53 protein-coding genes and 1 pseudogene are annotated in these 55744 nt (G+C 68.6%); 26 read left to right on the forward strand and 28 right to left on the reverse strand.

Features of this window, described 5'->3' with window-relative positions:
* The coding region (locus tag CFN17_RS01455) for an integrase core domain-containing protein (protein ID WP_208749055.1) at positions 1 to 290 on the forward strand (290 nt) is incomplete at its 5' end.
* Positions 291 to 357: 67 nt separating this feature from the next.
* Here CFN17_RS01455 and CFN17_RS01460 read toward each other — a convergent pair.
* The 3 genes from CFN17_RS01460 to pta are packed head-to-tail and all read right to left on the reverse strand — an operon-like array spanning position 358 to position 4334.
* Complete coding sequence (locus CFN17_RS01460; RefSeq protein ID WP_208749643.1) at positions 358 to 1005, reverse strand: GNAT family N-acetyltransferase; 648 nt, start codon at positions 1003 to 1005, stop codon at positions 358 to 360.
* Between the two features lie 18 nt (positions 1006 to 1023).
* Entirely contained in the window at positions 1024 to 2193 is a 1170-nt protein-coding gene (locus tag CFN17_RS01465; protein ID WP_208749644.1) for an acetate kinase, read from the reverse strand.
* An 8-nt stretch (positions 2194 to 2201) separates the two neighbouring features.
* Entirely contained in the window at positions 2202 to 4334 is a 2133-nt protein-coding gene (gene pta / locus CFN17_RS01470) for a phosphate acetyltransferase (RefSeq protein ID WP_208749645.1), read from the reverse strand.
* Positions 4335 to 4425: 91 nt separating this feature from the next.
* Here pta and CFN17_RS01475 point away from each other — a divergent pair, with 91 nt between their 5' ends.
* The 4 genes from CFN17_RS01475 (at position 4426) to CFN17_RS01490 (ending at position 8468) form a co-directional block, all read left to right on the forward strand.
* Complete coding sequence (locus CFN17_RS01475; RefSeq protein WP_208749646.1) at positions 4426 to 4953, forward strand: hotdog fold thioesterase; 528 nt, start codon at positions 4426 to 4428, stop codon at positions 4951 to 4953.
* 16 nt (positions 4954 to 4969) lie between these two features.
* On the forward strand, positions 4970 to 6298 hold the full coding sequence (gene paaK / locus CFN17_RS01480; protein ID WP_208749647.1) for a phenylacetate--CoA ligase PaaK: 1329 nt from the start codon (positions 4970 to 4972) through the stop codon (positions 6296 to 6298).
* Positions 6299 to 6397: 99 nt separating this feature from the next.
* Positions 6398 to 7003, forward strand: a complete 606-nt coding sequence (locus CFN17_RS01485) for a TetR/AcrR family transcriptional regulator (RefSeq protein WP_208749648.1) — start codon at positions 6398 to 6400, stop codon at positions 7001 to 7003.
* 616 nt (positions 7004 to 7619) lie between these two features.
* Positions 7620 to 8468: a DUF427 domain-containing protein gene (locus tag CFN17_RS01490; protein WP_208749649.1), complete on the forward strand. Its 849-nt coding sequence runs from the start codon at positions 7620 to 7622 to the stop codon at positions 8466 to 8468.
* A gap of 224 nt (positions 8469 to 8692) precedes the next feature.
* Here the strand turns inward: CFN17_RS01490 and CFN17_RS01495 are convergent, their stop codons facing one another.
* Both CFN17_RS01495 and paaZ read right to left on the reverse strand, forming a co-directional pair.
* The gene (locus tag CFN17_RS01495; protein WP_208749650.1) at positions 8693 to 9100 is read right to left on the reverse strand and encodes a VOC family protein; all 408 of its coding nucleotides are present in this window, start codon (positions 9098 to 9100) and stop codon (positions 8693 to 8695) included.
* 336 nt (positions 9101 to 9436) lie between these two features.
* The gene (gene paaZ, locus CFN17_RS01500) at positions 9437 to 11539 is read right to left on the reverse strand and encodes a phenylacetic acid degradation bifunctional protein PaaZ (RefSeq protein ID WP_208749651.1); all 2103 of its coding nucleotides are present in this window, start codon (positions 11537 to 11539) and stop codon (positions 9437 to 9439) included.
* Positions 11540 to 11702: 163 nt separating this feature from the next.
* Between paaZ and CFN17_RS01505 the strand changes: the two genes are divergently transcribed.
* The gene (locus tag CFN17_RS01505; protein WP_208749652.1) at positions 11703 to 12119 is read left to right on the forward strand and encodes a PaaI family thioesterase; all 417 of its coding nucleotides are present in this window, start codon (positions 11703 to 11705) and stop codon (positions 12117 to 12119) included.
* Positions 12120 to 12221: 102 nt separating this feature from the next.
* Here the strand turns inward: CFN17_RS01505 and CFN17_RS01510 are convergent, their stop codons facing one another.
* The 3 genes from CFN17_RS01510 to CFN17_RS01520 are packed head-to-tail and all read right to left on the reverse strand — an operon-like array spanning position 12222 to position 16279.
* A complete protein-coding gene (locus CFN17_RS01510) occupies positions 12222 to 14948 on the reverse strand; it encodes a S1 family peptidase (RefSeq protein WP_261792305.1) in 2727 nt (908 codons plus the stop codon).
* Positions 14949 to 14957: 9 nt separating this feature from the next.
* A complete protein-coding gene (locus CFN17_RS01515; RefSeq protein ID WP_208749653.1) occupies positions 14958 to 15656 on the reverse strand; it encodes a tyrosine-protein phosphatase in 699 nt (232 codons plus the stop codon).
* Positions 15657 to 15670: 14 nt separating this feature from the next.
* Positions 15671 to 16279: a GNAT family N-acetyltransferase gene (locus tag CFN17_RS01520; RefSeq protein ID WP_208749654.1), complete on the reverse strand. Its 609-nt coding sequence runs from the start codon at positions 16277 to 16279 to the stop codon at positions 15671 to 15673.
* A 128-nt stretch (positions 16280 to 16407) separates the two neighbouring features.
* Here CFN17_RS01520 and CFN17_RS01525 point away from each other — a divergent pair, with 128 nt between their 5' ends.
* Positions 16408 to 16848 (forward strand): SRPBCC family protein, encoded by a 441-nt coding sequence (locus CFN17_RS01525; RefSeq protein WP_208749655.1) that lies wholly within the window; start codon positions 16408 to 16410, stop codon positions 16846 to 16848.
* A gap of 46 nt (positions 16849 to 16894) precedes the next feature.
* On the opposite strand, the gene CFN17_RS01530 is transcribed toward CFN17_RS01525, so the two are convergent.
* The 5 genes from CFN17_RS01530 to CFN17_RS01550 form a co-directional block, all read right to left on the reverse strand.
* Entirely contained in the window at positions 16895 to 17767 is an 873-nt protein-coding gene (locus CFN17_RS01530; RefSeq protein ID WP_208749656.1) for a 3-hydroxyacyl-CoA dehydrogenase family protein, read from the reverse strand.
* 5 nt (positions 17768 to 17772) lie between these two features.
* Complete coding sequence (locus CFN17_RS01535) at positions 17773 to 18585, reverse strand: enoyl-CoA hydratase/isomerase family protein (protein ID WP_208749657.1); 813 nt, start codon at positions 18583 to 18585, stop codon at positions 17773 to 17775.
* A complete protein-coding gene (locus CFN17_RS01540; RefSeq protein WP_208749658.1) occupies positions 18585 to 19796 on the reverse strand; it encodes an acetyl-CoA C-acyltransferase in 1212 nt (403 codons plus the stop codon). The genes CFN17_RS01535 and CFN17_RS01540 overlap by 1 nt, the downstream gene beginning before the upstream one ends.
* Positions 19797 to 19905: 109 nt before the next feature.
* Positions 19906 to 20583, reverse strand: coding sequence for a pentapeptide repeat-containing protein (locus CFN17_RS01545; RefSeq protein ID WP_208751280.1), 678 nt, complete (start codon positions 20581 to 20583; stop codon positions 19906 to 19908).
* 13 nt (positions 20584 to 20596) lie between these two features.
* Entirely contained in the window at positions 20597 to 21070 is a 474-nt protein-coding gene (locus CFN17_RS01550; RefSeq protein WP_208749659.1) for an SRPBCC family protein, read from the reverse strand.
* Between the two features lie 116 nt (positions 21071 to 21186).
* Between CFN17_RS01550 and CFN17_RS01555 the strand changes: the two genes are divergently transcribed.
* On the forward strand, positions 21187 to 21363 hold the full coding sequence (locus CFN17_RS01555; protein ID WP_208749660.1) for a CsbD family protein: 177 nt from the start codon (positions 21187 to 21189) through the stop codon (positions 21361 to 21363).
* 139 nt (positions 21364 to 21502) lie between these two features.
* Positions 21503 to 22303, forward strand: coding sequence for a dienelactone hydrolase family protein (locus CFN17_RS01560; RefSeq protein ID WP_222612648.1), 801 nt, complete (start codon positions 21503 to 21505; stop codon positions 22301 to 22303).
* On the opposite strand, the gene CFN17_RS01565 is transcribed toward CFN17_RS01560, so the two are convergent.
* The 7 genes from CFN17_RS01565 to glnT are packed head-to-tail and all read right to left on the reverse strand — an operon-like array spanning position 22300 to position 29841.
* A complete protein-coding gene (locus CFN17_RS01565) occupies positions 22300 to 22920 on the reverse strand; it encodes an XRE family transcriptional regulator (RefSeq protein WP_208749661.1) in 621 nt (206 codons plus the stop codon). The two genes, CFN17_RS01560 and CFN17_RS01565, sit on opposite strands and share 4 nt — an antisense overlap.
* Before the next feature lie 29 nt (positions 22921 to 22949).
* A complete protein-coding gene (locus CFN17_RS01570; protein ID WP_261792306.1) occupies positions 22950 to 24206 on the reverse strand; it encodes an allantoate amidohydrolase in 1257 nt (418 codons plus the stop codon).
* Positions 24207 to 24235: 29 nt separating this feature from the next.
* Complete coding sequence (locus CFN17_RS01575; protein WP_208749662.1) at positions 24236 to 25384, reverse strand: FAD-dependent oxidoreductase; 1149 nt, start codon at positions 25382 to 25384, stop codon at positions 24236 to 24238.
* Positions 25384 to 26769, reverse strand: a complete 1386-nt coding sequence (locus CFN17_RS01580; protein WP_222612649.1) for an FMN-binding glutamate synthase family protein — start codon at positions 26767 to 26769, stop codon at positions 25384 to 25386. Before CFN17_RS01580 ends, CFN17_RS01575 begins: the two co-directional genes overlap by 1 nt.
* 9 nt (positions 26770 to 26778) lie before the next feature.
* The gene (locus tag CFN17_RS01585; RefSeq protein WP_208749663.1) at positions 26779 to 27507 is read right to left on the reverse strand and encodes a protein glxC; all 729 of its coding nucleotides are present in this window, start codon (positions 27505 to 27507) and stop codon (positions 26779 to 26781) included.
* Positions 27495 to 28403: a glutamine amidotransferase gene (locus tag CFN17_RS01590; protein WP_208749664.1), complete on the reverse strand. Its 909-nt coding sequence runs from the start codon at positions 28401 to 28403 to the stop codon at positions 27495 to 27497. Before CFN17_RS01590 ends, CFN17_RS01585 begins: the two co-directional genes overlap by 13 nt.
* Before the next feature lie 37 nt (positions 28404 to 28440).
* Entirely contained in the window at positions 28441 to 29841 is a 1401-nt protein-coding gene (glnT, locus tag CFN17_RS01595; RefSeq protein ID WP_208749665.1) for a type III glutamate--ammonia ligase, read from the reverse strand.
* A 253-nt stretch (positions 29842 to 30094) separates the two neighbouring features.
* On the opposite strand from glnT, the gene CFN17_RS01600 reads away from it, so the two are divergent.
* The 3 genes and pseudogenes from CFN17_RS01600 (at position 30095) to CFN17_RS01610 (ending at position 32959) form a co-directional block, all read left to right on the forward strand.
* A complete protein-coding gene (locus tag CFN17_RS01600; RefSeq protein ID WP_208749666.1) occupies positions 30095 to 31384 on the forward strand; it encodes an ammonium transporter in 1290 nt (429 codons plus the stop codon).
* Positions 31385 to 31412: 28 nt separating this feature from the next.
* Positions 31413 to 31981, forward strand: a pseudogene (locus tag CFN17_RS19860) (HutD family protein).
* 120 nt (positions 31982 to 32101) lie between these two features.
* Complete coding sequence (locus CFN17_RS01610) at positions 32102 to 32959, forward strand: prephenate dehydratase (RefSeq protein ID WP_208749667.1); 858 nt, start codon at positions 32102 to 32104, stop codon at positions 32957 to 32959.
* A 38-nt stretch (positions 32960 to 32997) separates the two neighbouring features.
* Here the strand turns inward: CFN17_RS01610 and CFN17_RS01615 are convergent, their stop codons facing one another.
* Positions 32998 to 34917: an FAD-binding monooxygenase gene (locus CFN17_RS01615; protein ID WP_208749668.1), complete on the reverse strand. Its 1920-nt coding sequence runs from the start codon at positions 34915 to 34917 to the stop codon at positions 32998 to 33000.
* A 221-nt stretch (positions 34918 to 35138) separates the two neighbouring features.
* On the opposite strand from CFN17_RS01615, the gene CFN17_RS01620 reads away from it, so the two are divergent.
* Genes CFN17_RS01620 through CFN17_RS01645 form a run of 6 tightly spaced genes read left to right on the forward strand, consistent with a single transcriptional unit; the run spans position 35139 to position 41602 of the window.
* Positions 35139 to 36611, forward strand: a complete 1473-nt coding sequence (locus tag CFN17_RS01620; RefSeq protein ID WP_208749669.1) for a fumarylacetoacetate hydrolase family protein — start codon at positions 35139 to 35141, stop codon at positions 36609 to 36611.
* A complete protein-coding gene (locus CFN17_RS01625; protein ID WP_208749670.1) occupies positions 36604 to 37302 on the forward strand; it encodes a GntR family transcriptional regulator in 699 nt (232 codons plus the stop codon). The genes CFN17_RS01620 and CFN17_RS01625 overlap by 8 nt, the downstream gene beginning before the upstream one ends.
* A gap of 60 nt (positions 37303 to 37362) precedes the next feature.
* Positions 37363 to 38877 (forward strand): 5-carboxymethyl-2-hydroxymuconate semialdehyde dehydrogenase, encoded by a 1515-nt coding sequence (gene hpaE / locus CFN17_RS01630; protein ID WP_208749671.1) that lies wholly within the window; start codon positions 37363 to 37365, stop codon positions 38875 to 38877.
* A 34-nt stretch (positions 38878 to 38911) separates the two neighbouring features.
* Positions 38912 to 39994 (forward strand): 3,4-dihydroxyphenylacetate 2,3-dioxygenase, encoded by a 1083-nt coding sequence (hpaD, locus tag CFN17_RS01635; RefSeq protein WP_208749672.1) that lies wholly within the window; start codon positions 38912 to 38914, stop codon positions 39992 to 39994.
* Positions 39995 to 39998: 4 nt separating this feature from the next.
* Positions 39999 to 40784, forward strand: a complete 786-nt coding sequence (gene hpaH / locus CFN17_RS01640) for a 2-oxo-hept-4-ene-1,7-dioate hydratase (protein WP_208749673.1) — start codon at positions 39999 to 40001, stop codon at positions 40782 to 40784.
* Positions 40769 to 41602, forward strand: coding sequence for an HpcH/HpaI aldolase/citrate lyase family protein (locus CFN17_RS01645; protein ID WP_208749674.1), 834 nt, complete (start codon positions 40769 to 40771; stop codon positions 41600 to 41602). The genes hpaH and CFN17_RS01645 overlap by 16 nt, the downstream gene beginning before the upstream one ends.
* Positions 41603 to 41696: 94 nt before the next feature.
* Here the strand turns inward: CFN17_RS01645 and CFN17_RS01650 are convergent, their stop codons facing one another.
* Positions 41697 to 43160: an amino acid permease gene (locus CFN17_RS01650; protein ID WP_208749675.1), complete on the reverse strand. Its 1464-nt coding sequence runs from the start codon at positions 43158 to 43160 to the stop codon at positions 41697 to 41699.
* Between the two features lie 201 nt (positions 43161 to 43361).
* Here CFN17_RS01650 and CFN17_RS01655 point away from each other — a divergent pair, with 201 nt between their 5' ends.
* From CFN17_RS01655 to CFN17_RS01675, 5 genes are all read left to right on the forward strand, one after another.
* Positions 43362 to 44123, forward strand: coding sequence for a CPBP family intramembrane glutamic endopeptidase (locus CFN17_RS01655; protein ID WP_208749676.1), 762 nt, complete (start codon positions 43362 to 43364; stop codon positions 44121 to 44123).
* Positions 44124 to 44166: 43 nt separating this feature from the next.
* Complete coding sequence (locus CFN17_RS01660) at positions 44167 to 44607, forward strand: VOC family protein (protein ID WP_208749677.1); 441 nt, start codon at positions 44167 to 44169, stop codon at positions 44605 to 44607.
* A 21-nt stretch (positions 44608 to 44628) separates the two neighbouring features.
* Positions 44629 to 45582, forward strand: a complete 954-nt coding sequence (locus tag CFN17_RS01665; protein ID WP_208749678.1) for a 1,4-dihydroxy-2-naphthoyl-CoA synthase — start codon at positions 44629 to 44631, stop codon at positions 45580 to 45582.
* A 23-nt stretch (positions 45583 to 45605) separates the two neighbouring features.
* Positions 45606 to 46751, forward strand: a complete 1146-nt coding sequence (locus CFN17_RS01670; RefSeq protein ID WP_208749679.1) for an AMP-binding protein — start codon at positions 45606 to 45608, stop codon at positions 46749 to 46751.
* 74 nt (positions 46752 to 46825) lie between these two features.
* Positions 46826 to 47707 (forward strand): 1,4-dihydroxy-2-naphthoate polyprenyltransferase, encoded by an 882-nt coding sequence (locus CFN17_RS01675; protein WP_208749680.1) that lies wholly within the window; start codon positions 46826 to 46828, stop codon positions 47705 to 47707.
* A gap of 29 nt (positions 47708 to 47736) precedes the next feature.
* Here CFN17_RS01675 and CFN17_RS01680 read toward each other — a convergent pair whose 3' ends face one another.
* Entirely contained in the window at positions 47737 to 48045 is a 309-nt protein-coding gene (locus CFN17_RS01680) for a DUF4229 domain-containing protein (RefSeq protein WP_208749681.1), read from the reverse strand.
* 141 nt (positions 48046 to 48186) lie between these two features.
* Between CFN17_RS01680 and CFN17_RS01685 the strand changes: the two genes are divergently transcribed.
* On the forward strand, positions 48187 to 48615 hold the full coding sequence (locus tag CFN17_RS01685; RefSeq protein WP_208749682.1) for a PLD nuclease N-terminal domain-containing protein: 429 nt from the start codon (positions 48187 to 48189) through the stop codon (positions 48613 to 48615).
* 351 nt (positions 48616 to 48966) lie between these two features.
* Positions 48967 to 49914 carry a hypothetical protein gene (locus CFN17_RS01690; protein ID WP_208749683.1) on the forward strand — a complete coding sequence of 316 codons (948 nt, stop codon included), beginning with the start codon at positions 48967 to 48969 and terminating at the stop codon, positions 49912 to 49914.
* 117 nt (positions 49915 to 50031) lie between these two features.
* On the opposite strand, the gene ccsB is transcribed toward CFN17_RS01690, so the two are convergent.
* Genes ccsB through CFN17_RS01715 form a run of 5 tightly spaced genes read right to left on the reverse strand, consistent with a single transcriptional unit; the run spans position 50032 to position 54961 of the window.
* Positions 50032 to 51135, reverse strand: a complete 1104-nt coding sequence (gene ccsB / locus CFN17_RS01695; RefSeq protein ID WP_208749684.1) for a c-type cytochrome biogenesis protein CcsB — start codon at positions 51133 to 51135, stop codon at positions 50032 to 50034.
* Positions 51135 to 52907, reverse strand: a complete 1773-nt coding sequence (locus tag CFN17_RS01700) for a cytochrome c biogenesis protein ResB (RefSeq protein WP_208749685.1) — start codon at positions 52905 to 52907, stop codon at positions 51135 to 51137. Before CFN17_RS01700 ends, ccsB begins: the two co-directional genes overlap by 1 nt.
* The gene (locus CFN17_RS01705) at positions 52907 to 53662 is read right to left on the reverse strand and encodes a cytochrome c biogenesis CcdA family protein (RefSeq protein ID WP_208749686.1); all 756 of its coding nucleotides are present in this window, start codon (positions 53660 to 53662) and stop codon (positions 52907 to 52909) included. Before CFN17_RS01705 ends, CFN17_RS01700 begins: the two co-directional genes overlap by 1 nt.
* 13 nt (positions 53663 to 53675) lie before the next feature.
* Complete coding sequence (locus CFN17_RS01710; protein WP_208749687.1) at positions 53676 to 54293, reverse strand: TlpA disulfide reductase family protein; 618 nt, start codon at positions 54291 to 54293, stop codon at positions 53676 to 53678.
* Positions 54294 to 54295: 2 nt separating this feature from the next.
* Positions 54296 to 54961: a histidine phosphatase family protein gene (locus CFN17_RS01715; protein ID WP_208749688.1), complete on the reverse strand. Its 666-nt coding sequence runs from the start codon at positions 54959 to 54961 to the stop codon at positions 54296 to 54298.
* Between the two features lie 213 nt (positions 54962 to 55174).
* Here CFN17_RS01715 and CFN17_RS01720 point away from each other — a divergent pair, with 213 nt between their 5' ends.
* Positions 55175 to 55723, forward strand: coding sequence for a YceI family protein (locus CFN17_RS01720; RefSeq protein WP_208749689.1), 549 nt, complete (start codon positions 55175 to 55177; stop codon positions 55721 to 55723).
* Positions 55724 to 55744: the final 21 nt, after the last annotated feature.

Below are 55744 nucleotides of genomic sequence, written 5' to 3' on the forward strand. Positions count from 1 at the left end.
TGACCGACAACGCCCTGGCCTACATCCGGTCCGCGGACTTCGCCAAGGCCATCGCGGATCTCGGCGCCAAACACCGGCGCACCAAACCGCGCAGCCCCTGGCAGAACGGCAAGGCCGAACGGTTCAATCGCACCCTCCAGGAAGGCTGGGCCTACAAGAACGCCTACGACTCCAGCGACCACCGCACACAGGCCCTAACCGGCTGGCTAGACTTCTACAACCACCGCCGCAACCACAGCGCCCTCGGAGGACGACCACCCATCAGCAGATGTAACCAACCTGCTGGCTGAGTACAGCTAACGGCACGCCCGTTCGCCACAGATGGCCGCTATGGAAGTCCCATAGCGGCCGTCTTCGTCAAATCGTGGAGTCCTGGGCTGTGGAGTCCCGGGCTGTGGGGTGGTGGGCGGCGAGGCCCTGGGCCACGGGGTGCTGGGCCGGCGGCAGGCCCCGCCACTCGTCCTCGAGGAGGGCATACACCACTTCCGTCGCCCACTGACCTTTGTAGTGCCACTTGTCCACCTGGGTTGATTCCAGTCGCATGCCGAGGCGTTCGCACAGCGCCGCCGAGGCGGTGTTCAGCGCGTCCAGTTTGGCGTCGATCCGGTGGAAGCCGAGGTCCTCGAACCCGAGCCTGAGCAGCGCCCGGGCGGCCTCGGACGCGATCCCCTTGCCGCGGGCCGCCGGGGCCAGGCTCCAGCCGATCTCGGCCTGCCCGCAGCCCGGGAGCCACTTCAGTACCACCTCGCCCAGCAGCCCGGGCGAATCGGCGGCCTCGATGGCAAGGGCCACCCAGTCGCCCTCCTTCTCGAACTCGAAGTTGGCGTACTTGCCCACGGATTCCATCGACTTGGTGTAGCTCTTCGCCTCCCCCGGCAGGAACCGGGCAGTCTCGGGGAGGCAGTGATAGGCGTGGTACGCGTCCAGGTCCCGGGCCTCGAAGCGCCGCAGCACCAGGCGTTCCGTGCGGAGGGGCAGAGGAGGGAGCGGTTTGGGCTCTGTCATGTCCCCAACGCTACCCGGCTACGGCGCAACCGATGCGTGGGCGACGACGGCGGCCGTCGCCTCGGCGATCGCCCGTTCCTCGTCGGTGGGGACCACGAGGACGGGCAGGGCCGACATCGGGGTGGAGATGACCCGCGGCTCCTTGGACCGCTCCCGGTTCAGCCCGGCGTCGAGCTCCACGCCCAGGGCGCCGAGCCGCTGCGCCACCAGGTCCCGGAACTGGTGCGAGTTCTCGCCGATCCCGGCCGTGAACACGAGGGCCTTCGCGCCGCCGACCGCCACGTGGTAGCCGCCAATGTACTTCGCGAGCCGGTAGGACGCGACCGCCAGGGCCATGGCCGCCCGGGCGTCGCCGGCTTCCGCGGCCTCCACCACCGAGCGCATGTCGTTGTTGCCGGCCAGGCCTTTGAGCCCGGACTGCCGGTTCAGCATCGCATCGAGGTCCTCCGGAGACCAGCCGGCCCGGCCCAGGAACACGAGGATGGACGGATCGAGGTCACCGGAGCGGGTGCCCATGACGAGGCCTTCGAGCGGGGTGAAGCCCATGGACGTGTCAATGGACTGGCCGCCGCGGATCGCCGTGACCGAGGCGCCGTTCCCCAGGTGGGCGATCACGGCGTCGAACTCCTCCACCGGGACATCCAGCAGCGCCGCGGCCCGGTGCGCCACGTACTCGTGCGAGGTGCCGTGGAACCCGTAGCGGCGGATCCCGTGGTTCGTGTAGAGCTCGTCCGGCACCGCGTAGCGCCAGGCGTGCTCGGGCAGGGTGCGGTGGAAGGCGGTGTCGAACACTGCCACCTGAGGCAGCTGCGGCCACTTCTTCGAAATCGCCCGGATGCCCAGGACGTTGGCGGGGTTGTGCAGCGGCGCGAGCGGGTTCAGCCGTTCGATGGCCCGGGTGATCTCGTTGTTCACCAGCACCGGTTCGGCGAAGCGCTCCCCGCCGTGCACCACGCGGTGGCCGACGGCGTCGAGCGCCCGGTCCCCGAGCGCGGCGTGGATGGCCGCGTCCACCAGTTCCAGCGCCTCGGCGTGGTCTCGGGGGCCCTCGATCTGGCCGTCTCCCTCGCCGCCGGTCCCCATGCCGATCTTTTCGACGAGTCCTTCGGTGAGCACGCTGCCGGCCTCGACGTCGCGCACCTGGTACTTGAGCGAGGATGAGCCGGAGTTGATGACGAGGACGAGCACGGGGCCTCCTAAGCCTTGGCTTCGACGGGCTGGCCGGTTGCGGCCTGTTCTGTTGCGGCCTGCCGGCCCTGGGACGACTGGGCCTGGATGGCGGTGATGGCCACGGTGTTCACGATGTCCTCCACCGTGCAGCCGCGCGAGAGGTCGTTGACGGGTTTGCGCAGGCCCTGCAGCACGGGCCCGACGGCGACCGCTCCCGAGGACTGCTGCACCGCCTTGTAGGTGTTGTTGCCCGTGTTCAGGTCCGGGAAGATGAACACGGTCGCCTGCCCGGCCACGGACGAGCCCGGCATCTTGGAGGCGGCGATGGCGGCGTCCACGGCGGCGTCGTACTGGATGGGCCCTTCGACGGCGAGCCCGGGCCGCCGGCTGCGGACCAGTTCGGTGGCCTGCCGGACCAGATCCACGGCCTCTCCCGAGCCGGAGCCGCCCGTGGAGTAGGACAGCATGGCGACCCGCGGGTCCACGCCGAACTGCGCCGCCGTCTCCGCGGATGCCAGGGCGATGTCCGCGAGCTGCTCCACGTTGGGCTCGGGGTTGACGGCGCAGTCACCGTAGACCAGCACCCGGTCGGGCATGAGCATGAGGAACACGGAGGACACGATCTTGACGCCGGGCCGGGTCTTGACGAACTCCAGCGCGGGCCGGATGGTGTGCGCGGTGGTGTGCGCGGCGCCGGAGACCATGCCGTCCACCACGCCCAGCTGCACCATCATGGTGCCGAAGTAGCTGCCGTCCAGCATGACCTCCAGCGCCCGGGCGAGGTCCACGCCCTTGTGCGCCCGCAGCTCGGCGTACTTCTCCGCGAACTCCTGGCGCAGCGGCGACGTCGCGGGGTCCATGATGCGGATGCCGGACAGGTCGATGCCCTGGGTGGAGGCCAGCTCCCGGACCGCGGACTCGTTGCCCAGGACAGTGAGGTCGCAGACGTCCCGGCGGTGCAGGATCTCGGCTGCGCGCAGGATGCGCACGTCGTTGCCTTCCGGCAGGACGATGTGCCGGCGCTGCTGCCGGGCCCGTTCGATGAGGTCGTGCAGGAACCGCAGCGGCGTCATCCGTTCGGGCCGCGGCAGGTGCAGGCGTTCCAGGAGCTCGGCCTCGTCCACCCGTTTGGCCCACAGCCCCAGGGCGGAGGCGACTTTGCGGCGGTGCCCGGACCAGATCTCGCTCCGGACCTCCGAGACGCGCTTCGCCGTCACGTAGGTGTCATCGGGGGCGGCGAAGATCGGGAACGGCGCCTGCGCCAGGAGGGAGTAGATGGTGGGGTCGGGGGCCAGGCCGCCGGTGAGGATCAGGGCCGACGGCACCGGGAAGTCGGGCGAGAACGAGGACGCCAGGCAGGCCACGAGCACATCCGCCCGGTCGCCGGGCACGATCACCAGGGCGCCGTCGTCGAGCACGTGCAGGAAGTTGGCGACGTTCATGGCCGCGACCTTGATGGAGCGGACGTCGCGTTCCAGGTCCGGCAGGCCCGCCACCTGGCCCAGGGCCAGGGCGGAGGCGACCTCCCCGGTGGTGGGCCGGGCGATGTCCTCCAGTTCCGGGAAGACGTAGACCGGGCGGCCGGACGCGCCCGGCTTCACCGCGGCGGCAATGGCGTCAAGGTCCTCCGGGTCGGCCCGGTTGACCATGATGGCCAGGAGCGTGCACCGCTCCGCGAGGAGTTCCTTGCGGGCCACCTCGACGGCGTCCGCGGCCTCCGGTGCGGTCAGGCCCCGGGCGCCCACGACGGCGACCACCGGGACGGCCAGGTTGTTGGCCAGCCGGGCGTTGAGGTCAAACTCGACGGCGGCGTCCTGGCCGGTGAGGTCGGTTCCTTCGACGATCACCACGTCACAGTTGCGGGAGAGTTCGGCGAAGATTTCCACGCAGCGGGAGTCGATTTCCTCGCGCTTTCCCTCGGCCAGGAGGCTGCGGACCTCGGTGAAGGTCAGGCCGCCGCGGCAGCGGTCCTCGCCGAGGTCGAAGCGGGATTTCATGACGGCCACCATGGGGTCCGAGCCGGCGTCATGGCCGTTGACGACGGGCTTGAAGAACCCGATCCGGTCCGCGTGCCGGTGGAGGGTGTCCGCCAGGCCCAGGGCTATGAGGGACTTGCCGGACCCCGGCGTGGTCGCACTGACGTAGATTCCTTTGGCCATGTGTCCCAGCATACTTACACCTCTTGACAGCGGGCACCCAAATGGGATTACCTAATGAACATTCGGTAAATAAAGCTGGAGGCGACGACGCATGGCTGAACTGACGATTTCCGGTGACACCCACCCCATCCTGAAAGACGACTATGCCTCCGAATGGATGGGCATCGAGGTGCTGTCACTGGGCGACGGGCATGCCACGATCCGCATGACGCTCCGGCAGGAAATGCTCAACGGCTTCGGCATGGCGCACGGCGGGATGGTGTTCGCCTTCGGTGACACGGCCTTCGCCCTCGCCTGCAACCCGGCCGTCCCGGACTTCCCGGACGCTGCGACCATCACCGTGGCCGCCGGCGTCGACATCAATTTCCTCAAGCCGGCCTTCCGCGGCCAGGTCCTCACCGCCGTCGCCAACCGCCGCGCCAGCACCGGGCGCAGCGGCCTGTACGACGTCCAGATCTACGCCGCCGGTCCCGGCGCCGCCGCAACCCCGGAGGCGTCCGACGACGGCGGGTCCCCGGCGGCCGCCGCGGACACCCCCGCAGGCGGCACTTCAGCTCCTCCTCCGGGCGAACTCATCGCCGAGTTCCGCGGCCGCAGCCGCACCATCTCCAAGAAATAGAAACAGGGAACCACTGATGACCCAAGAAACCGCCGCCGCCACCACCGATGCTGTCCTGGACCGCGAGGAAACCATTTCCCGCGACGAGCTCGAGGCCCTCCAGCTCAGCCGCCTGCAGCACACCGTGGCCTACGCCTACGACCGTGTTCCCCTGTACAAGCGCAAGTTCGACGCCGCCGGCGTCCACCCGACCGACCTGCGCGAGCTCTCCGACCTCGGCAAGTTCCCGTTCACCACCAAGGAAGACCTCCGCCTTGAGTACCCCTTCGGCATGTTCGCCGTGCCGCAGAACCAGGTGGCCCGGATCCACGCCAGCTCCGGCACCACGGGCCGCGCCACCGTGGTGGGCTACACGAAGAAGGACCTCGCGGACTGGGCCAAGCTCGTGGCCCGCTCCCTGCGCGCCTCCGGCGTCCGGCCCGGCATGAAGGTCCACAACGCGTACGGCTACGGCCTGTTCACCGGCGGCATGGGCGCCCACGCCGGCGCCGAGGCCCTCGGCTGCACCGTCATCCCGATCTCCGGCGGCCAGACCGAACGCCAGATCACGCTCATCCAGGACTTCCAGCCCGACGCCATCCTGGCCACCCCCACCTACCTGCTGACCATTGCCGACGCCATGATCAAGCAGGGCATCGACCCCGCCTCCACGTCGCTGAAGTACGCGGTGCTGGGCGCGGAGCCGTGGACCGAGGAGATGCGGCACGAGCTCGAGGTGACCATGAACATCAAGGCCTGCGACATCTACGGCCTGTCCGAGGTCATGGGCCCCGGCGTCGCCGGCGAGGCCGTGGAGACGCAGGACGGCAGCCACATCTGGGAGGACCACTTCCGGCCCGAGATCATCGACGCCTTCGACCCCTCGGTGGTCCTGGCCGACGGCGAGCCCGGCGAGCTGGTCTTCACGTCGCTGACCAAGGAGGCGCTGCCGATCATCCGGTACCGCACCAAGGACCTCACCCGGCTGCTGCCCGGCACCGCACGGCCGGCGCACCGCCGCATGGGCCGCATCACCGGCCGCAGCGACGATATGATCATCCTGCGCGGCGTGAACCTGTTCCCGTCGCAGATCGAGGAAATCGCCCTGCGCATCCCGGAGCTCAGCCCGCACTTCCAGCTCGAACTGACCCGGCCCGAGGGCCAGCGGATGGACCAGATGACGGTCAAGATCGAGCGCCGCGACGCCGTCACGATCGAGAGCGGCACGGCCGCCGCCAAGGTCCTGCAGCAGCAGATCAAGATCCACGTCGGCTCCTCCTGCACGGTCGACGTCGTCGAGCCCGGCTCGCTGGAGCGGTCCAACGGCAAGCTCCGCCGGATCTACGACATGCGCCCCAAGGGCTGACCGGCCCTTTTCGGCTCAGCTACAGGCCAGCCCGGCCGGCGTGTCCTTTCGGGGCCGCGCTGGCCGGGCTGACTGACCGTTCATGAGAAACTAGCGAGTATGCCCAGCACAGCACCCACCACCAAGCGCGGCCGCCCCGGCTATGACCAGCAGTCGGTCCTGCTGATCGCCGTCGACGTCTTCAACCGCCACGGCTACGACGCCACCTCCATGGGCATCCTCGCCGAGAACCTGGGCATCTCGAAGTCCGCGATTTACCACCACGTGCCGTCCAAGGGCGATCTGCTCAAGCTGGCCCTCGACCACGCGCTCGGCGGCCTCGAGGCCATCCTGGACCGGCCCGAAGCGCAGACCGGATCCGCCGAGGCCCGGCTGGAGTTCGTGGTCCGCGAGACCATCTCGGTCCTGGTGGAGCGGCTGCCGTTCGTCACCCTGCTGCTGCGGCTGCGCGGCAACACCGAGATCGAGCGGGACGCGCTGGAACGCCGCCGCACCTTCGACCACAAGGTGGCGGCCCTGATTTCGGCCGCCCGCGACGAAGGTTCGCTGCGCCAGGACATCGATCCGCGCACCGTCACCCGCCTGCTGTTCGGCACGATCAACTCGATCGTGGAATGGTACAAGCCCGGCGGCTCACTGTCCCCGGAAAAGCTGGCCGACGACGTCATCACCATGGCCTTCCACGGCCTCCACGCACCCCGCTAACCTGCTCGCTCCCTCCCCCGGGGGGACATGCTCATTTTTCGCCCCGCCAGCCCCGCCTTCCAACCGGACATGCTCATTTTTCGGCGCACCGGCCCGCTCCCGCAGGACATGCTCATTCTTCGCCCTGTTTCCAACCGGACATGCTCATTCTTCGCCCTGTTTCCAACCGGACATGCCCATTTTTCAAGGGCTGGAGTGAGCATAGCGGCATCATGCCCGCTGCTTGGCTCTCCCACTGGACATGTCCCACGCTGCCTAGCCCTCCCGATGGACATGCCCCACGCTGACCACTTAGCATGCTCTCCCACTGGACATGCCCCACGCTGACCAGCCCTCCCGATGGACATGCCCCACGCTGACCACTTAGCATGCTCTCCCACTGGACATGCCCCACGCTGACCAGCCCTCCCGATGGACATGCCCCACGCTGACCACTGAGCATGCTCATCCCCTGAACATGCCCCACGCTGACGGCTGGACATGCTCCATGCGGCTCAGGGGCACGGGGCATGTCCCCGCCCAGCCCAGCCCAGCCCAGGCCCGGCTTGGGCAAGGGCTCAGGAGCGCCGCACTCGTCGCCGTTGACGGGACGGGAATGCCGGGCCACGCTGTGAGGATGGCCACCAGAGTATCCAGGGTTCTCATGGAAACCTTCCCCCAACTCCGATACGAACCCACCGCCAAAAGGGTGCGCGCGAGCCTCGGCCGGGACGCCGTCGTCGACACACAGAACGCCTACCTGCTGTGGGAACCTCGGCGGATCACCCCGGTTTTTGCCGTACCGGAACAGGACCTCGCGGCCCGGCTCGCCTCCCCCGCCCCGCGGACGGCCGCTGTCGAGGAGCACCCCTTCGCGCTTAGGCAGGGGGCGGCCCCGACCTCGCTGGATCTCACCACCGGGTTTGGCAGGCACACCGCCGCCGGTGAGGAGTTCGACGTCGTCACCGCTTCGGCCAGTGCGTCCCGGGCGGCCTTCCGGCCCGACGACCCGGACCTGGCCGGCTACGTAGTGCTTGATTTCGCCGCTTTCGACTGGCGTGAGGACGACGAAGAGATCATCGGCCACCCGCGGGATCCGTTCCACCGGGTGGACATCCGTGCCTCGTCCGCGGCGGTGGAGGTCGCGCTCGACGGCGTGAGGCTGGCCGCGACGAACGGCGCCCAGCTGCTTTACGAGACGATGCTCCCGGTCCGGTACTACATCCCGCCGGCGGACGTGCGGCTGGATCTCCTGCAGGAGAGCCCGAAGCGGACCGTGTGCCCGTATAAGGGCCGGGCCGGTTACTGGAGCTACCCGGGGTCGGGGCAGGGCAGCAACATCGCGTGGAGCTACGACCGGCGGTTCCGCGATGCCGCCCAGATCCACGGCCTCATCAGTTTCTTCAATGAACGGGTCGACCTGACAGTCAACGGCGTGCTCCAGCCCCGTCCGGTGACGCCGTGGTCACGCCCGGGCGGAGCCTGATCCGTCCGGGGGTACTTTGAGGGCTGCTGCGGGCGCTCAGCCGCCAAAAACGGGCATTTTCGTGCCAAAGTCGCCCCGGAGCGCCGGGAACCCACTCCAAACGGCGTATCTGGCCATCTATGGCAGTCCCGCCCGTGTCATCACCCGGATAGTGCCTCCAGCGTAGAAGCAGCACCCCGGGACATCCGGAGTGCTGCTTCCAGGCGGAATGCCGGGGCTGCTGCTTAAAGCTGGTAGTCCGCCATCGTGGTGATGTTCTCGTGCACGCAGAGAACGTTGTGTTCGGAGTCCATGAACCAGGCGCACTTCTCCGAATCCGTCGTACAAATGTGGTTCTCGGTTTTGAGATCGGGGAGATCGTAGTCCTGGAACATGACGCCCTTGGCTTCCATCTCGCGGACCGTGCGTTCGATCTCGCTGACTTCAAAACTCAAGGCGGTGTGCTCTGAATGCTTCCCGTCCTTGACTGGCATCAGTTGCAGCATCGGGCCGCCCTCTGAGCCGAACATTTCGCTTCCGTCATCTGCCACGCCGCGGTGCGGGAGCCCCAAGGTGTCCGCGTAGAAATGCCGGGCACGCTCTGCGTCATCGACTGGCAGGACCGTTGTGGCTTTGTTGAGTACTAGGGACATTTCGCCACCTCCTACGAGGAAGATTTTACGCCGGAGCGCAGTGGAAAGAGCCGCCCAATTGTGCCGCGGAGCGATGACCCTCCCGCAGTTTTTCCGCCTGACGACGGGATGCTCCCTCACCGAATGAGGGAGCGTCCCCGCCGGAGCCGCAGATCCTGAGGGAGCGTCCCCGCCGGACCCGCAGGACCTGAGGGAGCGTCCCCGCCGGACCCGCAGGACCTGAGGGAGTGTCCCCGCCGGACCCGCAGGACCTGAGGGAGCGTCCCCGCCGGACCCGCAGGACCTGAGGGAGCGTCCCCGCCGGACCCGCAGGACCTGAGGGAGCGTCGGGAGGGGCTACTTCTCGACGAGGGTCAGGACGTCGTAGGTGGCCACGATGTCGTCGTGCTGGTTGGTCAGGACGGCATCCCAGGCGACCTCGCCGTATTCGTCGGTCTCGCGCGGGGTGATCTTCTTGGCCGTCAGGGTGACCCGGATAGAGTCCCCGGCGGCCACCGGGGTGATGAAGCGCAGGTTCTCCAGGCCGTAGTTGGCCAGGACAGGGCCCGGCGCGGGCTCCACGAACAGGCCGGCGCCCCAGGCCAGGAGAAGGTAGCCGTGCGCCACGATGCCGGGGAAGAACGGGTTGGCCTCCGCAGCCTCCTGGTTCGTGTGCGCATAGAAGGTGTCGCCGGTGGAGTTGGCGAACTTGGTGATCTCGTCCAGGGTCACTTCGCGGAGGTCGGACCGGACGGCGTCGCCGATGTGCAGCGTGGCCAGGGACTTCCGGAACGGGTGCTGCCCCTCGGTCTCGAGCGTGAAGTTGCGGTCCGCCCCGGTGTGCCAGACGCCGGTGACGGCGGTCAGCATGTTGGGCGAGCCCTGGATGGCGGTGCGCTGCATGTGGTGCATCACCGAGCGGATGCCGCCCAGCTCTTCGCCGCCCCCGGCGCGGCCCGGACCGCCGTGGACCAGGTGCGGGACGGGGGAACCGTGGCCGGTGGAGCTGCGGGCGTCCTCGCGGTTGAGCATGAGCACGCGGCCGTGGTGGGCGGCGATCCCGGTGACCAGCTGCTGGGCCACGGCGGGATCGTTGGTGCAGACCGAGGCGACGAGCGAGCCGCCGCCGCGGGCGGCGAGCCGCACGGCGTCGGCCAGGTCCGTGTAGCCGAGCACCGAGGACACCGGGCCGAACGCCTCCAGCGAGTGGACCTCCTCGGACTCCGGGTCGGCCCAGCTGAGCAGGACCGGGGACATGAAGGCCCCGTCCTCGACGACGCCGACGCTTCCGTCCGCGCTGGTGACCTTGGGCGCGTCGAGGGTGCCGTAGGCGAGCTCGCCGCCGGCGTCGAGCATGGACTGCACGGCGGCGCGGACATCGGCGAGCTGCTCGAGCGAGGCCAGCGCGCCCATCGTGACGCCCTCCGCACGGGGATCGCCAACGACGACGCGTTCGGCGATGCGCTCCCCCACGGCGGCGACGACGTCGGAGACGAGGTCCTGGGGCACGATCGCCCGGCGGATCGAGGTGCACTTCTGGCCGGCTTTGGCGGTCATCTCGGTGACAAGGGACTTGATGAAGGCGTCGAATTCCGGCGTGCCCTTGACGGCGTCCGGGCCCAGGATCGCGGCGTTGAGGGAGTCGGTTTCGGAAGTGAAGCGGACGCCGCCCTTGACCACGTTGGGGTGGGACTTGAGCGTGTTGGCCGTCGACGCCGAACCCGTGAAGGCGACGAGGTCGCGGTAGTCGAGGTGGTCCAGCAGGGTCCGGACGGAGCCCGAGACGAGCTGCAGCGAGCCGGCGGGCAGGATCCCGGACTCGTCGATCGCCTTGACCACGTCGGCGGCCAGGTAACCGGTGGGGGTGGCGGGCTTGACGATGGTGGGGACGCCGGCGATGAAGGCCGGGGCGAACTTTTCGAGCATCCCCCAGACCGGGAAGTTGAAGGCATTGATCTGCACCGCCACGCCCGGGATCCGGGTGTAGATGTGCTCGCCGGCGAAGGAACCGTCCCGGGACAGCACCTCCATGGGCCCGTCCACCACCACCTGGGCGTTGGGCAGCTCGCGCCGGCCCTTGGAGCCGAACGTGAAGAGGACGCCGATGCCGCCGTCGATGTCGATCATGGAGTCGATCTTCGTGGCGCCGGTCTGCGCGGAGAGCGCGTAGAACTCCTCACGGCGGCCGTTGAGGTACTGGGCCAGTTCCTTGAGCTTGAGGGCGCGCTGGTGGAAGGTCAGCTTGCCCAGTTCCGTCTGGCCGGTGGTGCGGCCGTAGTCGACGACGGCGGCGAGGTCGAGTCCCTCGGTGCTCACCTTGGCAAGGAGCTCACCGGTGCTGGCGTCCAGGACCGGCGCTGCGCCGGCCGTGGACGCCGCGTCCGGCGTCCACCAGGAACCCCGGATGAAGCTGGGAACGATCGCTACAGTGCCTACTGCGGGTGCGGCTGTGGTGGTCATCGTTGACGGGTCCTTCCAACGGGGAGCGGGATCAACACGGCCGGAACATTACTGACCGTCCGTTCGGTAATATGATCTAGAGTACATGAATGAGGCCTGCCGCACACTAGCGGCGGCCCCCGCCCCGGCCGGGCCTCCGCCGGACGGCAACGAAGGAGACGCTATGACGCCCGAGACCGGCAGCACCGAGTTGTGGAAGATCACCCTCGGGGAACTCGACGAGAAAATGGGCGTGAAGATCCTTGAGGAGTCCGTGGACCGGGTCGTGGCGACCATGCCGGTGGAAGGCAACCGGCAGTCCTTCGGGCTCCTGCACGGCGGCGCGTCCCTGGCCGTGGGCGAGGCCGTGGGCTCCTGGGCCGCCGTCATCCATGCCAGCACCCTGGGCAAGACGGCGGTGGGCGTGGACGTCTCGGCCACCCACCACAAGTCGGCCCGGGAGGGGACCATCACCATCACGGCGACCCCGATCCACCTCGGCGGCACCCTGACCACCCATGAAGTGCTGATCACCAACGAGGCCGGCCAGCGGCTCTGCACGCTGCGGATCACCAACCTGCTGCTGGACCGCAAGCCCTGACGGCCGCGCTGGGGCCAATCGGCCCGGGGCGGGTGCGGTCCGGACGGCAACGTGGAAGTGCCGCCGAGGCACCCTCCGCGACCGCCTGCCACTAACTTCCGTCTAGCGCACCGTCCGGCGCCGGGCGAAGATCAGGAAGGCCGCGCCGAGCAGGAGCGCCCCCGCCCCGATGCCGGCGGCGTACAGCAGCCCGCCGGCGCCCGTGCTGGCCAACTGGTTGGCGTTGCCCGGCGCTGCACCGCCGCCCACCGTGACGGATGTGTCCGACGGCCGGACAGGAACCTGCGCCGGGTTGGCCGGCGTAACGGCCGCCGGCTGGTTGACTGCCGGCTGCTTGACTGCGGGCTGGTTGACTGCCGGCTGGTTCGGGACGGGCGGGCCGGCGTCGGTTGTGTCGGTAGTGTCGGTTGGCCCGCCCGAGGTCCCGGAGGCAGCTGCCGCGTCGATGCTGAATTCCGCGGCAGCAGGACGCGATGCGACGCCGTCGACGGCCTGCGTAACCGCCAGCGAATGCGCCCCGGTTGCCAGGCCGGAAGGGAACGGGATGCTCCACCGGCCGCCGTCGCCGGCCTGTGCGGACCCGGCAGCTGCTCCGTCCACGGACACGGTCACCGTGGCACCGTCAACGCCCGTGCCGGAGATGCCCGCGGGCAGGGCATCCTCGCGGAAGTGTTGGCCGTCCCGGATGCCCTGCACCACGGGGGCCGGCGGCATGACGAGGAACGTTCGGGTTGCCGGGGGGCTGTCCGGCTGGCCCGGCGCCGTCTGCACCGCCGTGACCGTCACTTTTCCGAAGACGTGCTGGCCGGCGACATCGATGCTCCACCGGCCGTCGGCACCGACCACGCCGGTCCCGGTGAACCCGCCGGAGAGCCGCACCGTCCGGCCGGCTTCCCCGGCGCCCTCGATCGCGGCAATGGCCGCCAGCGCCGCGCCGCCCGCCTGGCCGCCCTCGGGCGCCGTAATGGCCGGCGCGGCGAGGCCGGACACGTCCACGGACAGGGCGGCCGCCCCGGACCGGCTGAAGCCGTTCACTGTTTCGGCCGTGAACTTGAAGGTCCCGCCCGACGACGGGGCCGGGAACTGCCAGTTTCCGGACGCGTCCACCGGAACCTCCAGCGGTTGGGCGGCTTCCTGGCCCGCCTGCTGGTTTTGGGCGGTGATGCGGACCTTCGAGTTCGGGGCGACCACGGAGGCCGGCCCGGCCGCCACGTGCCCCGTGACGGGTTCACCGGCGGCGACGGTTCCGCCGGCGGCCGCGGTAAGCGTCGGCTTGTTCAGGAACAGCTGCAGCTGGACGCCGCCGGGGATTTTGCCCGCGGCGTCCTCAAGGGTGGTCGCGATGGCCCGTGTCTGGACGCCGGCGTCGCTTTCGGCCCCGGTGTGGGTGCCCACGGCGAAGTTGCCGCTGATCCACGGGCCGCCGGAATCACCCGGGCGGGACTTGACGGTGGTGGAGTCGAAGCCGTTCAGTGCCCGGAGATCATTGTTGTAGTCCGGCGGCAGCGAGTTGGGCCCGGCGATCACCCAGGTTCCGACCGAGTCCACGGTCCCGCAGGACCATCCGAGGGTCCGGCCGGACCGGCAGACAGGCTGGCCCTGGAATGGCGCCACGGTGCCCACGATCTTCACCGACGTCGGTCCGGGATCGGCCGGGTTGTCCCACCGGGTAACGGCGGGCTGGAGGTCCAGTCCCTTCCTGATGTTCTGGAGGACGGCGATGTCCGTGCCGACGTTCGTTCCGTCGGCGGCCACTTTTGAGTTGCCCTGCCCGCCGAACTGGCTGAATCCGAACGTGCCCAAGGTTCCGGCGGCCGTTCCGGACCCGGTGCCGCCCGCGGCCGGCGCTCCCGCGGGCTGTTCGATCTCGGTTTGCTTCGCGGTGCCGTCGGCCGCGCAGTGTCCCGCGGTGAGGACCAGCGGTTCCCCGACGGGGCTGAACGCGCCGAACCCGGCTGAGCACACGGTCCGGCCGTCGATGATGTAGCCCTGGCCGCCGAAGAAGTCTTCCTCGGTGCTGATCCGGGCGCCCTGCACAAGCGCCACATTGGCGTACCGGGCCACGAACTCCGCGGCGGAAAGTTTGGCCTGCGCGCCGGGCAGCGCGAAGGGCTGCGCGTCCTGGCCCGTCCGGGGCTCCGTCACGGCGGGGCGGGATTCAGCGGTGTTGGTCCCGCCGGTGCGGATGACGAAGTGGCCGTCGGTGTAGGTCACGGCCTGCAGGCCGGCGGCGCCGACCTCGCGGACATAGGCCTCGAACAACTGCTGGGTGCTGGATGCCAGAAGCTCCGCAGCCGGCGCGGCCGCAGCCGCCGGGGCGGTGGGGGCTGCCGGGGCGGCGGGGGCTGCCGGGGCGTCAGGGCTCACGGTGGCGGGGGCCGCGAGGGTGAACACCGTCTGCCCCTCCGCCTCCGCGTTTAGTTGATCCACGCGCGCCCGGAGCTGGCCGCCGGTACCTTCAACGGTGATCTTGCCGGCGTCGAGCCTGATCCCCACATAACCGGGGAGCGACCGCAGGGAGGGGACGGCGTCGGCGGCCCGCCGTGCCAGCGCACCGGCGGCGTCAAATTCCGCCATGCTCATGCCGAGGTCCCGTTGGACAGCCTCGGCGAGGCCGGCGCTGCTGATGGGCGCCGTCGGCTCAGCCGGCATCGACGTAGGCGAAGCGGCCGCCGTCGGCGCCGCGCCCGTCGCGGCCGGGGATTCCGGCGTGGCTGATCCTGTTTCGGCCAGGGCGGGCACGGCGGACGCAGAGCCGGCGATCAGGGTGCCGGCAAGTGCGAGGGCCGTGGCGGCACGAACCATGAGCTGGGACTTCGGGGTCTTCACCCGGTTACTCTAGCGTCCCAATTTGGCCAGGATAGCCGTCAACTCCCGGTCCGTTATGCCATTGTGGCGTAAGAATTTTTCGGTCTTAACCTCACGCACGAACCTCAGCAGGCTCTCGCCGCGGGATTCCAGCAGGGGTGCCAGTGCGTCGTCGGGCAGGAACCGTTCGTGCGGATGCGGGACGGCGGAGCGCCGGTGGTGCTCGTTGATGCCCCGCATGGAACGCTGGTAGCCGCCCACGATTTCCTCGTCGCTGTGCCCGGCGAGGTCCTGCAGCATGGCGGCGACCATGCCGCTCCGGTCCCGCCCGGCAGAGCAGTGGATGACCACCCCGCCGTCGGCGGCGGCCACCGCTTTGAAGACCCCGGCCAGCAGGTCCGGGAACAGCCTGGCGTTGTCGGCGTAGGAGGCAGGGTCGTTCAGGTACGGCACACAGAGGGCCCGGAATTCGCCGTTGTCCGGGTCTTCGGTAGGCGCAAGCACGACGTCGAAGCCCGCCAGGGCTGCCTCCGGCACCGCGGGGTCGGTCTCCCGGCGCCGGATCTCGGCTGGGTTCCGGAGGTCGACGACCGTCCGGATGCCGTCGCTGTAGGCCTGCCGCCAGCCGGCCTCGGTCAGCCATTCCCGGCGGCCCATGCGGTACACGTCCCCGGCCACATGCCATGCATTGACGGCACCCTCCCAGGCCGCCGCACCCCTGCCGTCCATACATCTGCCGTCCATTACCGGGACCTCGCGAGCCGGGCTTCGAGGCCGTTGCGGACCATGGGCCATTCATGTTCCAGGATGGAGAACACCACCGTGTCCCGCAGCACGCCGTCCCCGGTGCGGGAGTGGCTGCGCAGGACGCCGTCCTGCTTGGCGCCCAGCCGGGCGATGGCTTCGCGGGACTGGTGGTTGAGCCAGTGGGTCCGGAATTCGACCGCCGGGCAGCCGAGAATCTCGAACGCGTGCCGCAGCAGCAGGAGCTTGGAATCCGGGTTGGTGCCGCTGCCGTGCGTGGAGGCGGCGTTCCAGGTGGATCCGATCTCAACGCGCGGGGTTACCGGATCAATGTTCATGTACGTGGTCATGCCGATGACCGCGCCGGGCCCGCCGGTAGCGGGATCGATCCGCCGCGTGGCGAAGGGCAGCATGGACCCCTGTTCCTGGAGCGTGAGCCGGCGGTCGATTTCCGCGGCCATCCCCTCCGGCCCGGGGACGCCGGTGTACCAAAGCTTCCACAGCTCGCCGTCGCGGACCGCGGCCACGAGGCCGTCGTGGTGCGCCTGGCTCAGCGGTTCCAGGACAACATACTTGCCGGTGAGCGTGACGGGATGAATGCGGTTCACGGCACCATCCTAGGGGGTGGCGCCCGGGGGCGGTGGCGGCCCGGGAAGGCGGCGGGGCCCGGATGGTGGCGGCGGCATGCTGCCTCCTGTTCGCTGCCCACGGCGCGGCTGCTGGTTAGGCTGGGGCCATGATCACAGTTACCGGGACCGTCAACTCCGCCCTTGATCCCGCCAGGGCCTTCGAGTACCTCTCAGCGTTCGAGCACACCCCGGAGTGGGACCCCGGGACTCCTGTGGTGGACAAGCTTTCCGAGGGGCCGGTGGCCATAGGGCACCGGTACCACGCGGAGGCCGAGTTCCGGGGCAAGCGCCAGGCACTGACCTACGAGGTGATTGAACTGACAGCGCGCAGGATCACGCTGCGCGGCGAGAACAAGTCGGTCATCTCGGTGGACACCATTGACGTGTCGCCCGCTGCCGCCGGCTGCGAGGTGAAGTACACGGCGGAGTTCCGGCTCAAGGGCTGGCTCAAGGTCGCCGAACCCTTTGTCCGGCCGGCATTCCGTTCCCTTGCCGGCCCCGCCATGGACGGAATGAAGAGCAGGCTCGATTCCCTGGCAGCTGCTTGACGAAGCGGGCCGGGCCGGGCCCGGTCCGGCCCGGCTCCGGGCCCGGTCAGTCGGTCCAGTCGAAAAAGCCCTTGCCGGATTTGCGGCCGAGTTCCCCGCGGGCGACTTTGTCGCGGAGGATCTGCGGCGGGGCGAAACGGTCGCCGAGCATGGACTGGAGGTATTCCGCGATGCCGAGTCGCACGTCGAGGCCCACGATGTCGGTGGTCCGCAGCGGGCCGGTGGGGTGTTTGTAGCCCAGCACCATGGCGTTGTCGATGTCCTCCGCGGACGCGACGCCCTCCTCCACCATGCGCATCGCCTCGAGGGCGATCGCCACGCCGAGCCGGGACGAGGCGAAACCGGGGGCGTCGTTGACCACGACGGCGGTCTTGCCGAGGGCCTCGGTCCAGCCGCGGGCGGCCCGGGCCAGGGCGTCCGAGGTCTGTTCGCCGAGGACCACCTCAATCAGGGTCGACGCCGGCACCGGGTTGAAGAAGTGCAGGCCCAGGAAGTTCTGCGGCCGCTTCAGCTCGCGGGCCAGTCCGTTGACGGACAGCGACGACGTGTTGGAGGCGAGGTAGGCGGCGTCGTCCAGCCGTTCCTCGATGCCGCGCAGGGCGGTGACCTTGAGGTCCCAGTCCTCGGGTACGGCCTCCACCACCAACTGCCGGCCGGCGAAGTCGTCGTAGTCCACGGTGACGGCGAGCCGGGAGACGATCTCGTCCAGGTTGCCGTCCACGGCGCCGCGCTCGATGCTCTTGGCGGCGGCGGATTCGATCCGCTCACGGGCGGCCTCGGCCGATTCCTCATCGCGCTCAACCACCAGGACGTTGGCGCCCTTGATCAGGAAGGCGTGGGCGATGCCGGCGCCCATGCGGCCGCCGCCGAGGACGCCGACGTGTTCAGGGAGGTTGGCGGGGAGTACGGGGTTGCCCATGGCTGTTACTTCTTCTCTGCTTCGTCGGCGGATTTCTTGTCTGCTTTTCTGGCTTCTTTTTTGTCCAAGAAAGCCTGCATGCGGTCGAACTTGGCCTGGGATTCAAAGAGGATCCCCTGTGCCAGCTGGTCGATGAGGGGGTGCGCCTCGGCGGGGGCGTGGAACACGGACTTGGTGATCCGGACGGCGAGCGGGTCCTGCGTGGCGATCCGGTCGGCGAGGGCGTGGGCCGCGGCCATCAGCCCGGACGGTTCGTGGATTTCCGTGATCAGGTTGACGGCGAGGGCCCGTTCGGCGCGCAGCACGGCACCGGCCAGGAGCATTTCCTTGGCGACGGGTTCGCCGACCAGCTCCTTGAGGCGCCAGCTGGCACCGGCCGCGGCCAGGATGCCGAGCCCGGTTTCGGGGTTGCCGATCCGGACGGACGGGGTGCCGATCCGGAAATCCGCGGCGTAGGCCAGTTCGGCGCCGCCGCCGAGGCAGAACCCGTCAAGGGCCGCGATGACGGGCATCGGCAGCTTCGCGATCCGGACGAAAATGGTGGAGTTGATGCCTTGCAGGGCGTCGTCGCGGCGGCGTTCGCGCAGCTGCCCGATGTCGGCGCCGGAAGCAAAGACGCCCTCCGCGCCGGCGATGATGAGGACCTTGGGCCGCTGCTCGAGATAGGCGCACACCGCATGCAGCTCATCCACCATCTGCTGGTCGATCGCGTTGCGGACCTCGGGGCGGTTGAGCACCACCACCATCCGGTCCCCGCGCTCTTCGACCAGCAGGGTGCTGAAACCGGCGGCGTCCAGCGCCGTACCCGTGGCCGTCATCAGACGCGCTCCAGCAGCATCGCCGTGCCCTGGCCGACGCCGATACACATGGTCGCCAGGCCGATCTTGGCGTCCTCGCGTTCCATCCGCCCCAGCAGCGTGATGGCGATCCGCGACCCTGAGGAGCCCAGCGGGTGCCCGAGGGAGATCGCGCCGCCGTCGCGGTTGACGATCTCCGGGTCCAGGCCGAGCCGGCGCATGCTGGCCAGGGACTGGGTAGCGAAGGCTTCGTTCAGTTCGACGGCGCCAAGGTCACCGACGCCAAGCCCGGAACGGGCGAGCACTTTCTGCGTGGCCGGGACCGGGCCGATGCCCATGATCTCGGGCTCACAGCCGGCCGAGGCGCCGTCGATGATGCGGGCGCGCGGTGTGAGGCCGAGCTTCTGGATGGCGGCTTCAGAGGCCACGATGATGGCGGACGCGCCGTCGTTGAGGCTGGAGGAGTTGCCGGCCGTGACAACCGAGCCGCCCTTGACGACGGGCCGCAGCCCGGAAAGCACGTCCATGGTGGTGCCGGCGCGGGGTCCTTCGTCGGTGTCCACGACGGTCTCCCCCTTGCGCGAGGTGACCGTCACGGGAACGATCTCGTCGGCGAAGCGGCCCGCGGCAATGGCAGCCAGGGCCCGTTCGTGGGAGCGGACGGCGAAGGCGTCGGCGTCCTCGCGGGAGATGCCGTCAACGCGGCCCACTTCCTCTGCCGTCTCCGGCATGGAGTACGTCATCTTCCCGTCCCGGGCGAGCTCACCCTGGGTGAACCGCGGGTTGACGAATCGCCAGCCGATGGAGGTGTCAAAGATTTCGCCCGGCTTGGCAAAGGCCGTCCGCGGCTTTTCCTGGACCCAGGGGGCCCGGCTCATGGATTCGACGCCGCCGGCCACCACGATGTCCGCGGCGCCGGACTTGATCATCTGGCTGGCCATGATGATGGCGCTGAGGCCGGAGGCGCACAGCCGGTTCACGGTAATGCCGGGGATGTGCAGGGGCAGCCCGGCCAGGAGCGTGGCCATCCGGGCCACGTTGCGGTTCTCCTCGCCGGCACCGTTGGCGTTGCCCAGGATCACCTCGTCGATGCTGTCCGGATCGACGCCGGCCCGGACCACGGCCTCGCGGACCACCAGGGCGGCGAGGTCGTCGGGGCGGACCGCGGAAAGGGCGCCGCCGTAGCGGCCGACCGGGGTGCGGGCACCGCCTACAAGAAAAGCCTCGACCATGAGAACATCCTTCACCAAGAAAGCGGGGCCGGCAGCAGAGTAAATTACCGACCGTTCGTTCTATAAAGATTACACGGGACGGCAGGCGGGTCAACCGGATGCCCGCGGATTACGCGACGACGATGCCCAGGTGGGTGGCCAGCAGCGGCGCCAGCAGGGTGAGCTGGTAGTCATCGATCACGAGCCCGGCAAGGCTGCCGAGGCCGCTGACGGTGCGGAAGTCGGTGCCGCGGAGGTCGAAATCTTTCAGCCGGGCGCCGCTGAAGTCCAGGGTGCCGATGGTGCAGTTTTTCAGGGCGACCCGGGTGGCGGTGCAGGAACCGAGGTCCAGTTCGCCGATGATGCAGTCGCTGATCTGCACATCGGTGAGCTTGGAGCCGCGCAGGTTGAGGTAGTCGAGTTTGCCGCCGTCGATCCTGACCGACTGCCAGCCGCTCTCATAAAGTTCCGCCGAACCCCAGCGGGGATTGCCGATTTCGACGTCCCGCAGGCTGGCCCGGGCCGCGGTGAGCACCGGGGCGTAGGCCTCGGTGAGGATGCAGTCGCGGAAGGCCGCCCCGCGCAGTTGGGTTTCATGGAAGGACACCCCGGCGAACTCGCACTCGGCAAAGATTGCGCCGCCCAGATCCAGGCCGTCGGCCGATGCCCGGCTGTACCGGACGCCGTCGTACCGTTCGCCGCTCCGGAAGCCCGGGTCGGGATCGTCACGCAGCGCACCCGGCCGGACCGGGGCGAGGCGGGGCGCAGCGACTTTCGGTGCGCCGGCGGATGCTGCGCGTCGCGCCATCATCACTGCACCATCAGAGCGACTCGGCTTTGGCCGCGATTTCCGCGAGATCCTTCGCGAGCGCCTTTCGGGTGACGCGCAGGCCGAGCGGGCCGAACACGGTGAGCATGATCCGGCTGAACCGGGTGGGTGCGGTGAGGCTGGCGCCGAAGGTCAGCGTGAGGTCGGTCCCGCCGTCGCGCCCGGCCAGCGTGAACCGCGAGGTGTAGTCGGCGCCGCCCTGGCGGGCCTTCACGGTGGTGCTGCCACCCCGGCCGTTCGACGGCGCCTCGCACTGGGACACCCACATCTCCACCGTCTCCGAGCGTCCCAGCATGGCGCGCGTCTCTTTCCAGCGGGTGCCGACGGCGTAGGGGCCCTCGGTGAGCAGCTGGATCGATTCGACGCCGGACAGGGTTGCGGCAGACCCGGGAATGTCGGACACCACCGCCCAGACGGAGTCGGCCGGAGCCTTGATGTGCTGCGTGAGCGTGGTCCTTTGGTCCATAGTCTCGAGCCTAGCCCGTGCGCCGGCCGACGGAAAAAGTCTTGAATTAGTAAGCATGCTTTGTGTTATGGTGTTTGGACCAGTTTTTCTACCGGAAACGAAAGGTGGCCTGCACCATGGGTATCGGAGACAAGATTCAGAACGAGGCGGAGCACCTCGGCGGCAAGGCCAAGGAAGCTGCGGGTAACGCCACTGACAACGACCGGCTGCGGGCTGAAGGCCAGCGCGACCAGGTTGTAGCCGACGCGAAGAAGGTCGGCGAGAACGTCAAGGACGCCTTCAAGAAGGACTAGTCCTTCGACTTTTTGCAGCGCCGGAGATTCCTTTGGGGGAATCTCCGGCGCTGTTTTTGTGCCGGGCTTATGCCCCGTTCCTATGTCCCGCTGGCGAACAGCCTGCAACAATGGCCCCATCGGCGACAGAGGGGGAAGCATGGCACGCACCGGGGACGACGGCGGCAACCCCGCCAGGCGGGATTTGAGCGGCCGGAATTTGAGCAACCTTGACTTGGGCCGGGAAAGCGCTGCCGCCGGCGGCTCGCCGGGGTTGCGGGGTTACCTGGCGGCGCCGGCAGGCGAAGGGCCGTTCCCCGCGGTCCTGATGATCCATGAAATGTTTGGCCTGAACGACATCACCGTCCGCCATGCGGACCGGCTGGCGGCGGCGGGATACCTGACGCTGGCCATAGACCTGTTCAGCGACGGCGGGGCCCGCCGCTGCATCGTGGCAACCATGCGGGCGCTCTCGGCGGGCGAGGGCCGGGCCTTCACCGATCTGGCGACGGCCCGGGACTGGCTGCTGGCGTCGGGCCGGACCACGGGGAAGATTGGCGTGATCGGTTTCTGCATGGGCGGCAGCTTCGCCCTGCTGTTGGCCACCGACCGCTTCGACGCCTCGGCCGTGAACTACGGCCGGCTCCCTAAAGACCCGGACAAGGCCCTGGCCGGCGCGTGCCCGATCGTGGCCAACTTCGGCGGCAAGGACCGCAGCCTGGCCGGCGGGGCGGCGAAGCTTCAGTCCGTGCTGGACCGGCTGGGGGTGGAAAACGATGTCAAAGAGTTCCCGTCGGCCGGTCACTCCTTCCTCAATGATGCGGAGGCCGGCCCGGCGGCGCTGCGCCCGCTTTTCCGGGTCATGGGCGTCGGCCCGGATCCGGCGTCGGCCCCGGAAGCGTGGCAGCGGATCGAGGACCACTTCGCCAGGTATCTGAAGGCCGCTGAGGCTCACCCCTAGGGCGCAGCGATGGCGAGGAACCGGATCGGCAGGTCCAGCAGCTCTAGGGGTCCGTGCGGGCCTTCGCCGTCGAGGAGCAGCGAGTCGCCGGCTTCCATGGTGTATTCGTAGGCGCCGTGGCCGTAGACCATGCGGCCGGCGAGCATGTAGATGAATTCCGTGCCGGGGTGCTGGAACAGCGGGAAGACGTCAGAGGCGTCGGTCAGCGTGACCAGCGTCGGTTCGATGGCGTCGGTGCGCCCCTTGAGGGTTCCCAGCACCCGGTACTCATGCCCGTGCTGAGTCCCGCTGCGCACGGTCAGGCTGCCCTGGCCGTTCTTGGTGAACGTCGCGTCCCGGTCGGTGTCGGCGCCGCGGAACAGGGCCGTGACCGGAATCTTCAGGCCGTCGGCCAGGCGCTGCAGGGTAGTCAGCGAACACGAGGTACTGGCCGACTCGATCTTCGAGATCATGGCCTTGGACAGGCCCGTCCGGGCGGCGAGTTCGGCGGCGGACAGCCCCTGGGCCGTCCGGTAGTGCCGGAGCTGGCCGGCAATGATCCGTTCGAGCTTGCCCGCGGCATCCTCCGCCGGCGGTTCCACTGGCACGTCCGACTCTCCGCCAGGCTGATTCGTCATCCAGCCATCATAGGCGGCAGCCGCGGCGTCTATCCGATCACCCGGGCCTCGCCCAGCAGGCCCGCGAGGACGTCCGCCAGGGCGCCGGCCCCGGCCTCGGCGTCGTGGTCTTCCACCAGTTCCTCCGGCGAATGCGAAATTCCGGTCGGGTTCCGCACGAACAGCATGGCGGTGGGAAGGTGGCCGGCGAGCACGCCGGCGTCGTGGCCCGCGCCGGTGTCCAGGACCGGAGCTCCCGGCAGCAGTGCCTGCAGCTCGTCGCGCAGCCCGGTGTCGAAGTGCACGGTCGGGCTCAGTGATTCGGTGCCGAAGCTGACGGTGCACCCTTCCTCGGCGGCGATGACCTGGGCGTTGAGGTGGATGGATTCGACCAGGGCGGCGGTGACCTCGTCCCGCGGGTGCCGGAGGTCGATCCACAGGTCCACGCGGGAGGCGATCACGTTGGTGCCGCCGGGGACGGGCTGGAGGCGGCCCACGGTGGCGCGGGCGTCCCGGTAGTTCCGGGCCGTGTCCCGGATGCCCAGCATGATCTTGGCCGCGGCGATCATGGGGTCCTTCCGGTCCTGCATGAGGGTGGTCCCGGCGTGGTTTCCCTGCCCGTGCACGGACAGTTTCCACCGGCCGTGGCCCAGGATGGACGAGCCGACGGCCACCGGCCGGCCGAGGTCGGCCAGCCCCCTGCCTTGTTCGACGTGCAGTTCGACGAACACGCCGATCTGCTGCAGGGCCTTACGGTCGGGGCCGATGAACCGGGGGTCCTGCCCGTTGGCCGCGGCCACGTCGGCGTAGGTGTTGCCGTCGGCGTCCCTGAGGTTGCGGGCTTTGTCCGGGTCCAGGGCGCCGGTGAGCAGGCGGGACCCCAGGCAGGCTACGCCGAACCGGGAGCCTTCCTCTTCGGGAAAGACGGCGATGGCCAGCGGCCTGCGGGGGCGGACGCCCCGGCTCTTGAGGATGTCGACGGCGGCGAGCGCGGAGGCCACCCCCAAGGGGCCGTCGTATTCTCCCCCGCCGGGAACGGAGTCGAGGTGGCTTCCCGTGACGACGGCGTCCTTCCGCACACCGGTCGCGGTGTCCCACCAGGCCCAGAGGATTCCGTTGGTGTCGGTGGTGACATCCAGTCCCCGCCGGCCGGCCTGCTCGATGAACCAGCCCCGGAGCTCCGTTTCGGCGTGTGAGAAGACCGGGCGGGTGTAGCCGCCGCGGTGCCTGTCGGTGCCGATTCCGGCGATGTCCCGCATGAGGCCGGTGACGGTGCCGGTGGCCGGTGTAGTGGCGGAGGTGGTCACAAATCTGGTCCGTTCTGTTGGTGGTGTGGTCAGCCGGCGCTGATGCCGGCGGTGGCCTGCCGGAACCGGGCCGGGATGTCGCCGGCGCCGGTGGCGAGGTCGGCCGCCCACTGGCCGATCAGGGGGGCGAACTTGGCGCCGTGGCCGGAGCAGGGCGACAGGATGGTCAGACCCTCCGCCCGGTCGATGAGGAAGTCCTCGGTCGGGGTGTTGGTGAACAGGCATGTGGTCTCGGCGTAGGGTTCGGGGTCCAGTCCGGGGAGGTACTTCTGCACGTAGTCGACCACGCGCCGCCGGTTGTCCGGGTCCACGGTGCCGGTCTGGGCGGCGGCGGAGGGGATGAGCTTTCCGCCGTTGTATTCGGCGATTTTCTGCCCGGCGAAGCCGGCATCCCGGCCGCCCGGCAGTCCGTAGGTCTGGATGTCCGTGCTCTTGTGGATGAAGGTGGGCCAGTGCTGCCCGCCGCCGGGGATGTCCCGGTAGCGGAAGTGGTAGGCCTGTTCCTGCCGGACCGTGATCTCGGGCAGGCCTGCGAGGAACCCCGCGGGCAGACCGAGCTGTCCCAGGAGCCCGGGCAGCCAGCCACCGGCACCGACGACGACACTACCGGCGTCGCACGTTTCCCCCGCGGCGGACGTCAAGCGGTAGCCTGCGCCCTGCTTGGCCACGCCCGCGACGTGCCAGCCGGTCAGCAGCCTCGCGCCGTGCTTCACGGCCTGGCCGATCATCGCTTTCACCGCGCTTTCGGCGTCGATGACGCCGGCGCCGGGGTGCCAGAGCACGGAGGTGTCGAAGGCGATGTGGGGCCAGCGGGTCCTGGCCTCGGCTGCGCTGAGGAGCTCGTGTTCCACGCCGGTGCCGGCCAGGACCCGGGCCAGGTCTTCGGGCCGCCGCTCGGGCCCGTAGTCCACGGCACCGAAGTCGGTGATGAGGTCGAGCCCGCTGGCCCGGTCCAGTTCGTCCCACAGGACCTTGGATTCGATCACGGCCCGGGTGTAGAACTCATCCGGGTAGGCGTAGCGGAAGATCCGGGCCGATCCGTGCGAGCTGCCGTCGTGGCTTGCCGGCACGGTCCGCTCCAGGATGGTCACGTCGTGGCCGCGGGAGGCCAGCTGCCAGGCGGTGGCGGCGCCGGCCAGTCCGGCGCCCACCACGACGTACTCGGACGATTCGGTCATCACTTCGCTCCCGGGATCCAGCTGGTGCCGGCCAGGGGCACCCGGGCCATGGCGGAGGCTTCGATGGTCAGGGCCACCAGGTCCTCGGGTTCGAGGTTGCGCAGGTGGGACTTTCCGCAGGCCCGGGCGATGGTCTGGGCCTCCATGGTCAGGACCCTTAGGTAGTTGGCCAGGCGTCGGCCGCCCGCCACCGGATCCAGCCGTGCGGACAGTTCCGGGTCCTGCGTGGTGATGCCGGCGGGGTCGCGGCCCTCCTGGAAGTCGTCGTAGAAGCCCGCCGCCGAGCCGAGTGCGGCGTATTCGGCGGCGTAGCGGTGATCGTTGTCACCCAGGGCGATCAGCGCCGCGGTGCCGATCGCGACGGCGTCGGCGCCCAGGGCCATGGCCTTGGCGACGTCGGCGCCGGTGCGGATGCCGCCGGAGACGATCAGCTGGACTTTGCGGTGAACCCCGAGTTCCTGGAGGGCCTGGACGGCCTGCGGGATCGCGGCAAGGGTGGGGATGCCCACGTTTTCGATGAAGACCTGCTGGGTTGCGGCGGTGCCGCCCTGCATGCCGTCCACCACCACCACATCGGCGCCGGCTTTCACGGCCAGGGCGGTGTCATAGTAGGGCCGGGAGGCGCCGATCTTGACGTAGATGGGCGTCTTCCAGTCGGTGATTTCGCGAAGTTCGCCGATCTTGATTTCGAGGTCGTCCGGGCCGGTCCAGTCCGGGTGGCGGCTGGCGGAGCGCTGGTCGATCCCGACCGGCAGGGTGCGCATGCCGGCGACGCGTTCGGTGATCTTCTGGCCCAGCAGCATGCCGCCGCCGCCGGGCTTGGCGCCTTGGCCCAGCACGATCTCGATGGCGTCGGCCTTGCGCAGGTCATCCGGGTTCATGCCGTAGCGGGAGGGCAGGTACTGATACACCAGGTGCTTGGACTGGCCTCGCTCCTCAGGCGTCATGCCGCCGTCGCCCGTGGTGGTGGAGGTCCCCACCTCGCTGGCGCCGCGGCCCAGCGCCTCCTTGGCGTTGGCGGACAGGGCGCCGAAGCTCATCCCGGCGATGGTCACCGGGGTCTGCAGGTGCAGCGGTTTGGAGGCGTGGCGGTCACCGAGGACGACGTCGGTGTCGCACTTTTCCCGGTAACCCTCCAGCGGGTAGCGGGACATGGAGGCGCCCAGGAACAGCAGGTCATCGAAGTGCGGGACCTTGCGCTTGGCGCCCCAGCCGCGGATGTCGTAGACGCCGGTGGCGGCTGCACGCTGGATGTCGGCGATGGTGGCACGGTCGAAGGTGGAGGACTCGCGCAGGCCAAGCGCAGCGATATCAGCCGCAGCAACGTTCTGTGCGGGGGCCTGCGCGGGCGCCTGGGCGGGGACGGGGATGGAGGTGATGGTCAAGGGGGCCTCCTAGTAGGCGGTCGAGTTGTCGACGTGGAAGTGGTAAAGGTTCCTGGCTGAGCCGTAGCGCTTGAAGTCGGCCGGGTTCTCGGTCCGGCCGGCGGCGGCGAGCAGTTCCGCGAGTTCTTCGAAGTGTTCGGCCTTCAGCGGCTTTTCGATGCAGTCGGCGCCGAGGGACGCGACGGTGCCCTTGACGTAAATGCGGGCCTCGTAGATGGAGTCGCCGAGGGCGTCTCCGGCGTCACCGCAGACCACCAGTCGGCCGGCCTGGGCCATGAAGGCGGACATGTGGCCGATGTCGCCGCCCACCACAATGTCCACGCCTTTCATGGAGATCCCGCAGCGGGCTCCGGCGTTGCCGTCGATCACCACGAGTCCGCCGTGCCCGGTGGCCGCGGCCGACTGGGAAGCATCGCCCTTGACGTGCACCTTTCCGGACATGATGTTCTCCGCGAGGCCGACGCCGGCGTTGCCGGTGACGGTGACCTTGCCCTTCTGGTGCATGCCGGCCGCGTAGTAGCCGGCGTGGCCGTCGATGGTGACGGTGACGTCGGCAGTAATGCCGACGGCGAGGCTGTGCTTGCCGCCGGGGTTGGTGACCGTCCAGGCCTGGCCGTCGACGGCGTCGTGCAGTCCCTGGTTCAGTTCGCGGACGGTGCTGCCGGCGAGGTCGAGCACTGTGGTTTCGGCGTCAGCGGTGGGTGCCGTGAGGGTTTCGGGGGCTGTCAGAGTGACCATGTGTAGACCTTTCCGGGAACGGGTTCGAAGATGCGGGCGTTGTCGATGCCCGGCAGTGCGGCCAGGGCGCGGTATTCGGAGGCCATGGCCACGTAGTCGTCGGTCTCGGCGATGATGGCCGGCTTGCAGGCGATGGGGTCGCGGACCACGGCCATGCTGTCCGCGGTGGTGACAACGAGGGTGTAGAAGCCGTCCAGGACGTTGCCCAGGTTCACCAGGGCCTCTTCGAGGGTGTCGCCCTGCTGCAGCCGGGAGGCGACGTAGCGGGCGCCGACCTCGGTGTCGTTCTCGGAGTCGAAGACGACGCCCTCTCGCAAGAGGCCCCGCCGGACGGTGGCGTGGTTGGAGAAGGAGCCGTTGTGCACCAGGCAGAGGTCGTCCGCGACGGAGAAGGGGTGCGAGCCGCCGGCCGTGACGGCGGATTCGGTGGCCATCCGGGTGTGGGACAGGCCCTGGCTGCCGGCCATCGCCTCCAGCCCGTGCTCGGCGGCGATCGCCATCGGGTGGCCCACGCTCTTCATGACGGCCACGTGCTCGCCGCGGCCGATCACCGTGGAGCCCGGCAGTGTTTCGGTGACGGCCTTCACCAGCAGGTCCGTGCCGACGGCGGCGCTCACCAGGGTGGTGTCACCCACCACCTGGACGGCCGGGGCCGCGTCGGCCGCGAGCAGGGACGCGACGGCGGCGGTGATTGCCGCCGTCGTCATGCCCTGGTCCTTGCCGAGGAGGCTGACGGTGGAGGTGCCGTCCGCGACCAGGCCGGGGGTGTTGTAGACGGCGAGGCCGGCGGAGTCCGGCCCGCGGTCCACGATCTGGCACAGCATCGAGGACAGCAGGCTGCCCATCCGGGGGTGCAGCGAGGGGTTGCGCAGCTGCAGCGCGGCGATTCCGCACATGGTGGTCCTTTTCTTGGTGTGGGTTGGAACAGTCGGTCTAGATCGAGGTGAGGTAGGTGCGGATTTCCCAGTCGCTGACCTGGTTGTGCCAGCTGAGGAATTCCTCTTCCTTGGCGTCCGCGTAGTAGGCGCCGATTTCCGCGTCGCCGCTCAGGCTGGCCAGGATCACCGGGTCCTTGCGGAGCGCTTCGACGGCGTGGAGCAGGGTGGCCGGCAGGAGGTGCGCGTCCGGTTTGGATTCCCCGGGGCCCGACGGCCGGCCGGGGTCGAGGGACTTTTCCACTCCGTCCAGGCCGGCGGCGACGGCGGTGGCGATGGCCAGGTAGGGGTTGGCGGAGCCGTCGCCGGAGCGCAGTTCGATCCGTTTGTTGTCCGGGACGCGGATCATGTGGGTGCGGTCGTTGCCGCCGAAGGAGGCCTTCCGCGGCGACCACGTGGCGCCCGAGGAGCTGGTGGTGGCGCCGGAGCGCTTGTAGGAGTTGACGGTCGGCGCCAGGAAGGCCTGCAGCGCCGGGGCATGGTCCAGGATGCCGCCGATGAACGAATAGGCGAGGCCGGACAGCCCCAGGCCGCGGCCGGCGTCGTCCGCTTCCCCGTCGCCCGGAAACAGCGGCTCGCCGCCGGACCAGAGGGAAAGATGGAAGTGGAGTCCGGTGCCGGTCCGGTCCGTGAACGGCTTGGGCATGAACGTGGCGGTCATGCCGCGCTGTTCGGCGAGGATGTTCAGGATGTAGCGCAGGGAGATGACGCGATCGGCCGTGGTCAGGGCGTCCGCGTAGTTGAAGTTCTGCTCGAACTGGCCGGCGGCGTCCTCGTGGTCGTTGGCGTAGTTGCCCCAGCCCAGCGCGTTCATGGCCTCGGAGATGGAGGTCAGGTGGTCATACATGCGGGTGACGCCGCGGGCGTCGTAGCAGGGACGGGGCGAATCGTCGCGCGCATCGGCTGTGCTCAGGGTGCCGTCATCGTTCGTGTTGACCAGGAAGTACTCCACTTCCGCGCCGACCTTCGCCTGCATGCCCTGCGCGGCCAGCCGGGCCAGGGCGTTTTTCAGGATGACGCGCGGCGCGTACGGCCACGGCCGGCCGTTGACGTGCGGGTCGCAGTGGATGATTGCCAGTCCTTCCTTGATGAAGGGGACCGGGGTGAAGGAGGCGAGGTCCGGCACGGCGATCAGGTCCGCGTCCTGCGGCTTCTGGCCGATCAGGCCCGCGGCGTAGCCGGCGAAGCCCATGGCTCCTGCCTCGAGTTCGTCGGCGGCTTCCACCGGGACCAGCTTGGCGCAGGGCTTGCCGGTCATGTCCACAAAGGTGGCCAGGAGGAACCGCACGTCGTGGGCCCGGGCGATGTCCGCCAGGGAAATCTGCCCGGCGTCGGCCGGCAGCGCGGCGTCTGATAGCGCTGACGCGCTGGGTACTTCAGGGGTTGCGACACTCGTCATCGGAACTGTCCTGTCCAATTGGGGTTACCTGATGGGAAACGCTGTTGAACCACAGTAGTCAAAGTGATGTTACGGAAGTAGTGCCCGGGTGTTAAATCCGCGTGTCATGTCCCGGCGGCGAACGCAACAGAAACTTAACCCGCACGAAACCCGCAATCGTTCACTGCCATGAATCATGGTTTCATCCCATGGTTGCGTTGAGTTCCTCCGCAGCCGGCGGATGCTGACTTCCACCCCCACTGATTGGAGTTCCATGAATTCTGGAGACGTCGCCTGGATCCTCGCGGCAGGCGCCCTGCTGTGCATCATGATTCCCGGCCTTGCCCTGTTCTACGGCGGCATGGTCGGTTCCCGCAGGATCCTGAACATGATGATGATGTGCTTTGGCGGCATGAGCATCGTCGCCGTCTTGTGGGCCGTATTCGGCTACTCCATGGTGTTCGGCAATTCCATTGGCGGCGCCGGGCTGCTCGGCGATGTCACCGAGTACTTCGGGATGGAGCAGCTGCTGGCCGAGGACCCGAACGCCCCCATCCCCGCGGCGCTGTTCGCGGCCTTCCAGCTGTTCTTTGCCGGCATCACCACGGCGATCATCGCCGGGGCCGCGGCCGGGCGCATGAAGTTCGGCGCCTGGATGACCTTCGCCGCGCTGTGGGCCACCCTGGTCTACTTCCCGGTCGCCCACTGGGTGTTCGCGTTCAGCTCGGCGGACGGCTCCGTCACCGGCGGCTGGATCGTCAACAGCCTTAAGGCCGTTGACTTCGCCGGCGGCACGGCCGTCCACATGAACGCCGGCGTGGCAGCCCTCGCCCTCGCCCTGGTCCTGGGTCGCAGCGCGGGCTGGCCCAAGAGCGAACACACCAAACCGCACAGCCGGCCGCTCGTGCTCGTCGGGGCCGGCCTCCTGTGGGCCGGCTGGTTCGGATTCAACGCCGGCTCGGCCCTCACCGCCGGCCAGTCCGCCTCCGTCGTGTTCCTGAACACCGCCGTCGCCGCCTGCGCCGGCCTCCTGGCCTGGGCCCTGGTGGAACGGATCCGGCTCGGCAGCGCCAGCAGCATGGGCGCGGCCTCCGGCCTGATCTCAGCCTTGGTCGCCATCACGCCCGCGTGCGGGGCCGTCAGTCCGCTCGGCGCCCTGGCAATCGGCGTGATTGCCGGCGCGGTCTGCTCCCTGGCGATCGAGCTCAAGTTCCGGCTCGGCTTCGACGATTCACTCGACGTCGTCGGTGTCCACCTGGTCGGCGGCATCCTGGGAACCCTCCTGATCGGCTTCTTCGCCACCGACGCCGCCCCCAACAAGGTCAACGGACTGTTCTACGGCGGAGGATTCGAACTCCTCGGCATCCAGACGCTCGCAACCGTGTCCGTGCTCGCGTACTCCTTCGCCGTGACCTGGGTTATCGCCAAGGTCCTGAGCGTCACCATGGGCCTGCGCGTCCATGAGGCCGATGAACTGCGCGGCATCGATATCGCCGCACACTCGGAGGCCGCGTACCTCAGCGACGAAGAACCGGTGGACCTCGGCTCCCCGAGCCGTGCTTAGGGCTCCGGAAGAACGCCCCCGGCCCGTCATGCCGTCACACGCAATTGTCAGCGCCGGCCAGCTGCCCCGCGTCCCCTGGCGCAACGGGGCGGGCACCACCCGGGAAGTCGCCCTCTTCCCGGGTGGTGCCGGCCCGGAGGGCTTCACCTGGCGGATCAGCGTGGCCGACATCACCGGGGACGCGGACTTCTCTGCGTTCCCCGGGCGGACCGGCACTTCCTCCTCGCCACCGGCGGCACCCTGGCCATGGACGTCAACGGCGTCCGCCGCGTTGTCTCCCGGCGCCGGCCCGAAGCATTTTCCGGCGAGGACCAGGTGAGCGTCACGACGGACCGCGGGCCTGCCACAGCGATCAACCTGATCACCAGGCGGTCCGCCTGCACCGGGTCAATGGACGTCCGGCACATCGAGGGCCCTTTCGTTCCGGACCCGGCAACCGTGGCCGTGGTCCTGCTGGACGGCACCGCCGCCACAGGCGACGGCCGTACCCTGGCGCCCCTGGACTTCCTGCTCCGCAGCCCGGGCAAGGACCCGCGCCCGGGACCGGAAACACTGCACTGCCGCGCGGCCGTAGTGGCCACCCTCCGGGTGCGGTAGCCCCTCCCCACCTGCCCTCTCCCCAACTGACTCGCAGCAGGGGCCGTTCTGAGCCGTCAAAACGGCCCCTGCTGCGACTTACTTGGGCGGGCGGGCACCCGGCGTGAAACCATACGGAGTATGGCCCAGAAGATTGCGTACCAGGGTGAGCCCGGCGCCAACTCCAATATTGCGTGCATGCAGATGTTCCCCGAACTGGAAAGCGTGCCCTGCGCCAGCTTCGAGGACGCGTTCGAACTTGTCTCCAGCGGCGACGCCGACCTCGCCATGATCCCGATCGAGAACTCCATTGCCGGCCGGGTGGCGGACATCCACGTCCTGCTCCCTGCGTCCGGGCTGCAGATCGTGGGCGAGTACTTCCTGCCGATCCACTTCGACCTCATGGGCGTCCCGGGCAGCAGCATCGAGGCCGCCACCGAGGTCCACAGCCACCTCCACGCCCTGGGCCAGTGCCGCCGCCTGATCCGCGAGGCCGGCCTCCGTCCGGTGATCGCCGGCGACACCGCCGGGTCCGCCCGGGAGGTCCGCGACTGGAACGACCCGACCAAGCTGTCCCTGGCTCCCCCGCTCGCGGCCCGGCTCTACGGGCTCGATGTGCTGGCGTCCGCCGTCGAGGACGACCCCTCCAACACCACCCGCTTTGTGGTGCTGGCCCGGGAAACCGCACTGCCGGCCCGGGACGTCCTGCCCGGACCGGCCGTGACCAGCTTCGTGTTCCGGGTCCGGAACGTGCCGTCGGCCCTGTACAAGGCGCTGGGCGGCTTCGCCACGAACGGGGTTAACATGACCCGGCTGGAGAGCTACATGGTGGGCAACGAGTTCGCCGCCACGATGTTCATGGCCGACGTCGAGGGCCACCCCGAGGACCTGCCGCTCAGCCTGGCCCTGGAGGAGCTGGACTTCTTCACCACCGAGGTGCGGATCCTTGGCGTCTACCCTGCCGCCGGGTTCCGGTCCGGGCAGGCCGTCAACAACTGACCGCCCGCCCGGACCCTCACCGGCGCCCGGCACCGGGCCTACCCGACGAGGTTCTGGAACTCCTGGACGCGCGCGCCCGACTGCAGGAGCGGCGCGAAGAACGCGGCGAGCTCCGCCGTCGCGGTCAGGGGCAGCACGTGGGCCACGTACTGGTCCGGGCGGACCACGACCACGGCGCCGCCGCGGTCGATCCCGCGCAGGTCGAAGATGTCCGCCGCGGGATCGGTGCCGTAGACCTTCTCCAGGTACGGAAGTTGGAACGGCCCGACCTCCGGCTTGAACACCGCGGGGACCGCGCCGATATCGATGCCGGTGTGGTCCTGCTGGTAGATCACCTTGACATCGAACCAGGCGTCGCGGTCCAGGTTCGACGGCGTCGCGGCCAGCGGCGAGTCCGGTGCGTTCGCCAGCCAGTCGGCGAAATCCACAACCGGGCCCGGGGCCCCGGCCGGCGCCGCCGCATCGGCGAAGACGTAGATGCGCCAGCGGCCGTCCGCTGTGGCCTGGTGGCCGAGCTGGAGCGGGTTGGTGTCGCAGACGCGCACCACCGGTGCTGACTTGAACCGCTTGCCGACCGGAAAACCTGCGGCCAGGTTCTGGTGCGTCGCCTCGGCGACGATCAGCGACGGCGCGTATTCGGTCATGAAGCCGGCGGGGAACTCCGCCGTGCGGACGTAGAAGTCCTCGAGCTCGGAGGGGTTCTCGAAGTCCTCGGGCTTCTTGGCCATGAGCGTGGACCACTGCTTGTCGAAGTCGATGAGGTTCTTCGCGACCACCTGGCGCTCGGCCGAGTAGGTGGAGAGCAGGCTGTCGGGGCTGCGGCCCTCCAGCACGTGGCCGAGCTTCCAGCCGATGTTGAAGCCGTCCTGCATGGAGACGTTCATGCCCTGGCCCGCCTTGGCGCTGTGCGTGTGGCACGCGTCGCCGGTGATGAACACGCGCGGCGTGCGGGTGCCGCGCTCCTCCGGCAGGACGTCGTCGAACCGGTCAGTGAGGCGGTGGCCGACCTCGTACACGCTATGCCAGGCGACATTGCGCACGTCGAGCGTGTAGGGGTGGATGATCGCGTTGGCCTTGGCGATGATCTGCTCGATGGTGGTCTTGCGGACCGCGCCGTTGTCGTCCGCGGCAACTTCACCGAGGTCGACGTACATGCGGAAGAGATGGCCGCCCTCGCGCGGGATCAGCAGGATGCTGCCGCCGTCGTGGGACTGGATGGCGCACTTGAGGCGGATGTCGGGGAAGTCGGTGGACGCGAGCACGTCCATGACGCCCCACGCGTGGTTGGCCTGATCGCCGGCGAGCGTGCAGCCGATCGAGTCCCGCACCTTGCTCCGCGCGCCGTCGGCACCGATCACGTACTTCGCCCGGACGGAGCGCGTCTGGCCTTCGTCGGGGCCGGCCGTGTGCACGAGGGTCACGGTGACCGGGTACTCGCCCTCACCGACCTCGAGGCCGACGAACTCGTAGCCGTAGTCCGGTGCCATGCGGGTGGGCGCGTTGGCCATGAACTCACCGAAGTAGTCCAGCACGCGGGCCTGGTTGACGATCAGGTGCGGGAACTCGCTGATGCCCCTCTCGTCGTCGACCGCGCGGGCGGCACGGACGATGCGCGAGGGGTCCGCCGGGTCCGGCTTCCAGAAGGCCATTTCGGTGATGCGGTACGCCTCGGCGATGATCCGCTCGGCGAAACCGAAGGCCTGGAAGGTCTCGACGCTCCTGGCCTGGATACCGTCGGCCTGGCCGATGGCGAGCCGTCCGCCGCGGCGCTCCACGATCCTCGTGGTGACGCCCGGAAACTGGGACAGCTGCGCGGCCGCGAGCATGCCCGCGGGTCCGGTGCCCACAATGAGGACGTCCACCTCGTCGGGAAGCCGGGCCGGGCGGTCGATCCCGGTGCCGGCGGCCGGCTGAACTCGCGGATCTCCGGATACGTAACCGTGATGGTGAAAATGCACGGGCTTTCCTCACTTCGTTGTGTGGCGGACATTCGTCACATGTGTTCTATATAAGAATTTGACGTTCGATAATTGAACTGAATCGTTGATCCAAAACTGTACGGCAGATATGACATGGGTTACAAGTGCCTCGAAAACTCCCGGAAAATCAGGGGTTGACGTTCCCGGGATCCCGGGTGATAGTTATCGTATATGATTTCGTACTCGATGAGGAGTAACTCTTGGAACAGGTCACCGACCACCTCCTGGCCGCGGCCCGCAAGGTCATCGCGGTGCATATCAACTACCCCAGCCGGGCAGCCCAGCGCGGCCGGACCCCGGAACAGCCCTCCTACTTCCTGAAACCGTCGTCGTCCCTGGCAACCGGTTCGGCGGAAGCGCCTTCGACGGTGGAGCGCCCGGCCGGCTGTGAGCTCCTCGGCTACGAGGGCGAGATCGCCCTGATCATCGGCAAGCCCGCCCGCCGCGTGGGTATTGAGGACGCCTGGAGCCACGTGGAGTGGGTCACTGCGAGCAACGACCTCGGCGTCTACGACCTCCGATACGCGGACAAGGGCTCCAACCTGCGGTCCAAGGGCGGTGACGGCTTCACCCCCGTGGGTCCGGGCCTGATCGCCGCGGACGCCGTGGATCCCGCGGCCCTCCGGGTCCGCACCTGGCACAACGGGGACATGGTCCAGGACGACACTACCGAAGACCTGCTCTTCCCCTTCGCCCGGCTGGTTGCGGACCTGTCCCAGCTGCTCACGCTCGAAGAGGGCGACATCATCCTCACCGGCACCCCGGCCGGCGCCTCCGTCGCCCTGCCCGGCGACGTCGTCGAGGTCGAAGTCAGCGCCGGCAACCTCACCACCGGCCGCCTGGCCACCCGGGTGGCGGAAGGCACGACGCCGTTCGCGGACTTCGGCGCCCGGCCCAGGACCGATGATCTCCAGCGCGAGGAAGCGTACGGTTCGCGTGAAGCGGCGGGGCTGGCCGCCGTCGGGCACAACCTGTCCCCGGAGCTGAAGGCGAAGCTGGAAAGTGTCTGCACCGCCACCCTTTCCTCCCAGCTGCGCAAGCGCGGGCTGAACAACGTCAGCATTGACGGCCTCACCTCCACCCGTCCGGAGCAGCGGATCGTGGGCCTGGCCCGGACCCTGCGCTACGTGCCCAACCGCGAGGACCTCTTCACAACCCACGGCGGCGGTTTCAACGCCCAGAAGAAGGCCATCGATTCCGTCAACGAGGGCGAGATCCTGGTCATGGAGGCCCGCGGCGAAAAGGGCACCGGCACCATCGGCGACATCCTGGCCCTCCGCGCCCAGATCCGCGGGGCGGCGGCCATCATCACCGACGGCGGCGTCCGCGACTTCTCCGCCGTCGCCGCGATGGACATGCCCACCTATTACGCCAACCCGCACCCCGCTGTGCTGGGCCGCCGGCACATCCCATGGGACACGGACATCACGATCGCCTGCGGCGGCACCACCGTGCAGCCCGGGGACATCATCGTGGCCGACTCCGACGGCATCCTGGTGATCCCGCCGGCCCTCGCCGAGGAGCTCGCGGACGACTCCATCGCCCAGGAACGGGAGGAGACCTTCATCGCCGAGATGGTGCAGCAGGGCCACAGCGTGGACGGCCTGTACCCGCTGAACGCCGCGTGGCGGGTTAAGTACGAGCAGTGGGAAGCAGGCAAAGCCAATGACTGAGACGGCCACTTCAGGCGCCGCACCAACCGCTGCCGCCAGCAAGTCGCAGCAGGCGTACGAGGCCGTGAAGGCCCGGATCGTGGACGGGACGTACTCCCCCGGCTACCGGCTGGTGCTGGCCAAGATCGCCGAGGACCTGGGCGTCAGCGTGGTGCCGGTCCGGGAGGCCATCCGCCGGCTCGAAGCCGAGGGGCTGGTGACGTTCGAGCGGAACGTCGGCGCCACCGTGTCCGGGATCGATCCCACCGAGTACCTGTACACGATGCAGACCCTGAGCATCGTCGAGGGCGCCGCCACCGCACTCTCGGCACCGCTGATCGGTGCGGCTGATGTGGCCCGGGCCCGGGCGGTGAACGAGGAAATGCGTGACTGCCTGCAGCACTTCGACCCCGTCCGGTTCACCGCGCTGAACCGGGACTTCCACAGCGTCCTGTTCGAGCACTGCCCCAACCCGCACATCCTGGACCTCGTGCACCGGGGCTGGAACCGGCTCGCGTCCCTGCGGTCCTCCACCTTCCGCTTCGTCCCGGGCCGCGCCCACGAGTCCGTCGACGAGCACGAGGCCCTGCTGCAGCTCATCGAAGCCGGTGCCGACGCCGACACCATCGAAAAGGCCGCCCGCCGCCACCGCAGCGCCACCCTCGACGCGTACCTCGCCCAAAGCAACGCGGGGTCACTTAGCGCCCATTAAGCCGCCCCGCACGAGCCATAAGTGACCCCGCGTTGCTCTTAGACAGTAAGGAAAACAACAATGACGTTCACTGCTCCGGAAACCACCAAGCACTACGTGCCGCAGGACCTGCCCACGCACATCCGGCACTTCATCAACGGCGAATTCGTCGACTCCGTGTCCGGAAAGACCTTCGACGTCCTGGACCCGGTGTCGAACCGGAACTACGCCACCGCCGCAGCGGGCCAGAAGGAGGACATCGACCTCGCTGTCGCGGCGGCCCGCGAAGCGTTCGTCAACGGCCCGTGGCCGAAGATGAAGCCGCGCGAGCGTGCCCGGGTCCTGAACAAAATCGCCGACGCCGTCGAGGCCCAGGAGGCCCGCCTGGCCGAGCTCGAGACCTTTGACACCGGCCTGCCGATCACCCAGGCCAAGGGCCAGGCGCTGCGCGCCGCGGAGAACTTCCGCTTCTTCGCGGACCTGATTGTCGCCCAGTTCGACGACGCCATGAAGGTCCCCGGCGCCCAGATCAACTACGTGAACCGCAAGCCGATCGGCGTCGCCGGCCTGATCACCCCGTGGAACACCCCGTTCATGCTCGAGTCCTGGAAGCTCGCCCCGGCCCTGGCCACCGGCAACACCGTGGTGCTCAAGCCGGCCGAGTTCACCCCGCTGTCCGCCTCGCTGTGGGCGACGATCTTCAAGGACGCGGGCCTGCCCGACGGCGTCTTCAACCTGGTCAACGGGCTCGGCGAGGAAGCCGGGGACGCCCTCGTGAAGCACCCGGACGTGCCGCTGATCTCCTTCACCGGCGAGACCACCACCGGCCAGACGATCTTCCGCAACGCCGCGGCCAACCTCAAGGGCCTGTCCATGGAACTCGGCGGCAAGTCCCCGTGCGTCGTGTTCGCCGACGCGGACCTGGACGCCGCGATCGACTCCGCCCTGTTCGGCGTCTTCTCGCTCAACGGCGAGCGCTGCACCGCCGGGTCCCGGATCCTGGTGGAACGCGGCATCTACGAGGAATTCTGCGAAAAGTACGCCGCCCGCGCGAAGAACATTGTGGTCGGGGACCCGCACGACCCCAAGACGGAGGTCGGCGCGCTGGTCCACCCGGAGCACTACGAGAAAGTGGCCTCCTACGTGGAGATCGGCAAATCCGAGGGCCGGCTGCTGGCCGGCGGCGGCCGCCCGGAGCACCTGCTGGAAGGCAACTACATCGCCCCGACGGTGTTCGCTGACGTCGCGCCGGACGCGCGGATCTTCCAAGAGGAGATCTTCGGCCCGGTTGTGGCCATCACCCCGTTCGAGACCGACGACGAGGCCCTGGCCTTGGCGAACAACACCAAGTACGGGCTGGCCGCCTACATCTGGACGCAGAACCTGACCCGGGCGCACAACTTCTCGCAGAACGTCGAGGCCGGCATGGTGTGGCTGAACAGCCACAACGTCCGCGACCTGCGCACCCCGTTCGGCGGTGTCAAGGCCTCCGGCCTGGGCCACGAGGGGGGCTACCGCTCAATCGACTTCTACACCGACCAGCAGGCCGTGCACATCACCCTTGGCAAGGTCCACACGCCCAAATTCGGCGCCTAGCCAGCAACCGCCCTTTCAACGAAGAGAGAACGCCATGACCAACTTCATCCCCACCCCCAGCGTCCCGGCCCCGGACATCGTCCGCTGCGCCTACATGGAAATCGTGGTCACCGACCTCGCCAAGTCCCGCGCCTTCTACGTGGACCTGCTCGGCCTGCACGTGACCGAGGAAGACGAGAACGCGATCTACCTGCGCTCCCTCGAGGAGTTCATCCACCACAACCTGGTCCTCCGCAAGGGCCCCATCGCCGCCGTCGCTGCCTTCGCCTACCGGGTGAAGTCCCCCGCCGAGGTCGACGCCGCCGAGGCCTACTACAAGGAGCTCGGCTGCCGGGTGGAGCGCCGCAAGGAAGGCTTCACCAAGGGCATCGGCGACTCCGTCCGGGTCGAGGACCCGCTGGGCTTCCCCTACGAGTTCTTCTACGAGGTCGAGCACGTCGAACGCCTCACCCAGCGCTACGACCTCTACTCCGCCGGCGAACTCGTCCGGCTGGACCACTTCAACCAGGTCACCCCGGACGTCCCGCGCGGCCGCAAGTACCTCGAGGACCTGGGCTTCCGCGTCTCCGAGGACATCCAGGACTCCGACGGCGTGACCTACGCGGCCTGGATGCACCGCAAGCAGACGGTCCACGACACCGCCCTGACCGGCGGCAACGGACCCCGCATGCACCACGTCGCGTTCGCCACGCACGAGAAGCACAACATCATCCAGATCTGCGACAAGATGGGCGCCCTGCGCATCAGCGACAGGATTGAACGCGGCCCCGGCCGGCACGGCGTGTCCAACGCCTTCTACCTCTACATCCTGGACCCGGACGGCCACCGCGTGGAGATCTACACCCAGGACTACTACACCGGCGACCCGGACAACCCCACCATCACCTGGGACGTGCACGACAACCAGCGCCGCGACTGGTGGGGCAACCCGGTGGTCCCGTCCTGGTACACCGAGGCCTCCCTGGTCCTGGACCTCGACGGCAACCCGCAGCCCGTCATCGAACGCACCGACGCCTCCGAAATGGCCGTCACCGTCGGCGCCGACGGCTTCTCCTACACCCGCAAGGACGATGCCACGGGAGCCGTCGAGGGGTTCAAACTGGGAGCCCAGGTCTAATCCGATGCTGGACGCGAAGATGATCGAGGCCATCGCCGACGAACTGCTGGAAGCCGGCCGGACCCGCACCCCGGTCCCGCGCCTAACGGCCCGCTACCCGGAGATGACGGTGGAGGACTCCTACGCCGTGCAGCAGCTGTGGCGGCGCCGGAACGAGGACGCCGGCCGCAGGCTCGTGGGCCGCAAGATCGGCCTGACATCCAAGGCCATGCAGGCGGCAACCGGTATCACCGAACCGGACTACGGCGCGATCTTCGATGACATGGTGCTGGAAACCGGCTGCTCCGTGCCGTGGGACCGGTACACGCATCCGCGGGTGGAGGTGGAACTGGCGTTCGTCCTCAAGGACGCGCTCAAGGGGCCCGGCTGCACCATCTTCGACGTCCTGAACGCCACCGACTACGTGGTCCCGGCCCTCGAGATTCTGGACTCCCGGATCGAAATGGAGGGCCGGACCATCGTGGACACCATCGCCGACAACGCTGCGATGGGCGCCATGGTGGTCGGCGGCCGCCCGGTAAAGCCCGACGCCGTCGACCTCCGCTGGGTCTCGGCCATCCTCTACAAGAACCAGACCGTCGAGGAAACCGGCGTCGCGGCCGGCGTCCTGGACCACCCGGCCAACGGGGTGCACTGGCTGGCCAACAAGATCGCCGCCCACGGGGACGCGATGTTAGCCGGCGACATCATCCTCGCCGGCTCGTTCACCCGGCCGCTGTGGGTGTACCAGGGCGACACCGTGCACGCCGACTACGGACCCCTGGGGGTTGTCACATGCCGCTTCGACTAGAACCGGACGCGACTTTCCGGCACGCCCTGCACACCCGCACCGGCGCTGCCGCCCGGCCGCTGGCCGGGATGTGGGTCTGTTCCGGCAGCCCGTTGGTGGCCGAGCTCTGCGCCGGGTCAGGCCTGGACTGGCTCCTGATCGACGCCGAGCACAGCCCCAACGGGCTCGAATCGATCCTGGCCCAGCTGCAGGCCGTGCACGGGTACCCGGTGCACGCGGTGGTCCGGCCGCCTGTGAACGACACCGTGCTGATCAAGCAGTACCTGGACCTTGGCGTGCAGAACCTGCTGGTGCCCATGGTGAATTCCGCGGCGGAAGCGGAGGCCGCCGTCGCCGCCACCCGCTACCCGCCCCACGGGGTCCGCGGCGTCGGCTCGGCGCTGGCCCGGGCCGCGCGCTGGAACCGGATCCCGGACTACCTCGCCCGGGCCTCCGAAACCGTCAGCGTGACGGTCCAGATCGAATCGACGGCGGCCGTCGACGCGGTGGCGGACATCCTGGCGGTGGACGGGGTGGACGCGATCTTCCTGGGCCCCTCCGACCTCGCCGCGTCCATGGGGCTGCTGGGCCAGCAGGAACACCCCGAGGTGCGTGCCGCCGTCGAACACTGCCTCGCCGCCGCCGCGGCCGCCGGCAAACCCGCCGGCGTGAACGCCTTCACCCCGGCCACGGCACGCGCCTACATGGCCGCCGGCGCGGCGTTCGTGCTGGTGGGCGCCGATGTCGCGATGCTGGCCCGCGGTTCCGAAGCCCTCGCGGCCGAATACGTCCCGTCCGCCCCGGCGGGTGAGACTGCCGGCACCCCCGCCAGCTACTGACACCGGGTTAACCACGACGGCGGCAGCCACCTCCCCAGGGTGGCTGCCGCCGTCGTCACTGCACAGTCCGTCACTGCACAGTCCGCTGCGCGGCTTAGCTGAAGAGCTCGCTCTTGGGCTCGTTGTGCTTGACCTTCTGCCAGCCCAGCCACAGCACCAGGGCGAAGAACGGAATGGTCGCCAGGGTCCACAGCCCCAGCAGGAAGACGTCGCCGGTGGCCTTGTCCGTCATGGTGTCGAAGCCGATCAGCACGGTGATGGCGAGCAGCGCGATGAGACCCGCCCAGCTGGTCCACGGGGCGCCCGGCATGGGCAGGCTGGAGACCTTGCCCTTCTTCTTCCGCAGCGCGATCTGGCTGGCGAAGATGGAGCCCCACGTGAAGATCACGCCGATCGAAGCCGAGTTCAGCGCGAGGTCGAACGCGTGCGAACCGCCCAGCCAAATATTCAGCAGGATGCCCACAAGGTAGACGGCGCCGATCGCCAGGATGGCGGCGTACGGCACGTGGCGGGTGGACATTTTGGTGAGCCACTGCGGGGCGTGGCCGTTGTTGGCCATGGTGCGGAAGATCCGGCCGATCGAGTACAGGCCCGAGTTGCAGGAGGACAGCGCGGCGGTGATGACGATCATGTTCATGACGTCGCCCATCCAGCCGAGGCCCATCTGCCCGAACACGGTGACGAACGGCGAGGTGCCGGCCTTGTACTGGTCCGAGGGCAGCAGCATGGCCAGCAGGGACACCGAGCCGACGTAGAACACCACGATGCGAACGACGACGGCGCGGATCGCCTTGGGGACTTCGCGTTCCGGGTTCTCCATTTCGCCGGCCGTGATGCCGACGATTTCGATGGCGTTGTAGGCGAAGATCACGGCGTTGAGGACCAGGATCATCACCAGCGCCCCCTTGGGGAACATGCCGCCCTCGTCATAGAAGAGGTTGCCCACGGAGGCGTGGCCGGTGCCCACCTTGGCGTTGGTGACCACCATGAAGGTGCCCACGGCCAGGAAGATCACGATTGCCGCGACCTTGAGGCAGGATGCCCAGAATTCGAACTCGCCGAACGCCTTGACGCTGAACAGGTTCACGGCCACCAGCAGCACCAGCGCTGCGATGGCGGAGAGTTCCACGGGAACGTTCGGGAAGAAGAACTGGAAGTACAGGCCAATGGCGATCAGCTCGGCGATGCCGGTCATGGCCCAGTTGATGAAGTACATCCAGCCGGACAGGTAGGCGCCCTTCTTGCCGAACATTTCGCCGGCATAGCTGACGAACGAGCCCGACGTCTGGCGGTACATGATGAGCTCGCCCAGGGCCCGCATCAGCAGGTAGGCGATCACGCCGGCGATGGCGTAGGAGAAGATCAGCGCCGGTCCGGTGGAAGCCAGGCGTCCGCCGGCCCCCATGAACAGGCCGACGCCGATTGCGCCGCCCATGGAGATCATCGTGACGTGGCGGCCGCTCAGGGTTTTCTTGTAGCCCTCGGCGCTGAGAGTCGAGTCTGCGACGGCGGGTTGCGCCGGCGCGCTCTTGAGTTCGGTGGAAGTACTTGGTGGCACAACAGTTCCTTGTAGGTCGGGGATCGGCCGGGGCTGGACCGTGGATTCAGTCACACGCAATTCGGTGTGAACCCCAAAAGGGGCAACAATGTGTACCGAATCTCACAAAGGGTCGAAGCTTCGCGCGGCACATCCATACTACTAGCTTTCCGGCGTGGACCGTGACGCGGGCAACATCCGGACCGGCGCTAGGCTGGGTGCATGGGCACAGCTCTCCGCACACCACCCGCGCCGCAGCCGGAGCTTTACCGGTTCTCGAGGCTCGACTTCATCACCGCCGGACTGTACGTGGCGGTGGCCGGATTCTTCGCCGTGGCGGGCGAACTGCTGGCACCGCTGCTGCTGCGCCTCTCACCCAATCCCGCCGTCGCGTCCTACGCGGTGAACCTGATTTTCTATGCGACCGTCGGCGTCCTGGCCCTGGCCGCCGCGCGGCGCGTCGCCTCCCGCGACCTCCGGGTGCTGGCCACGCGGCCCTGGTTCACCGCCCTCATGGTCCCGCTCGCAGTCGTCGCGATGCTCATCCTGACCGCGGTTCTCGTGGCCGCCAGCGGACCGGTGCAGACCTCCGCCAACCAGGCCGGCCTGCAGGCGCTGATGCAGCAGGTCCCGGCCTGGCTGATGGTGCCGCTGCTGGTGATCGTGGGCCCGTTCGTGGAGGAGTACATCTTCCGGCACCTGCTGATCGGCAAGCTCAGCCGCCGGATCAACCTCTGGTTCTGCTGTGCACTGTCAGTGGTGCTGTTCGCGGCCCTGCACATCGTGGGCCAGGAACAAATGACCCTGCAGGTGCTTATGCCCTACCTCGCCATGGGTGCCGTCCTGGTCTTCGTCTACGTCTGGACCGGAAGGAACGTGATGTTCTCCTACTTTGTCCATGCGTCGAAGAATCTTCTGGCGGTCGTCTTCATCTATGCCATTCCGCCGGACGTCCTGGACCAGCTGCAGCAAGTCCAGGGCTAGGCACCCCCTACCGTCGCGGGCGCCGGCGTCGTAGGTTCTTCCCATGACACTGAACATCCAGATTGCCGTGGACTGCATCAACCCGCACGAGCTCGCCGACTGGTGGGCCGAGACTCTGGACTGGGCTGTCGAGCCGCAGGACGAGGACTTCATCCGCTCCATGATCGGCAAAGGCTTCGCCACGGAGGCACAGACGCAACTGCACCGGGGCAAGCTCGTCTGGCGGGACGGCGCGGCCATCCGCCCGCCCGACGAACTCGACGCCAAAGCGCCCGCCCGCCGCATCCTGTTCCAGACGGCCCCGGAGCGAAAGACCGTCAAGAACCGGGTCCACTGGGATGTTCGGCTGGACGGCCGGGACAAGGATGAGGCCCGGGCCGCCCTGGAAGCGCGCGGTGCCACGTTCCTCTGGACGGCCAGTCAGGGCCCGCACGAATGGCACACCATGGCGGACCCGGAAGGCAACGAGTTCTGCATCAGCTGAGCCGATTACTAGACTCGGACTGTGAGCAACGAAATCCCCGCCAAGGTATCCGACGTCTTTGACCCCCAGCGGTGGCGCACCGTGTCAGGTTTCGACGACTTCCAGGACATGACCTACCACCGGCAGGTGGAACGCTCCGCGGACGGCTCCGTGGTCCGGGACCTGCCCACGGTGCGGATCGCGTTCAACCGTCCGGAGGTACGCAACGCGTTCCGGCCCGGCACGGTGGATGAGCTCTACCGCGCCATGGACCACGCCCGGATGACCCCGGACGTGGCCACCGTGCTGCTCACGGGCAACGGTCCCTCGCCCAAGGACGGCGGCCACTCGTTCTGCTCCGGCGGGGACCAGCGGATCCGCGGGCGCGACGGGTACCGGTACGCGGATGGGGACACCGTTGAAACCATTGACCCGGCCCGCGCGGGCCGGCTGCACATCCTGGAAGTCCAGCGGCTCATGCGCACCATGCCCAAAGTGGTCATCGCTGTGGTCAACGGCTGGGCCGCCGGCGGCGGGCACTCCCTGCACGTGGTCTCGGACCTCACCATCGCGTCCCGCCAGCACGGAAAGTTCAAGCAGACCGATGCCACCGTGGGAAGCTTCGACGCCGGTTACGGCTCCGCGCTCCTGGCCCGCCAGATCGGTCAGAAGGCCGCCCGGGAGGTCTTCTTCCTGGCCCGCGAATATTCCGCAGAGGACATGGTCCGGATGGGCGCGGTGAACGAGGCCGTGGAGCACGAACGCCTCGAGGACGTCGCCCTGGAGTACGCCGCGGACATCGCCCGGCAGTCGCCGCAGGCCATCCGCATGCTGAAGTTTGCGTTCAACCTCGCCGACGACGGACTGGCCGGCCAGCAGGTGTTCGCCGGTGAGGCGACCCGCCTGGCCTACATGACCGACGAGGCCGTGGAGGGCAAGGACGCCTTCCTCGAGAAGCGCGACGCCGACTGGTCCAAGTTCCCGTACTACTTCTGAGGCGCGCTGTGATTTCCGGAGCCATGAACATCGAGCCGGCCCTCAAGGCGCTGGCTGCCGCCCTCCACGGCGAGGGTCCCGCCGTCGAACTCTCCGCCGGGCCGGACGGCACCCCGGTGCTGGCGTTCCCCGACACGTCCGGCATCGAGGACGCCGCCGTCGTGGTGCGCACGTCCGGGTCCACCGGCACACCGAAGGCGACCGTCCTCACCGTCGATGCCCTGGCGGCGTCGTCCATGGCCACCGCGTTTGCGCTGAAGGGTGAGGGGCAGTGGCTGCTGGCACTCCCCGTGCAGTATGTGGCCGGCCTGCAGGTGCTGGTCCGCTCCCTCTTTGCCGGCACCCGGCCGTGGGTCATGGATCTGAGCGGCGGTTTCACCCCGGAGGCCTTCACAGCCGCGGCGGAGGAACTGACGGACAAGATCCGTTTCACGTCACTGGTGCCCACCCAGCTGCAGCGGCTGCTGGAGGGCCCGTCGGCCGAAACGCTGGCCGTCCTGCGGCGCTTCAACGCGGTCCTGCTCGGCGGCGGTCCCGCGTCCCCTGAGCTGCTCGCCGCGGCCCGGGATGCCGGGGTCAGGGTGGTGACCACCTACGGCTCGTCCGAGACCTGCGGCGGCTGCGTGTACGACGGCTACCCGCTCGAGGACGTCCTGGTCCGGGTCGCGGACGACGGCAGGATCCTGCTGGGCGGGGCCACCATCGCCGCAGGGTACCTGGACGCTCCGGGGCTTTCCGCCGAGGCCTTCCTCGAGGAGGACGGGGTCCGCTGGTACCGGACCAATGACCTCGGCGAACTGGACGCCGACGGCCGGCTCACCGTGCACGGCAGGGCGGACGACGTCGTCATCACCGGCGGGCTCAAGGTTTCGGCCGCGCACGTCCAGGCGGAGCTGGAAAAGCTCGACGGCGTCCGCGCCGCTTTTGTGGCCGGGGTGCCTTCGGCCGAATGGGGCCACGCCCTGGCCGCCTATGTCGCCGTGGCCGACACGTCCCCGGAAGGGCTGGCGGCGTTCGCCGACCGCCGGGCCGGGACCTGGGGAGCGGCGCTGGGTGCGCTGGCCCCCAAAACGGTCCTCCCTGCAGCGGATCTGCTCATGCTGCCCAACGGAAAACCGGACCGTGTGGGCATGACGGTCCTGCTGGATGCGCTGCATCAGGGAAAATAGACAAGGCTCTTCCGGCTGCCGGCCGGGCATCCAACCAATCAACGCGTATTCAACGAACCAACGAGGTACTGACCGTGGCCACAGCCGCACAATGGATCCAAGGCGCCCGACTGCGCACCCTCCCCGCCGCGATCGCACCGGTGCTTATCGGCAGTGCAGCCGCCTACGAGATGGATTCGTTCATCCTCCTGAACGCCGTGCTGGCCGCACTGGTCGCCCTGTTGCTGCAGGTCGGCGTCAACTACGCCAACGACTACTCCGACGGCATCCGCGGCACCGACGAGGACCGGGTGGGTCCGCTCCGGCTCGTGGGCTCGGGCGCGGCCAAGCCGGAGCACGTCAAGCGGGCAGCGTTCGCGGCATTCGGGCTCGCGATGCTGTTCGGCCTGTTCCTGGTGATCATCACGCAGGCCTGGTGGCTCATCCTGGTCGGCATCGGCTGCGTCCTCGCCGCCTGGGGCTACACCGGCGGCAAGAACCCCTACGGCTACCTGGGCCTGGGCGATGTGTTCGTGTTCGTGTTCTTCGGGCTCGTGGCGACGCTCGGCACCACCTACACCCAGGCCGGCCAGCTCAGCCTGGCCGCGATCATCGGGGCGATCGGCACGGGCCTGATCGCGTGCGCCCTGCTGATGGCCAACAACGTCCGTGACATCCCGACGGACCGGAAGGCCGGGAAGAAAACCCTGGCCGTGCGGCTCGGGGACAAACACGCCCGCGAAAGCTACGTGCTGATGCTCGCCGTCGCGATCCTGCTGGTAATCGTCCTGGCCCCGGCCCGGCCGTGGATGCTGATCGTGCTGCTGCTGATCCCTGCCAGCCTGATGCCGTCCTGGCTGATGATCGCCGGGCGGCGGCGCAAGAGCCTCATCCCGGTCCTGAAGCAGACCGGACTGATCAATCTCGGCTTCGCTGCCCTGTTCTCACTCGGGCTGGTCCTGAGCCACGGCTTCTAGGACTGCGGCTCCCGGGCGGGCCCGGCTTGCTAGGCGTCTTTGGGTCGGCTGTCCGTGTGGACGGCGATGTCGGGGTTCTCGTCCACGAGGCGGTCTTCGGCCTCGGCGTCGGCCACTTCAGCGGCGCCGCGGAGGGGCTTGGCCTTGCCCGAGAACCGCGCGTGCAGGTTCGCCGTGGCGGCGTCGCGCTGCTTCTGGAAGAACAGGAAACTGATGGCGAAAGCCATCATCCCGGCGCACAGGGCGGCCAAGAGTACGCCGAGTTGCAGGTACAGGAAAAGCGCGAAGAGGGGCGCAAAAAGCGCCAGCCGGATAAGGGAGTATTTGAGAAAAGCCACACCCCAAGTTTAGCCGCCGCGGCGACGGCCCGGCGTCGGCCGCTGTCCTGCCCGCGGTGACGCTGCGTCCGGCCCGGACCGGTCCCCTGCAGTGCCCCGGCGACCGGCGCCGTCGGGCCGCCTGACGGCTAGACTGAAGTTATGCTCCGTGTAGTGGTTCCGATCGTCATACTGGTCGTATTCGTCTATGGACTGGTCGACCTCATCCGGACTGACGCGCGGCTGACCAGGGGGATCTCCAAGACGGCCTGGGTTTTCGTACAGATCCTCCTTCCGGTGGTCGGCGCCATTCTGTGGTTCCTCATCGGGCGCCCCCGTGCCACGGACGCGGCCCCCGTCGTTTACAGCCACCCGATAGCGCCCGACGACGACCCCGATTTCCTGCGCAACCTCGAAATCCGCCGCCGCAACCAGGCTGAGGAAGACAGGCTAAGGAAGCTCAAGGCCGATTTCGAGGCCAAGGAGCGCAAACTCGACGCCGGCAGCGCGGACGCCGCCGGCCCGGAAAGCGCCGGCGATGCCCACGAACCCGGCGACGCCGGAACGCAAGGGACTGACGAAGTCAAGTAGGGCGCCGTCAAGTAGCCCCGGGAACCCACGAAGCCCGCGGGAAGCGGCCAGGCCTCCGCGCGCCCGACGCCCGCCCCCTACGGAACCTTCCCCCGCGCGCCCGTTCCGCCCCGATCCTCCACGCGTCCGCGCTCCACCCTCCCCCGGCGGCCGCGCGCCCATGTGTCAAAGATGGCCGGAATACGGCCCTCATAGCGGCCATATGTGTCCAACGGGCAAGGACCAGGCGGCCTTTTGTGACCAATCGCCGAGGACCAGGACGGCCCCGCAGCCCCGGCCACTGCTCCCCCACACGTCTTCGCGGCTGTGGATAACCGCGACGGCCCTCCCGCGCGGGGGCAGACTTCAACTATGCGCCCGCCCACGCCGCTTCCCGCGGCACTCGCCGGCCGGCCGTTCACCGCGGCCGAGGCACGCTCCGCGGGGCTGAGCCGCCGCCGGCTCCGTGCCGGTGACCTCGTAAGCCCGTGCCACGGCGTCCGCGTGGCCGTCTCTGGCCCCGGACCCACGCCCGCCGCCGATCCCACGCTGCTGGACCGTGTCTGCGCCCTGGCCGCCGTCACCGGGGCGGTGGTGAGCCATCTGTCGGCGGCGGTCCTCTGGGGCTTTCCCCTGCCCCTCAGGCTGGAATGCCTTACCGCCGTCCATCTGACGAGCCCGACGGGCAAGCGGGCCGTCCGGCGGAAGGACGTGGTCGGCCACAGCCAGGCGCTCGACCCGGACGAGATCACCGTCGGGCGGCAGACGGTCTGTACGTCCCCTTTACGGACGTGGTTTGATCTGGCCACCATTCTTACGCCCGACGAGCTCGTGATCGCCGGGGATTTCCTGCTCCGGCGGCGGAATCCGCTGGCCACCTTGGCGGCCCTGGACGCCTATCTGGGCCGCCGGCGCGGCATGCCGGGCTGCCGCCGGGCGATGCATGCGCGGGCCCTGATCCGGGCGGGAACCGACTCACCCAAGGAAAGCGAGCTGCGGCTCCTGCTGGTCCATCATGGTTTGCCCGAGCCGGGAATCAACATCCCGATGCTGGATGCGACGGGCGGCTGGATCCAGGATCCGGACATGTCCTATGAGGAGCAAAAGATCGCCATCCAGTACGACGGCGGCCATCACGCCTCGCCTGCCCAGCGCCGCAGCGACATCCTCCGGGACGAGGACGCCCGTGACGCCGGCTGGCGTGTGCTGGTCTTCACCCAGCGGGACCTCGAGGCCGCCGTGCCGGGCCGGGAGCCCCGCGCGGTTACCCGGGTCCGGGCGGCGCTGCTGGAGCGCGGTTGGATCCCGCCACGTCCATAATCTCGGCCCTGCCGGCCGGCCCGATCCCGGTAGGACCGCAGTCCCCTGTGACACAAATGGCCGCCAAGCGGGGTAACTTGGCGACCATACGTGGCAAATCGTGGATTGCGGTCCGGTTTACAGCCCGGAGTAGGAGTGCAGGCCGTTGAAGAACTGGTTGACGATCGTGAAATTGAAGACCACGCACAGGTAGCCGACGATCGACAGCCACGCGGCCCGGGTTCCGGTCCAGCCGCGGGTGGCGCGCGCGTGCAGGTAGCCGGCGTAGACCACCCAGATCACAAACGTCCAGACTTCCTTCGTGTCCCAGCCCCAGAACCGGCCCCAGGCCTTCTCCGCCCAGATGGCGCCGAACATGAGCGTGAACGTCCATCCCACGAAGGCGATCGCGTTGATCCGGTAGGACAGGTTCTCCAAGCTCAGGGCATTCGGCACCAGGCGCATGAACCCGAGCTTGTCCGCGCCGCCGGCGGCGATGGTCTTCTGCCGGTGCGACTGCACAAGCTGCAGCGCGGACATGGCGAACGTCAGGGTGAACAGCGCCGAAGACAGCACCGCGATGGAGACGTGGATGATCAGCCAGTAGCTCTGCAGGGCGGGCACGAGGTGGCCCACGGGCGTCCAGAACGCGACTGATGCGGCAACGAGCATGATGATGGCCAGGCCGATCACGAACGTGCCCAGGAAGCGCAGGTCGCGGCGGATGAGCACCAGCAGGAAGACGGCCACGGCCACAAACGCGCCGGTCGTGAGGAATTCGTACATGTTGCCCCACGGCACCCGGCCGGCACCCAGCGCACGGGTGATCACACCGGCGGCGTGGATGGCCGCGCCCAGGACGGTGAGCGCAACAGCCACCCGGGCCGGGGCACGGCGCTCCCCGCCGTACCGCATGCTCCCGTCGGCGGTCTGGGCGGCCCCGGCGCCGCCGGCCGCGGCCGACGTCGGACGCTCCGCGCGTCCTGCCGGGCCGCTGACGTCTGCATCGGACCGGTCAGCGCCCCGTCCGGCGGACCCGGCACCGACGCCGACGGGCACGCGCGCAGCCGCGTTGGCCTGTCCGGAGAGTTCCGCGGCCTTGAGGTCCACCGCGCGCAGCACCTTGCTGCTCTTGGCCAGGTCCCAGGCGAAGGCGATGAAGGCCACGGTGTACGTGCCGGCAGCCAGCAGCATGAAGAGCTCGCTGTACTGGCCCATGGTTTCGTTGATCGAGAACAGCATTACTGGTCCTTCTTCGACTCGGACGAGCCGGCTGTTGACTGGATGAAGTCTTCTGCGGGTTGTTCAGGGGCGGCCTTGGAACCGCCAGCACTGTTCGCGGCTGCGTCCGCCCGGCCATTATCCGCTGTCCTGCTGGGAGCGGGCTGGGAACCGGTGGCGGGGTCCCCACCGGGCAGCCATTCAGCGGCGAGGAGTTTGCGGATGGCCGCGGCTTCCCCGGCCAGGCGGTGGTCTTCACCGCGGGCCAGGAGGCCGTATTCGACCATGGTGCGGCCGTCCTCGTGGGTGCCGGTGCGGACCCAGACGCGGCGGCGGTTCACGTAGAGCGAGGTGACCAGCCCGGCGACGGCCAGGAGCGCGAAGATCAGGGCGTAGAGCTGGCCCGGGTTGTGGTGGATGTCCACGCCGACGTAGCGCTTCACGCCGTCGAACGTGATGGAGCCTTTGCCGTCGGGCAGGGTCTGGGTGGTGCCGGGGGTCAGGACAATGCCCTTGGCGGCGAGGTTCCGGGCATTGAGCGGGGTCAGCTTCTGCACGTCGAGTTCGAAGACGTTCTGCGGGGCGCCCTTGTCCAGGCCGAGGTCGCCGTAGTAGGAGTTCAGGGTCAGCTGCGGATTGATGAGCTCCGGGTCACCGCTGAAGGACACGCCCTGATCGGTGATGAAGGCCGTCGGCAGGAAGAACCCGGCGAAGGCGAGCTGGTCCGGCTTGGCGTCCGGGACCTTGATGACCACGGAGGAGTAGTAGTTCTCGCCCTGGAGCTTGGCGACCACGGGCCCCTGCATGGCGATGTTCCCGGCGCCGTCCCGGATGGTGACCACGGGGGCGTAGCCGTTGCCCGTGAGGTACACGCTGGTCCCGCCGAGCGTCAGGGGGTCGTTGACCTTGAGCAGCTCTTTCTTGGCCGGCGCGTCCGGGGTCTCTTTCGTGGTCACTTCGGCCGTGAAGTCGATGGGCTGCCCGAACTTGCCCTTCGATTCCCGGTCGAAGGTGATGTCGAACTTGTCCAGCTGCACGGAATACGGCTGGAGCTGGCTGCTTTGGAAGTTGGTGCCGGGCGTGAACTGGTCGTAGCCGACCAGGGTGTTGACGAACGTGTCGCCCTCCACCAGGATCCGCTGTCCGCTGTAGCCGAACAGGCCGCCGATCGCCACCGAGACCAGCACCCCGATCAGCGCGGTATGGAAGACGAGGTTGCCGACTTCCTTCATGAACCCGCGCTCGGCCCCCAGGGACGGCCGGTCGCCGTCGCGGTCCCGGACGTCCACGCGGTAGCCGCGCTTCTTCAGCAGCTCCGCGGCGCCGGTGATGGCGTCCGACGCCGGGATCCCGGCGTCGGCCGGAATCACAAGGGTGCCGTATTCAGGCAGCCGGGACAGGCGTGCCGGGGTGCGCGGCGGCTGGGAGCGCATGGCCTTGTAGTGCGCGATGGCGCGCGGGATGACACAGCCGATCAGCGAGATGAACAGGAGCAGGTAGATCGCGGAGAACCAGGCCGAGGAGTACACGTCGTAGAGCTGGACCGAGTCCAGGATCTTGCCGTAGTCCGGGTGGTCCTTGATGTACTGCGTCACGATCGCCGGGTTGGCGGGCCGCTGCGGGAACAGCGAACCCGGGACCGCGGCGACGGCCAGCAGCAGAAGCAGGAACAGGGCCGTGCGCATGCTGGTCAGCTGCGTCCACGCCCAGCGGAGCATGCCCAGCGGACCGAGCGTGGGCAGGACGGCCTCGGACTTCGGGGACTTCTTCTTAACGTTCACGCGCTCGCTCATCAGATCGGCAATTTCACATCGGTTTGGAACCAGTACTGCAACTCGGACACCCAGGCGCCCCACACGCCGCTGGCCATCAGGACGCCAAGCAGGATCAGGATGCCGCCGCCGGTGCGCTGGATGGCGAGCCGGTGCTTGCGGAAGAAGGACATCACGCCGATGCCGCGGCGCACGGCCAGGGCAATCAGCAGGAACGGGATGCCCAGTCCGAGACTGTAGACGAACGCCAGGAACGCCCCCTTGGCCGCCGAGGAACCGCCGGAGAGGCTCAGGAGCTGGACGGCGGAATAGGTGGGACCGATGCACGGCGCCCAGCCCAGCCCGAAAGTGATGCCCAGCAGGGGCGCGCCCCACAGCCCGGCCGGGGGTTTGGCATGGATCTTGGCGTCGCGCTGGAGCCAGCCGAAGCCGCCCATGAACACGACGCCCATGATGATCACGAGCACGCCCAGCAGCTGGGTGATCCACCGGTTCTGCGCGCCCGTGATCAGGCTGCCCAGCTGCCCGAAGGCCCCGCCGAGCAGCACAAAGATCACCGAGAAGCCGAGGACGAAGAGGCCGATCCCGGCCATCATGCGGCCGCGCCGCTGCTTTTGGAGGTCGACGCCGGTCAGTCCGGTGACGTAGCCCAGGTAGCCGGGGACGAGCGGAAGGACGCACGGGGAGAGGAAGGAGACGAGTCCGGCCAGGAGCGCAACGGGAATGGCCAGCAGGAGGGATCCGTTGAGGATGGCCTCGGCGAAGGGGCTGTTCACGGTGGGGCCTGCGCTATTCGGCCACGGCGGCGGCGATGAGGGACTTCAGGGTGCCTTTTTGGATTTCGCCGAGGACCCGGGACGCCACGCGGCCCTGCTTGTCCAGCACGAGGGTGGTGGGCACGGCGCCGGGCGGGACAAGGCCGGACACGGCCAGCAGGACCGCGCCGTCTTTGTCGTTGAAGCTCGGGTATGTCAGGTTGAAGGTCTTGTCGAAGGCGTCGGCCGTGGCCTTCTCATCGCGCAGGTTGACGCCGAAGAACTGCACGCCCTGGCTCTTGAATTCCTGGTGGAGGGCCTCGAGGGAGGGCGCCTCGACCCGGCAGGGGGCGCACGCGGCAAACCAGAAGTTCAGTACGGTGACTTTGCCCGGGAAAGCGGCCGACGTCACGGCGGTGCCGTCGAACAGCGTCCCCTGCAGCTCCACGGGGCTCTTGCGATCCGCGACGGCGAACTCGGTCACGGAGCCGTCGCCGGCCACGTAGTTTTTGTTGTCCCCGGCCTTGGCCTGTTTTGCCAGGGCATCGTCCTGGGCGCAGCCGGACAGCCCGAACAGGGCGGCGAGGGCGGCGCCGCCGGCCGTCAGGACGTTGCGGCGGGACAGCGGTGTTCCCTGTGTACTGCGTGCCATGCTCAGGCTCCCGGGGTGCTGGCGGCACCGGGCAGCAGCGCGGCGGCGGGCTCGCTGTATTCGACGCGCACAAGTGCCCCGGCGTCGTCGAACACCAGGGACGTCACGGACGTCAGCGTGCATTCGCGCTTGCGCGGGTCATGCCACAGCGGCCGGCCTTCGGCACTGAGCCGCGTAGCCCAGATGGGCAGCTGGTGGCTGACCAGGATGGCTTCGGCGCCGTCGCCGCCCAGTTCAATGGCGCGGAGGCGGGCGTCGTGGACGGCCGCGATGACCCGGGCCGCCTGCTCCTTGTAGGGCTCACCCCAGGACGGCCGGAACGGGTTGTAGAGCCGCGTCCAGTGCTTGGGCCGCAGCAGTTCCGCCTTGGTGACGTGGAGGCCCTCAAAGTAGTTGGCGGCCTCGATGATGCGCGCCTCGGTGGCGATCTCCAGGTCCAGGGCGTCGGCGATCGGCTGCGCCGTCTCCTGCGCGCGGGTCAGCGGGGACGCCGCCAGGTGGACGATCCGGGCCCCCTGCGCGGAGCGTTCGCTGAAGTGTTCTGCCAGCGTGCGCGCCATCTCCCGGCCGAGTTCCGAGAGGTGGAACTCCGGCAGCCTGCCGTACAGGACGTGGTCGGGGTTGTGGACCTCGCCGTGGCGGAGCAAATGAACAGTGGCTTGGGGCATGTCTACCAGTTTCTCAAAGATGCCGGTCGATCTGAAATCTTCTACGCACGGTAGAACTGACAAGTTCAGAAAAAAGTTCCACGCCGTTGGAATAAAAGATGCAAATGCATGTTTATACTGGGTGAAGCAGTTAGTTGAGGATTCAACCAATGAGGCTTCAACTAACGATCAGACGAACCACCGTTTGACCCACCCGACATAAGGAGCATCACCATGGCACTTCCCGCAAACGTCACCACCGGCACCTGGACCCTCGACCCGTCCCACAGCGAGATCGGCTTCACCGTCCGCCACGCCGGCATCAGCAAGGTCCGCGGCCAGTTCACCGACGCCGCCGCCACCCTGGACCTCGCCGAGAACGTCGCCGATTCCAAGGTGAACGCCTCGATCAAGACCGCGAGCTTCGACTCCGGCGACGCCAACCGCGACGGCCACGTCCGCGGCGAGGACTTCTTCGACGTCGAGAAGTTCCCGGAGATCTCCTTTGTCTCCAGCACCATCGTCCCCAAGGGTGACGCCTACGAACTCCAGGGCGACCTCACCATCAAGGGCATCACCCGCCCGGTGGCCCTCGAGACCGAGTTCAACGGTGTGGCCGTCGATCCCTTCGGCAACACCCGCGCCGGCCTCACCGCCGAAACCACCATCAGCCGCAAGGACTTCGGCCTGACCTGGAACGCGGTCCTCGAAGCCGGCGGCGTGCTGGTCAGCGACAAGGTTGCCATCAACCTGGAACTGGCCTTCATCGCTCCCGCCGCCTAGCCGGAACCGTTCGCGCCTGGT

Origin of the sequence: Arthrobacter sp. PM3, assembly GCF_003352915.1 — a bacterium.
In the GTDB taxonomy this organism is placed as follows: domain Bacteria; phylum Actinomycetota; class Actinomycetes; order Actinomycetales; family Micrococcaceae; genus Arthrobacter.

What these genes read in the sequence shown, in the direction of transcription:
- CFN17_RS01590 (WP_208749664.1), bottom strand. Translation starts at nt 28,403, where the DNA reads ATGTGCGGAATCGCCGCGCTGCAGCTGCGCAACCCCTCGCTGCACCCC.
- CFN17_RS01515 (WP_208749653.1), bottom strand. Translation starts at nt 15,656, where the DNA reads ATGGACGGCAGGGGTGCGGCGGCCTGGGAGGGTGCCGTCAATGCATGG.
- CFN17_RS01535 (WP_208749657.1), bottom strand. Translation starts at nt 18,585, where the DNA reads ATGACGGCCACGGGTACGGCGCTGGACGCCGCCGGTTTCAGCACCCTG.
- CFN17_RS01490 (WP_208749649.1), top strand. Translation starts at nt 7,620, where the DNA reads ATGGCCACCAGAGTATCCAGGGTTCTCATGGAAACCTTCCCCCAACTC.
- hpaD (WP_208749672.1), top strand. Translation starts at nt 38,912, where the DNA reads ATGACCAACTTCATCCCCACCCCCAGCGTCCCGGCCCCGGACATCGTC.
- CFN17_RS01475 (WP_208749646.1), top strand. Translation starts at nt 4,426, where the DNA reads ATGGCTGAACTGACGATTTCCGGTGACACCCACCCCATCCTGAAAGAC.
- CFN17_RS01505 (WP_208749652.1), top strand. Translation starts at nt 11,703, where the DNA reads ATGACGCCCGAGACCGGCAGCACCGAGTTGTGGAAGATCACCCTCGGG.
- CFN17_RS01540 (WP_208749658.1), bottom strand. Translation starts at nt 19,796, where the DNA reads ATGGTCGAGGCTTTTCTTGTAGGCGGTGCCCGCACCCCGGTCGGCCGC.
- CFN17_RS01655 (WP_208749676.1), top strand. Translation starts at nt 43,362, where the DNA reads ATGGGCACAGCTCTCCGCACACCACCCGCGCCGCAGCCGGAGCTTTAC.
- paaZ (WP_208749651.1), bottom strand. Translation starts at nt 11,539, where the DNA reads ATGACCACCACAGCCGCACCCGCAGTAGGCACTGTAGCGATCGTTCCC.
- CFN17_RS01575 (WP_208749662.1), bottom strand. Translation starts at nt 25,384, where the DNA reads ATGACCGAATCGTCCGAGTACGTCGTGGTGGGCGCCGGACTGGCCGGC.
- ccsB (WP_208749684.1), bottom strand. Translation starts at nt 51,135, where the DNA reads ATGCTGTTCTCGATCAACGAAACCATGGGCCAGTACAGCGAGCTCTTC.
- CFN17_RS01670 (WP_208749679.1), top strand. Translation starts at nt 45,606, where the DNA reads ATGAACATCGAGCCGGCCCTCAAGGCGCTGGCTGCCGCCCTCCACGGC.
- hpaH (WP_208749673.1), top strand. Translation starts at nt 39,999, where the DNA reads ATGCTGGACGCGAAGATGATCGAGGCCATCGCCGACGAACTGCTGGAA.
- CFN17_RS01495 (WP_208749650.1), bottom strand. Translation starts at nt 9,100, where the DNA reads ATGTCCCTAGTACTCAACAAAGCCACAACGGTCCTGCCAGTCGATGAC.
- CFN17_RS01720 (WP_208749689.1), top strand. Translation starts at nt 55,175, where the DNA reads ATGGCACTTCCCGCAAACGTCACCACCGGCACCTGGACCCTCGACCCG.
- CFN17_RS01710 (WP_208749687.1), bottom strand. Translation starts at nt 54,293, where the DNA reads ATGGCACGCAGTACACAGGGAACACCGCTGTCCCGCCGCAACGTCCTG.
- CFN17_RS01610 (WP_208749667.1), top strand. Translation starts at nt 32,102, where the DNA reads ATGGCCCAGAAGATTGCGTACCAGGGTGAGCCCGGCGCCAACTCCAAT.
- CFN17_RS01700 (WP_208749685.1), bottom strand. Translation starts at nt 52,907, where the DNA reads ATGAGCGAGCGCGTGAACGTTAAGAAGAAGTCCCCGAAGTCCGAGGCC.
- CFN17_RS01625 (WP_208749670.1), top strand. Translation starts at nt 36,604, where the DNA reads ATGACTGAGACGGCCACTTCAGGCGCCGCACCAACCGCTGCCGCCAGC.
- CFN17_RS01660 (WP_208749677.1), top strand. Translation starts at nt 44,167, where the DNA reads ATGACACTGAACATCCAGATTGCCGTGGACTGCATCAACCCGCACGAG.
- CFN17_RS01525 (WP_208749655.1), top strand. Translation starts at nt 16,408, where the DNA reads ATGATCACAGTTACCGGGACCGTCAACTCCGCCCTTGATCCCGCCAGG.
- CFN17_RS01685 (WP_208749682.1), top strand. Translation starts at nt 48,187, where the DNA reads ATGCTCCGTGTAGTGGTTCCGATCGTCATACTGGTCGTATTCGTCTAT.
- CFN17_RS01545 (WP_208751280.1), bottom strand. Translation starts at nt 20,583, where the DNA reads ATGGCGCGACGCGCAGCATCCGCCGGCGCACCGAAAGTCGCTGCGCCC.
- CFN17_RS01585 (WP_208749663.1), bottom strand. Translation starts at nt 27,507, where the DNA reads ATGGTCACTCTGACAGCCCCCGAAACCCTCACGGCACCCACCGCTGAC.
- CFN17_RS01690 (WP_208749683.1), top strand. Translation starts at nt 48,967, where the DNA reads ATGCGCCCGCCCACGCCGCTTCCCGCGGCACTCGCCGGCCGGCCGTTC.
- glnT (WP_208749665.1), bottom strand. Translation starts at nt 29,841, where the DNA reads ATGACGAGTGTCGCAACCCCTGAAGTACCCAGCGCGTCAGCGCTATCA.
- CFN17_RS01550 (WP_208749659.1), bottom strand. Translation starts at nt 21,070, where the DNA reads ATGGACCAAAGGACCACGCTCACGCAGCACATCAAGGCTCCGGCCGAC.
- CFN17_RS01555 (WP_208749660.1), top strand. Translation starts at nt 21,187, where the DNA reads ATGGGTATCGGAGACAAGATTCAGAACGAGGCGGAGCACCTCGGCGGC.
- paaK (WP_208749647.1), top strand. Translation starts at nt 4,970, where the DNA reads ATGACCCAAGAAACCGCCGCCGCCACCACCGATGCTGTCCTGGACCGC.
- CFN17_RS01485 (WP_208749648.1), top strand. Translation starts at nt 6,398, where the DNA reads ATGCCCAGCACAGCACCCACCACCAAGCGCGGCCGCCCCGGCTATGAC.
- CFN17_RS01530 (WP_208749656.1), bottom strand. Translation starts at nt 17,767, where the DNA reads ATGGGCAACCCCGTACTCCCCGCCAACCTCCCTGAACACGTCGGCGTC.
- CFN17_RS01600 (WP_208749666.1), top strand. Translation starts at nt 30,095, where the DNA reads ATGAATTCTGGAGACGTCGCCTGGATCCTCGCGGCAGGCGCCCTGCTG.
- pta (WP_208749645.1), bottom strand. Translation starts at nt 4,334, where the DNA reads ATGGCCAAAGGAATCTACGTCAGTGCGACCACGCCGGGGTCCGGCAAG.
- CFN17_RS01715 (WP_208749688.1), bottom strand. Translation starts at nt 54,961, where the DNA reads ATGCCCCAAGCCACTGTTCATTTGCTCCGCCACGGCGAGGTCCACAAC.
- CFN17_RS01565 (WP_208749661.1), bottom strand. Translation starts at nt 22,920, where the DNA reads ATGACGAATCAGCCTGGCGGAGAGTCGGACGTGCCAGTGGAACCGCCG.
- CFN17_RS01645 (WP_208749674.1), top strand. Translation starts at nt 40,769, where the DNA reads ATGCCGCTTCGACTAGAACCGGACGCGACTTTCCGGCACGCCCTGCAC.
- CFN17_RS01460 (WP_208749643.1), bottom strand. Translation starts at nt 1,005, where the DNA reads ATGACAGAGCCCAAACCGCTCCCTCCTCTGCCCCTCCGCACGGAACGC.
- CFN17_RS01560 (WP_222612648.1), top strand. Translation starts at nt 21,503, where the DNA reads ATGGCACGCACCGGGGACGACGGCGGCAACCCCGCCAGGCGGGATTTG.
- hpaE (WP_208749671.1), top strand. Translation starts at nt 37,363, where the DNA reads ATGACGTTCACTGCTCCGGAAACCACCAAGCACTACGTGCCGCAGGAC.